This is a genomic window from Kitasatospora sp. NPDC001309 (assembly GCF_042896295.1).
Lineage (GTDB): Bacteria > Actinomycetota > Actinomycetes > Streptomycetales > Streptomycetaceae > Kitasatospora.
On record NZ_JBIAXC010000067.1, the window covers coordinates 1 to 42,821 of the forward strand.

Below are 42,821 nucleotides of genomic sequence, written 5' to 3' on the forward strand. Positions count from 1 at the left end.
CCCGACGGGGTGGGTGTCACCCGGGGCGGCGGCCCCCCCGGGGGGGCCGCCCCCCGACCGGGGAGTCGGCCCAGGGGTGCCGACAGAGAAGGAGAGCGCGCCAGCAACCGCTCGCGCCGCCTCGCGCCGCCGCCGTCCCCGCCACGCCACCCAGCGCCGCACCTGCGTGAGCCTGCGCTTCAGTGAACTGGAGTGGGCAGCAGTACAGCAGGCCGCCGACCACGCCGACCTCGCCCCAGGCGGCTTCTCCGCCGCTGCCACCCTCGCTGCCGCCACCAGCACCGACCCCAGCGCCGCCGTCGCCGACTACCGGCGCGGCATCCAGGAACTCATGGAGTCCAACCGCCAGCTCGGCGCGGTCGGAAACAACCTCAACCAGCTCGCCCACTACGTGAACGCCGGCGGCCAGCCGGGCACCGAGCTACGGCAGCTCCTGGCCCGCGTCGAAGCCTCCATCGACGCGGTCGACGACGCGGTCGCCTGGATGGTCCGCCGGTGATCCCCAAGATCCGCACCGGCACCGACCGCTCCTTCCCCCTCATCGACTACCTCTTCGGACCCGGCAAGCACGAGGAGCACACCAACCAGCACCTGGTCGCCTCCTGGAACAATTTCGCGCCCGACCCGGGCCCCAACCCGGAGCGGCACCTGGTCGCCAAGCTCGCCAACCAGCTCGACCAGCCGGTCAAGGCCCTCGGCAAGCGGGCACCGGACAACAAGATCTGGCACTGCTCACTGCGTACCGCCCCCGGTGACCGGCACCTCGACGACGCCGAGTGGGCCACCATCGCCCGGCGCATCGTCCACGCCACCGGCATCGCCCCCGAAGGCGACACCGCCGCCTGCCGCTGGGTCGCCGTCCGCCACGCCGACGACCACATCCACATTGCCGCCACGCTGGTCCGCCAGGACGGCCGCCTGGCCGCCCTGAGCTTCGACAAGCGCAAGGCCCAGGCCGAGGCCCGCCTCATAGAGAAGGAGTACGGCCTGCGACAGCTCAACCCGGGCGACGGCACCGCCGCGAAGAACCCGACCAGCCAGGAACAGTGGAAGGCCGAGCGCACCGGCCGTACCGAGACCCCGCGCGAGAGCCTGCGCGAAGCCGTCCGCCAGGCCGTCGCCGGAGCCGCCGGCGAGGAGGAGTTCTTCACCCGGCTGCGCGAGGCCGGCCTTCGCGTGAAGCTGCGCAACGCCCCTTCCGGCGACGTCCTCGGCTACAGCGTCGCCCTGCCCGGCGACCGCAACCGCGACGGCGAGCCGATCTGGTTCCCCGGCAGCACCCTGGCCCCCGACCTCTCCCTCCCGCGCATCCGCCGCCGCCTGGACACCGCGCCCGCAACCGCCACCCCGGAGCCGGACAACCGCCCGACCCGCTCCGGCCGTTCCGCTCCCGCGCGACGCCGCCGAGAAGCTGCCGGCACCGCCGAACGCGCCGCCGCAGTCCTCGACCAGGACGACGACGAAGCCGCCGCCCACCTCGTCGGCGCCGGTGAAATCCTCGACGCCCTCGCCCAGACCTCCCCAGCCGCCACCCGCACCGAACTGCGAGACGCCGCCCGCGCCTTCGAACGCGCCACCCGCAGCCACGTTCGCGCCGAGAACGCCGACATCCGCGCCCTGCGCTCGGCCGCCCGCGGAATCGTCCACGCCGGCAGTGCGCTCGGACGTGGAGAGGACGGCGGCACAACCGCTATGGTCTTGTCCACGCTCGTCCTGGTCGCTCTGGCCGCAGCCCGCTGGCACTCCGCGAGGGGCCACGCCCAGCAGGCCGCCGCCTCCCGCCAGGCCGCCGAACACCTGCGCACCGCCTACCAGCAGGCCGCAGCCACCCCCATGCGCACCATGCGCGAGATCGGCCGCGCCCTCCCGGAGGGCGAGCGCCGCCGCCACGGCACCACCATCCGCACCGTCCTCGGCGACACGGCCACCCAGCAGGGCCAGGCCCACGAGCACGACGCCCTGGCCGCCGTCCTCGCGGAAGCCGAAAAGGCCGGCCACGACCCCAAGGCCCTCCTGGAGAAGGCCGTCCATCGCCGGGAGCTGGAAACCGCCCGTAACACCACCGACGTCCTCGTCTGGCGCATCCGCCGCCTCGCTGACCTGCCCGCCAACCCTGAACGCCCCCGCACTCGTACGGCCGCTGGCACCCGGGCCCGGACCGCCTCGGCACAGGCGCGCACCAACCAGCCGGCACCGGCCCAGCCCGTGACCGACCCGCGCCGCCCGGCACCACGCCGCTGACCCGGGAAACGCTCCGGCCAGCCGTCCCGAAACCCCTCGACACCCGGTTCCACCAGGTGTTACGCAAGTACCCGAGCACCGCGAACGGAGAGCACGTGACCAGAACCGAGCACACCACCACCGCTCCGGCCCCGATCACCACCCCGGTCCCGGTCGGCTCCGACCCGCTCCGGCAGCTGGAGTACGAGACCCAGACTCCCAGTGGCCCGGAAGCTGTCCGGGGCATCCTGCACCCGGCCGAACTGGCGCTGCGCGGCATGCCGGTGACGTGCTCTGCCTGCCGGGCCCGCAGGGACTGGTTGCTGCTCAACCACCGCCGCGACGTGTGGGTGTGCTGCCGCTGCGGCAACGACTGGCTGGAGCCGGAGATCACGCGCAAGGACTTCGACGCCCTGATCGCCGAACCGACCTGGACCCGTCACCCCTCGACCGGTGCCGGGCGGGTGGCCCTCGGCTTCGACGGCACCTTCGCCGGCATCTACCTCGACTAACGAGCGGTGTTGCATCGAATGCAACACTCACCATGACCGGCACAGGCTACTGGCCTGCTGTTTTCCGAGGGGGTCGACTCCGAGACTCTGTTGGTTAAGGCTGGTCCCTCCGTGAGGCCCGTCGCCGTCAGGCGACGGGCCTCAGTGTCTCGAAGCGGGAGACGCGTGTGCCGATCCGGGGTGTGCCGCTGGTCCAGGCATCGAGCCGGACGAGGTTCATCGCCGCAGCGGTGAACAAGTGCTGGAAGTGGGTCTTGGGCTGGCTGCGGTAACGGGACCGGCGCATGCCAAAGGCACGGACTCCTTGGGAGACGGTGGCCTCGATGCCGTTGCGCTGCCGGTAGCGGTCGCGCCACTCGCGGGTTTCCTGCGCGGCGCGGTTCTGCCGGATCGCCTGGTGCTCGTCATGGTGTCGCAGCATGATCTCCCGGCGCTGGCCGGTGGCCGATCCGACGCATGAACGCAGGTCGGGGCAGGGGCGGCACTCGCTATGGCGGAACCGGACGCGGACGACCTCCGTGCCTTTGGAGTTGGTGCGGGGATACCACTGATCGGTGGTGATGCCGTTGGGACAGGTCACCTGCCGACGGTCCCAGTCGACGGCGAAGGCGTCGGTGGCGAACCGGCCTTTGGCCTGGACCGTGGTGTTTCCCTGGATCGGCCCCAGCAGTTCAACGCCCATACGCTCGGCGGCGAGGATGTTGTCGGCGTCGATGTAGTTCCCGTCGGCCAGGTGGACGGCGGGCAGCATGTCGCGGGCGGCCAGGTCCGCCTGGATGGCCTGGGTCATCTTGGAGTCGTTGACCGCCGCGTCCGTGGTGGCGACGTGTGTGATCAGATTCGGCGCGTCCGGCTCGCATGTCTCGGTCAGCTGGACCAGGTAGCCGGCCCATCCGGAACCGGCCTTGGCTCCCCGGCGGGCGTCCAGGTCATAGGGCGAACAGGGCTGCAGTCTCCCCGGCGGGAGGTCCTTCTCCTCCCGCCAGTGCACCTCGCCTTCGCTGACCTGGTAGTTCTTCACCCAGACCTGTCGCAGCACCTCGACCGGCCCAAGCGTTCTCACCTCGCGTGGCGTGTCGGGGGCGAAGACCGCGGTCATCAGCCGCACACCGTCCGCGCCGACCTGAGCCGTCCAGGCCCGCTGCTTGTCCTTGCTCCTGGGCCACCGGTTCTCCTCGACCCGGTGGCCGTAGCGGGCGAACCATTCCGGGTCCACCCGGTCAGCCAGCCAATCCGGCGCCACTGCCGCGATCGCGTTCAGGGCGGCCCGCAGGCTTTCCCCGACCAGTGCCAGCCGGTTCAGTCCCGTGATCGCCCCCAGGACCCTGGCGGAGTCGGTCCGCTGCCGTCCCGCGGTCTTCAGCAGCCCGCGTTCCCTGGCCAGCCTCAGGACGAGATCGAAGACCTCGCCGGCCTTCCCGCCTTCCAGCAGCCGCGACCGGAACTCGCTGAGCACCGAGTAGTCGAACCCGGTATCCGTCAGTTCCAGGCCGATCGCGTACTTCCAGTCGATCCTTGTGCGCACGGCGTCAGCCGCCTGCCGGTCAGACAGCCCCTCGGCGAACTGCAACACCGTGACCAGGGCCAACACGCCCGGCGCGACAGCGGGGCGTCCCCGCTCGGGATACAGATCGGCGAACGCCTCCCCCGAGAAGACCTCGGCGAACTCCTCCCGCAGCCGCATCGCGAAAGCACCACGAGGACACACCACCCGCGCGACCCGCGCGGTCTCCGCCGGAATCTCCCCCAGCCCCAACACACGCAACGACACCGACACCCTCCCCGAACACAACGCTGGCCTCCACCACCCACAACCGGGTGGTGAAGGCCAACGTCACGCAGAAGAGCCAGCCTTAACCAACAGAGTCTCCGAGTCGGCCCCCTCGTCCGGCACCAGGACCGAGGCGCGTAACCGATGCAACGATGTTGCATTGGAGACAACAGAACGGATATGCCGGACCAGTCCTGGGTGCCCGGGGCCCTGAAGTCCGGCGCTGGGTTGGTTCGTGATGGATTAGGCAGATGCGGCGTAGCGCGGGGTGCGGCGCACGAGCTTTGTGGTGCCGGTGGGGCTGGTGTAGGTGCTGACCCTGCCGCCGTACTCGCCCAGTCTGGTCGCTTCATCCGTCTTATAGGCGAGCGCGTCGTTGACGCCGAGGTCTCGCAGTGCGACCAGCACTCGACGGATGTCCTCTTCGTCGTTGCAGTCTTCGGTGAAGATGATCACCGGTCGGCGGGTGGGGTCTCCGTCGAAGGGGTTTCCGAGCGTGGCGACCTTGGCGCTTGGCCCCAGCTTGCCTTCATGTACAGCCTTTTCGACCAGTCGCCAGCCCGCATCGAGCGTGCGAACGGGCAGGAACCACTGCCACTTTCCGCGCGGTGTCGCGGGCGGCATGCTGCTCGGAAAAGCTCCACCGCCAACGGCGGCCCAGAGCCACGGGGCACTGGTGATCGCCGAAGGGCGGGCTTGGTGGCGCTGATGGGCTGTGCGAGTGGTATGTACGTGCACGAATGCAGCCTATGTCGCAGAGCTCCTTGTTTGTGCGCCATCTTGTGCGTGTGGCGCTAACGGAACGCAATGACGTGCGGATTCGTCGGGAGCAGGCATTGACTGCTTGCTGCCTGGCAGTAGCAGCTGAGACGGACGCCGGGCTGGAGGCCGTACGGCGGGCAGCAATGCTGATGGACTGTCTCGGCGCGCTGCGTGCAGCCCACCCGCCTGGTAGGGCCGTGCAGTTGGGGATGAGCGAGTTCCGCCAGGGCCTACGCGGCCCGCTTGGCCCGCTCCTGCCGCCGCCGGGTGACGTCGATGACCGGTTCGGTGAGTTGCGGCTGTTGGACGGTGCCGGGTTGGTCCGTGACGCGCTGGAGGACCTGTGTCGGGAGCATCTTGTTCCGCAGGCGGCGCTGGATCGTCACTGGCCCTGGGCGCGGGTGAGGGCGGAGCAGGAGGAGCGGCGTCTGTTCGAGGTGATGCGTCGGCTGGAGCCGGAGGAGTACCGGCAGGCGCGAGCCCTTTTGGCGGAGTGCCCGGCCGGGCCGCTGCGGGTGTTGCGCAAGCGGTGGGATCGGTTGTGGATGCGCTTCGACTTCTTCGAGGCGGTCAGCGACTGGCCGTGGTGTCAGCTGGGGGGCTGGTGGTACCCGTGCCCGAAGTGCCGTTGGCCGATGCGAGTGGTGGAGACCTGTCAGGAGGTCGAGGTGCGCTGTGAGGCGCACCGGGCTCGGGGGGTGCACTACCGCCTGTCCCTGGAACGGGGCGGGCGTGGGGTGGCGCCGGCCCTGGTGGGTACGGGCAGGGCGTCGGAGCCGGTAGTCGGTCTTCCCGCCAGTGTGGATCACCTGGCGCTCAGCCGTCCCGTGTGGCGGTACGGGGTACTGCCCACCCTGCTGGAGATCGAACTGCGTGACCGGCTGAAAGACCAGGCCCACGTATGGGTGGAGATGTGGCCGGGCGAACTGCGGCCCGACGAGTACGACTTGAGGATCACGGTCGCGCTGCCGGGACGGCCGGTCCGGACATGGCGGGTGGACGCCAAGGACTGGGCGTCGGCCGCCGCTCTCGCCCAGGCGTTGCTGGAACGCGAGCCGAAGCCCTACGCGCTCTTCATCGTCCTTCCGGACCACCAGGGCCACGAGGTGGCGTATCTCAAGACTCGGCTGACCGGGCGGAGGACGAAGGTGCTCACGCTCACCCGCCTCGTCGAGCAGGTCAAGCGCGCTGCCAGGGGTGTGCGGTGAGGGACCAGGCCGAGGACGAGTGGGCACTGCGGAAGCTCGCGCTGGCCATTCCGCTGGCGCTGGCGGACGAGTACTTCGGGTTCGTCGACCCCCAGGGGAGGCGGATTGTCCCGCTGGACCAAGCACACGTCTTCGCCGCCGCGCGCACCGATCTGTGGGATCGCTGGCCTCAACTTCCTCGCTGGGTACGGGAGATCGCCGGTGACTACTGGCACGTTCGGCCTCCAGAGCTGGCTGATCGGAAGGAATTCCATCAGCTTGCGTGCTGGTGGGCCTGCCAGCCGGACAGCCTGTACCGGATGCCGGAGGGCACTGAGCGGAGCAAGGCACAGTACCTGCTCGTCGCCCACGCGCAGCAACCGCTGACGCTCGCGCGGGGCCTGCTGCGCGAGGCGGAGGAGATCTACTACCGCAGCCGTGGCCCGCAGCCCGTTGCCACCGCCGGAAAGTGGGCGTTCGGCAAGGACTCCGTCGTCACGATCCCGGATGGGGAAGGCGAGGACGGAGTCACTCCACTGCGGGTACGCACCGCCCCGTACCGCGAGGAGGTCGTCCTGTCGCGCCGCCGGATGCTCCGGGCGGTGGGCCGGCACGTGGCCGCGAACGCGCGCAACAGCTGGAAGCCCGGTTTGATGGGCCGGTTCTTCGGACGGCTGCTGGACCTGGACGACCGCAAGGTCACCCGGCTGCGGATGCCCGCAGGCAAGGTCACGGTCGTCAACGCGCCGACCGGAGTGGGGAAGAGCGTCCTGCTCAGGGCTGCGGCGCCTCTGCTGGCCCAGAACCGGGCCGGGCCGGTCGCGGTCGTCGTCGGCCAGATCCACGAGAGCCTGAGCAACACCGAGCACATGCGTGAGACCGAGGGCGAACTCACTCGGCATGCCCTCGACGAACAGATCCGGCAAGACGACGACCACGTCCGGAAGACCGCCGCCGAGTTCGCTCTCGCTCATCCGACGCTGAAGGTCGTGCCGCTGGTCTCCGGCTACCGGCTGGCCGAGCAGGCCGGGCGGGCCCTGGTCCAGGGCCGCGAGCAGCGGTTCGAGGAACTGGCCTACGGCTGCGACCTGTCGACGTGGCTCACGGACGGGGAGCCGGTGCGGCGCGGCGCTGAACCGTGCCTGTCGCTGAGGCCGGCCGATGCCGCGGACGACCGCGAGGGACCCGGCCCTGCGCACGCCTGCCCGCGATTGGGCGTGTGCGGCAAGTACGCGTTGATCCGCGAGGCCGTGGACGCGGATGTGATCGTCACCAACCATCACAACCTGCTGGGCGGGTCGGTGCCAGTGCCTGTGGAGACGGACAAGGGCGTGCTGGACCGCATCAGCCTCCTGGAGTTTGTGATGCGCCGGTACCCGGTGCTTCTGGTCGACGAAGTCGACCGGATGCAACAGAGCTGGTGCGAGATGGGCACGGACGAGTTCACCCTGGCCAGTCGGGGAACCCACAGATCATCGCTGCTGGTGGAGGTTGACCGGCAACGCGAGGTCCTGGACGCGGCCAGCGACCGGCGCCTGGTCCCCGTCCTGTTCAAGGCCCGCAGCCTGGGCGAGCAGTTCCTCAACTACGTCCTGGAAGGCGACCTGTGGCTGGACCCCGCCGAGCACGATGACGACGACCGGCTGAACTCCGGCTGGCACGTGCCCGGAGCGTGGGACCGGTGGCTGCTCGACAAGCTGCTGCACGTGGACATCACCCAGCCGATCGACCCCGATGTCTACCGCGACTTCCGCAAGATCTTCCCCGACCGGAAGAAAAAGAAGAGGAACCCTCCTCCGCCCCGCTACGCCCACCTGGCCGCGCTGCTGGAGAAGGCCGTCAGCCGCGACGAAAGCCACGACGCCCTGCCCCCGGTGAAGACTCAAATCGACAGGGCGCTGGCCAAACTGGGCGTCCCCGGACACGAACGCCGCGAGATCACCAACGCCCTGCTGGTGCGTGCCTGGCTCGGCAGCCTTCGCCAATCCCTGCGGCACCTCAAGGCCGTCCTGGCCGGCATGGGACGCCGAGAGCAGATGACAGCCGGCCGGGACCTCGCCAAGGCCCTGGGGACCTTCAACCGCAATCCTGCACTGCCCTTCGGCCCGCTGGGCTACCAGCTGATCGGCTTCAAGGTCGAGAAAGACCAGCACGGCGGAGGCCGCCTGTCCGTGCAGGCCCTCAGCGGCGACCCCCACACGAGCACCGTCCAACTCGGCGGAACCATCGCCCTGGCCACCGCCGGCGTGGAGCGCAGCATCCTGGCCCTGTCCGCGACCGCGTACTTCCCAGGCGCCGCCAAGGAGCACCTCCACACGCTGCCCGCCTACGTGATGACCGACGCGACACCCGGGTCGGTCACCGCCAGGGCCGGCAACGTCTCCGAAACCCCCAACGGCTGGAACCCCATCGCCATCGGCGGCCAGGACCAGGCCAGCAAGCCCGCCCGGCTCCTCGACCTCGGTGCCCGCCTGTGGACGGACCGCCTCTCCGAACACCTGAGATACCTGGAGAACCACGAACGTGACCGGGCCCGCGCGATGGTCGTCTCCAACGCCTACAGCCAGGCCATGGTCCTCGCTGCCGGCATCGCCTCCGTGATCCCCGATCCCTCCTGGATCGCCGTGGTGGTCAAAAAGAAGAACACGCCGCCAGGCGGGGTCGCCCCACCCCAGGGAGTGGTCATGATCACCGTCGACCAGCTCGAAGACCTCCCCTTCACCCACCCCAACGTCAAGGTGATCTGCGCACCAATGCGCCTGGTCGCCCGCGCCCTGAACATCCTCGTCCCTGGCACCGACCGCTCCGCCCTCGCCTCGGTTTGGGTCGCCACCCGACCCCCCGCAGACCTCCACTCCCCGACATCCATGTACGCCAGCATCGGCGCCGCCGGAATCGCCGCCGGCCGAGCGGGCCCCGACCCCGCCCGCATGCTCGCGGACCAGAGCCGCGCCGCCCACAAACGCCTGTACCAACTCCTCAGCGCCAGCCCGATGCTGTCCCGCCTACCCAAGTTCCTGAAGATCGAAGTCCTCGCCGGGATCCTCGTCGACATGATCCAGCTCGCCGGACGCGCCCGCCGCGGAGGCACCCCCGTACAGCTCTACCTCGTCGACAACGCCTTCTTCGCCACCCACTTCGGCACCGACTACCCCTCCCTGCTGCGCGCCTACTACGACCAACTCACCGAGCACCAGCAGCACCACCTGCGCCGCACCTACGGCTCCACCCTCACCGCCTGGCTCGACCTCGCCCACTCCACCGACCAGCCCCACCTGGTCCACGTCCCCCTGCCTCGCGCCAGCGCGGCCGAGTACGAAAGACCCTGATGAGTACCCAGACCCGGCTGTCCCTGCTTGCCCCCCACACCGACGAGAACCTCCTCGGTACTACCTACCTCTACCCGCTGCCCGACAAGATCGACAAAGCATGGCCAGCCCTTCGACAGATGTACCGCGGAATCACCGGGTCCAAGGGAAACCTGCCCTACGCGGGACTGCTCACCGTCCTTCGTGCCACCGGCTACACCTGCGCGGCCCTGTACCCCGAGAGCAAGGAACACCCACCGAAATACCTTGCCACCAGCCGCCCCATCGACCGCGACGACCTCCACGACGCGATCGTCCTGTGGGAACAGGCGCTCCTGCAGACCGAACGCGACCGCTTCTCCTTTGCCTACCAGAGCGAGATCGCTGACCTGATCGCCGGCACCGCCCCCGAAGAGACCCTGCTATGGGGGCACTTCACCCCCACCGGCGGCTGCATCGACGCCCCCGGATGGGCCTGGAGGGCAGCCAGCTGGGCCGTCGCCAGCAAGCTTGCCGCCCAACCCTGGCAGATCGACGGCAAGACCGTCCGCTTCCGCCCCGACCTGGACCGCAACCTCCTGGTCTGGGACACCGACCTGTTGTGGACGAACACCTGGGGCGCCGCGTACGGCGACAAGGACACCGACAGCCCCGGCGAGGAAACCCCAGCGTGGAAGACCCGCAACCACTGCGCAGCCCTACGCCTGAAGGTGGCCGTAAAGTCCTACCCTGGGCTGAACGTTCCGGTCGCCGCCATCCAGCCGGTCGTCTCCCGTCTGAGCAACACCCTCCGCAGCGCCCGCACCGGCTGGTTCGCCCCCCGCGCCGCGGACGGCCCCCTCCTCAAGCTCGCCTTCGGAGGCCGCGGCGACCACACCCACGTCGATCACACCACACGCCTCGCCCTGGACGCCTGGACCCGCCTGCACGGCGAAGACGTCTTCCCACGCGCCGCCGACGAAACCGACTTCCTCGCCCCCAGCTCCTGCGACCTCACCGGACCACCCGGCGACCTGCGCGCCCTCATCCCCTTCTCCGGCACGTACTCCATCGGCAAGGGCGACGGCATGCACTCCAGACGCGAACTCGCCCGCTACGCCAGCACCGCCCTCGACCAACCGCTGCTGCAAGCCGAACAGGTCGCCGGACGCGCCTTCGGCAGCCGCCGCAGCACCGACCAAGGCCGCGACAGCGTCCTGCTCGACGACCCCCGCCTGGGCGAGATCCTCATCACCGCCGGCCGCGAACGCCTGCGGATCCTCGTCCTCTACCGCCACCAGGACGAGCGAACCCGCACGCAGCGCCTGCTCGCCTACCACTACAACCGCCCCGACCTCGCCGCCACCGGCATGCCCGAGGGAACGCCAGTACCGCTGAACGACCACGTCGAGGCGTTCCTGCAACCCGCAGACGACCTCCTCCGACACGGTGACCACCACAAGCAGCGCCCCACCCTGGCCCGGCAACTTGCTGGACTCGATGCCCCCGAAGGGACCCGACTGCTTGCCCTGTGCGAGACCGAGTACGACGCCAAGGTATGGGACCGCCAGCGCCGCGAATCCCGCAAGACCGACTCCACGGTCATCGACCCCTACGAGCTTGACGCCAAGCCGCATGCCGTCCGTGAACTCGCCCGCCTCGGAGTTCTCACCCAGTTCCTCACCCCTCACAAGCCCGGACGGCGCAACCCCCGGAAGAAGGAACGCGAGGTCACCACCGATCTCGACCTGCTCGGGCGCGAACTTGAAGGAGACCACCGCGGCCACATGGCCATCGCCGACCTCCACCGCTCAGCCGGCCTGATCCACCCCCGCCTGACCGACGCCCTGACCTTCGGTCCGAACGGGATCAAGGAACCGCTCGTCCACGTCGGCCTGCACCTGCGCCAACAGCTCGGTGATCGTCGCGGCCCTGCGACCGAGGAGCCGCGCCTCATCTGGACCCTGGTCGCACTCGTGCCCGGTCCTGACGGACTGTGGCAGTCCCTTGCCTACCTGCCCGACGCGGATTCTCCCGGAGGGCTCTGGCTCGACTACGCCACTGCCAACACCCTTCACCGTGCCCGCCGCCTTCCCGAAGGCCGACGCCGCGACGCACAGCTGCCCCGCTCCATCGACAAGGCCCTGTGGGAACTCGGCTCGTTCGCCAACGCCGCTGCTGGCTATAACTTCTATGTCTCCGGCGACGAAGCCCGCAGCATCTGGCCGCTGCTGGCGAACCGCCACCTTGGCCGGACACCCGAAGCAGACGGCACCCTCGACAAGCGCACCGCCCTGCCAGGTTTCAGTCTCCCTCCCGGCCATCGCCCCCGAGCCGTTCTCCGCGTCACTGCGGGCACCGAGCACGTCGCGACTCCCGCCCTCGTCGAGCGACTCGAGAAGACGGACGAAGGGGAGGCCGAATTCCAAGAGCGGAAGCTCTCCACGGGAATCTTCCGTATGAAGGGCACCAGTCGGAACTTCATCCTCTGCAACCTGCCTGAGCAGTACAAGGGAGGCTCGCGCCACGCCCGCGCCGGGGAGAAATACACCCGCTGGGCCAGTACCTCGGCAGAGGAACAGGCAGAAGTCTGGTACGGCCACACCGCCACGGAGATCAGCGTCCTCCACCTCCCCGACGGTCATGACCCTGTCGCCTACGCCGTGGCCGCCGCCCGCCTGTGCGATCACGCCCTTCACTGGAACTACCGCACCCGCTACCCGGCACCCATCCACCTCGGTATCCAGATGGACCAGGACCACTGGGAGTACAGACGGACCGTCGACGCAGACTCAGAGACCGAGGACTGAGATACCAGCCAGCGGGAGCGCGGAGGGAATACAACACGCCGGAATGAGTACTCTCCGCCGGTAGCTTTGAGCGGACAGCAGTAAGGACCGCCACCGGTATCGGTGGCGGTCCTCATCGTTGGTGGCCAGCACCCCTAGCCGGGAGGCGCTGCGGACGGGGGGAGCTGGTCGGAGACGGTCAGCCGGCGAAGACTGAGCCGGACGGCGGCCGGGCGCAGGCCGAGCTGGTCGGCGAGGGCTTCGGGGCCAAGAGCGGGGTCCTGCCGGAGCTGCTCGAGGACGGCGTGGTCGGTACGGTGCTCGGTGCCTCGGGCGGTGCGGTAGGCGGCCAGCGTTCCGCCGCCGATGGCGAACAGGCCACTGGCGCACACTGCGTAGGCGTCGGCCCGGGCGGCCGGGACAGCGGCGGCGGCGCCCAGAGCGGCGACGGTGCAGCAGACGATGAGCGCGCCGGGACGGTGGATCGGGCGATCGGTCACCGGTTGGTGGTCTCCTGTGGCTTGTCCGGTCACGAGCGCGGTTGGATCGGGCCCCGGAAGTCGCAGCCAGGGCAGGCGTCTTCGCCCTCGATGTGCCCCTCGTACCAGCCATGGACGACTGCGTGCAGGATCGCCTGCTCGATGCTGGCCTCGCCGGAGTGCACGGAGTTGACGGCGTTGGCGACGATCAGGGCGAGCACGGCGGAATCGGGCGCGGGGAACGGGGGCGAGGGCATCGCAGAGGTGGGCACGGCGGACTCCGTCAGCTGCTGGTGTTGGTAGCCGGGTTGTCGTGGAGGTCGCTTCGGTGGCCCTGGCCGATCGGCTTCCAGCTCTGGAACGTGGAGGGCTTCCAGCGGGGCCGGTCGGGGATGCTGGTGTCGTCGGGGGCGGGCAGGGTGCCGCGGTTTCGGCGGTTGCGGGCGGCGCCGACGCTGATGCCCAGGTGCGCGGCGACCTCGGCGTAGCCCCAGAGCTGCTGGTCGTCGGCCATGCGTGTGTCCTTCCTCGGTGCTTCGGGGACGAGCGTACGCGCCGCCGGTCGGGAGGGCGTACGGCGAGGCCGCCCCGGTCTGTTCGGCGCGGGGCGGCCTTGTGCGGTGGTGCTCAGGAGTCGGCGTGGTGGTTGGCGTGTTCGAGGGCGGCGGTGGCGAAGGCGAGGGCGGAGCACAGGCCGGTGACCTCGTACAGCGTGGGGCGCACCAGGCGGGGCCAGTCGTCGGGGGCGGCGGGCCAGGTGGCGAGGTGGACGTCGCCGGTGGCGAGCCCGAGGCGGGCGGTGACGTCCCAGCCGGCCTCGGGCGCCTTCTCCCACCGCAGCAGGATCCGGCCGAAGGGGAGCCTGGGCGCGGCGGCAGGGAGCCAGAGGACGTCTACCGGCTGGTCGGGGGCGGCGGGGACGCGGCGGACGAGTGCTCCGCTCGCCCACGACGGCATGGGGTGCAGCGCGAAGCGGTCGAGCGGCTGCGGGCGGGCGACGCGGCGGGTGGTGGGGATGCGGGTCTCCTTCGGGCGGGTGTGGTTCAGGGCCAGGCGAGTTCGTCGCGGACGGCGGGCGGGAGGTAGCCCTCCTGGCCGTCCTCTCCGATGTAGGCAGCGCCGTTGTGGACGACGACGTCCGCGCCGACGTAATGGGCGAAGGAAAAGTCGGGGTTGACAGCGAGGCGGACCTGCAGGGTCGGGTCGAGGTTCTGGAGCCGGGCGATCAGGTCGGCGACGGTGAAGTGCTGGGGCATGGCGGGTCTCCGAGCAGAGAAGGGGCGGTGGGCGCGGGCAGCGGTCACGGGAGGTCGAGGCGGAGCAGTTCGCGCAGGACGGCGGGGCCGTTCGAGGCGGGCTTGGGGTGGGTGGCGAGGTGCCGTCTGCGGGACTCGTTGACGTAGCCCTTGCCGGAGTCCTTGAACTCCCAGCCGCCGCAGGTGCAGACAGCCTGGGAGTAGGAGCGGCCGGGGCAGTCGGGGTGGAGCGGCTTGCCGGAGCTGGTGTGCTTGTGCTCGGGCGGGCAGAGACTGCGGTCGGCATGGTGGTTGGTCAGCGGGGCGCGGTGGGCGGGCATCAGGTCCTCGTGGTCGGTGGGGCGGTCAGCTCAGGAGAGGGGAGTGCCATGCCGTGCAGGTCGCGGCGGGGGCGGATCAGGACGAGGTCGTCGGCGGGCCATGGGTCGCAGGTGTCCCAGGGATGGCCGGTGGTGAGGACGACGGTGCCGTCAGGGCCATGGACTTCGGGGAGGCCGCAGACGCCGCAGCCGCAGGTGGGGTCGTAGGACTCCGGGCAAGCCCGGTACGGGCCGGCGGCGAAGTAGCCGGTCCGGTGGAGTCGTCCGGGTTGCGCGGCTTCGAAGGCGGAGACGATCAGGTCGCCGGGGCGGACTTGGTCGGCGCGGACGGTCCGCAGGTGAACGCTGGCGAGGATGCCGTGGCTCGCCTGGTGCTCGGTGGTCGCGGTGACGACCACCGGGTGGAAGTCGACGTGGTGGGTGCTCGCGGGGCTCTCCCTGCTGGTCGGCGGTTCATCCCGGGCAGTCCGGCCCGGGATCGCGGCTGGTTCAGTCGGCCAGCCGGTACGAGCGCATCGGCAGCGACTCGCCCTCGGCTTCGCGCACCACGAGGCCGTCAGCGGCCAGGCGGTCGAGCGATCTGGCGACCGTGCGGTCGGCCAAGTCGAGCGCGTTGCCGATCTGGCGCACGCGGGCGCAGTCCGGCACCTTGGCGAGGTGGGCGATGACCTTCCGGTCGCGGCGCAGGCCCAGCTCGTGGATGTCGTCGAAGGCGCTCAGCAGGCCGCTGACGGTCACGCAGAGGCTGAGGGCGAAGGCGGCGGAGCCTGGTTGGACGGAGAAGGCGTTGAGTGCTCCGAGCGCGGCGATGGCCGGGCCGGGGATGCGAGTGGGGTCGATGGTGAGCTTCACGTGCGGATTCCCTTCGTCGGAACGGGAGTTGCTGGAGAGGCGGGGGAAGGGCCCGCCGCTGCGGCGGGTGCCCGGAGGCGGGCGCGCGGCGGGGCCCGTGCCGTACTGAAGGCGAGGGGTCAGCTGGCCAGGGTGAGGGAGCCGCTGGCGGGGGCGGCAGCCTCGGTGTCGAGACTGACGATGCGCGGGCCGGTCGAGATGCTGGCCTGGCGGGTGGCGAGCCAGAGGGCGACCGAGTCGGCGCAGGCGGCGCAGTCGTCCGCGAGGGAGAGGCTTCCGTCGCCGACGTAGATGTCCACCACGTCCTCCTCGTCGGCATCGAAGGGCGAGGTCGGCTCGGGGTAGAAGCAGGCGAGCCAGGCGGAGTGGAACTCGGCGGGGCGCGCGATCTGTCCGTCGTCGTCGGTGACCAGGATTTCCCCACCGGGGACCAGCAGGGACAGGGCGAAGTAGCCGCCGCCGGTGTGGATGAGCTCGAAGGCGAGGCCGCGCTGCCGCAGGGTTTGGTAGACCGGACGTCCGGCGACGGGGCTCTCACCGTGGGGCAGTTCGTCGGTGAGGGCGGACTCGATGGTGCGGACGAAGGTCAACGCGTGCTCTCCTGTGGTGGGCTGGTCGGTCGGACAGTGCCCGCCGGGGATGGCCTGTTACGGACGCTGGCGGGGGATGCGGAGGGGGCTGGGAAGGATCTCGCCGCCGTGGGTCTCGATCAGCTCGCGCACCAGGGCGACCGGGACGTGCAGGTACACGGATTCGGTGGGGTCGCCCTCGTTCTCGGCGTGTTCGAGGTATTCGCGCCAGCGGTCCCACGGTTCGGGGCGCTGGGTCGGGAAGCCGACCTCCAGCGTCAGGGCGGGCAGCAGGAGCACGTCGGCGGGGTCGGGGGCGAGCACCGAGAGGCAGAAGCCGTCCGCGCAGGCGATGTGCGGGTCGGCCAGGGCGAAGCCGAGCGCGTTGCGCTCGGTGCCATTGGCGATGAGGTGATTCAGGCGGGGTGTGGGCAACACGTCCTCCGGGGGCAGGGGTTGGCCGAGGTCAGCGGGTGGGGTTGGCGATGAGCGCGGCGAGGAATCCGGCGACGGCCTCGGAGGGCGTGTGGATGCCGAACTCCTGGGTCCACGGCGTGGCGTCGGCGCCGGTGGGCTGGACCTGGATGCGCCAGACGATGCCGCGCTGCCAGGCGCCGGGGTCTTCCGGCAGCCAGCCGACGTACACCCGACCGTCCGGGCTGGTGCAGTGGACGTTCGCCTCCGGTGTGTCGACCATCGGCCAGCCGAGGCCACTGAGGAGGGCGAGCACGGGCTCCGCGCAGTGGTCGGAGGAGAGCCAGGGGCGGTCCTGGGCGGCGGTGCGGACGGGGGCGGGCAGGAGGCTGCTGGGGGTGTTCACGGAGGTACGGTCCCTTCGTTGACCTGCGGTTTCGGCGACGTGAGTACTTTGACATGCGACGTCCCGAAGTTCGTAGTCGTTATCCGCGATCGGGCTCTGCCGTGGGCGAACTGGAAGGGAATGGATCGGAGCCCCCGGGTGCTGAACCGGAGTTGCGGCGCGAGGCCGTACGGGGTGAAGGGGGACGACGGTGTTGGTGGCGAGCAGAGGCCGGGACATGGCGGCGCTGGAGCGCAAGATCCGCAGCGCGGGGCGGGCCTGGACGATGGGCGACGTCACGGTGATCGGTGAGGGCCAGTGGGCCGTGCGCACCGTGAGCCGGACCGAGCGGCAGCAGGGCGACGCGGTGGCGGCACGGCTGGCGGACGGGCGGCGGGTGGAGCTGACGGTGGAGGAGCTGGCCCGTGTGGTGGGCGCCGTGGATCCGGGAACCCGCCATGACAGGGAGGCGAACTGACCGGCGGCTAACGCCTGTTCGCAGCGGACCTGGCCGCAGTGGCGGCGGCCGGCGGGGCGGGCTGGTCCGCGGGCAGCCCCAGAGGACGGGGTGCCTGCGAGGTGCGGGCGGTGGCGGCCCGCACGCGCGCAGCGTCGGGGCCATCTTCGGCTTTGAGGGCGAGTTCGCGGGCGTCGATGACGTGGCTGATGGCCTGCAGGGCGGTGTTGCTCTCGGCGTAGGCCGTGCGCAGTGCGCTCGCGGACTGGGTGATCCGGTCGAGGTCGTAGAAGGCCGGGACGTGACCGGGCCGGGTGAGCGCGTGCAACCGTTCCTGGTGCACGGCAGCGGCGTTGGAGACCACGACGAGGTGGGAGCGCGTGTGCATCGCCGTTCGCAGCAGTGGGTCCTCGACGGGCACGCGGACCGAAGCCTTCTCCAGTTCGGCGATCGGCCGGCCCCAGGCTTTCTCGATCATCGAGTCGGCGTGGTCGAGAGCGGTCGGATCGGACACGATGTTCTCCAAGAGGGCTTGCTCAGCGGTGGCGGGCGGCGGTGGCCTGCTGCTCGGCGTAGAGCTGGACGGCGTGGTCGTTGCTGCCGGCGCCGAGCTTGCGGCGGGCTCGGGCGGCGCGGGAGCGGACGGTGGCGGCGCAGGCGCTCTGCCGGAGGGCGATCTCGGCGACGGTGTAGCCCTCGGTGAGGTAGCGCAGGGTGGTCGCCTCGGTGCGGGTGAGGGGCAGGCCGAGCAGGGACTTGCTCAACGGAATCTCCTTCGGGGAGCGGGGGCGGTACGTGATCCTGAATTCGATTAGCTTTCAGGGGACTTGGTGAGGGCCTGGTCCTCCTTGCGGATCAGCGGGCGCGGCCGGCGAGCACAGGCTTCGGGAGTGCGAGAGGACGGGTCGAGGTGGTGTGGGCGAGCACGGACGTGGCCGCCCGGGGCACCGAGAGCGAGCGGGAGGTGGCTGCCCTGACGCGTGCGACCTCCAGGGGGCTCGGCGCGGTTGGCGTTGCGATGGCGTTCACGGGCAGGCGTGCAACCTGGTCACGCCGCAGGTACCGGTGGACCGGGGACGGGTCGAAGGTGGCGGCGGTGAGCGTCTCCAGCAAGGGAGCAGGCAGGTGCGAGGAGGCGCTGGCGTACCAGCGGCGATCGGGCGGTCCGGCCTCGAAGAGCCAGCGTTCGGTGGTCTCGTCCATCTCCTCGGCGTGCCGCAGGAAGCCGGGGCGCGTCGAGCGGGTGACGAGCTGATCGGGGCTCTGGAGGACGACGGGGTCCACCCACTGTCCGGCCGCCCGGTGCGGCGCGGGTCGGCCGGCGCCGAGGTAGGCGTCGGGTCCGCGTGGGTAGGCGTCGGCCAGGGCGGTGGTGAAGTCCCGGACGATCTCGGTGGGCACCCGGTCGTCGAAGGTGACCAGCCACTGGGGGACGGTCGGCTCCGGACTGGCGCTGATCTTCCAGAGCGTGGAGTCCGGGCCCTCGGGAAGGAACGCCAGGCGGGCGGTCAGGTCCGGCGCGGTGACGTAGGCGTTGCCCAGGTCGTCGTTGGTGGCGGCCCACCCGGCCTTGATCAGTGGGGTGATGGCCTCGGTGACGTCGGCCTTGGTGTCCGCGAGGTAGCGCGGCCAGACGCGGTACTCGCGGGGCTTTTCGGGGGTGTGCGGCATGGACGTTCTCCGTGGGTCAGCGCCGACGTGCTCCGCCGGGGACCGGCAGCGCGGCGGGCGGGACGGCGGGGCCCTGCGGGGTGCGGGCGCGCGGCGGTCGGGCGGGGGCCGGGGTCGGGGCGCGGCGGGCGGTGACGTGGGGCAGGTGGCGGGCGGGGATCCCGCCGAGGGGCCGCTCGACGGGTTCGGAGGAGCTGAAGGCGAGGGCGGCGTGCACGAGCGGGTAGAACGGCACGCCGATGGTGAAGTCCGCACGCCAGGAGGGTCGTTGCGGGTCACCCGCGATCATGCTCCACGACGGCGGGACCAGGCCGGCGATCTCAGCGTCGTCGGGCTGGTGCCCGACGCGGTGCCGGTAGAGGGCGGTCCCGTCCGGCGCGACCTGGTCGTGGAAGCCCCTCGACCCTGGGTCGGGCTGCCAGCCGCGGTCGGCGAGAACGGACGCGGGCGTGCAGTCGAGGTGGTGTGGTCCGCCGAACAGGTAGTCGCGGTGCCCACTACGCAAGCCGTCGACGAGGACGGCGGTGAAGGCAGCGGTGATCTCGGCGGGCGTGCCGGGTCCGAACACCGCACGCCACAGCGGCTCCGAGCCGGAGGTGGTGTAGCCGTGGACGCTCCACGTGCCCGGGGTGTCGGGCGGGCCGGAGCTGGTGAAGACGGTGGTGCGGCAGGGGCTGGTGAAGAGGGCACCCCCGTCTGCTGTACGGGCGCGGCTCCAGCCGGGTGCCGAGGCCAGTTGGCCGGTGACAAGCCGCTGGTCGCCGGGACCGGCGAGACGAAGCGGCCGAACAAGGAAGGGGGCGGAGGACACGGGGAGGCTCCTGAACGTGGCGGGGAGCGGGCCCGCACACCGCCGTTGGCGGGGCGGCGTGCGGGCCCGGGGCGCTGGGGGCAGGGAGCCGTTCTGAGTCGGGAGTTCACGGCGTTCACCGGCCGCGCGAGGGGGAGGCGGCCTGCGTGAAGCCGGCGGGGACACGCGGCTGCGGCACCGGAGCGTGGCTGAACAGCGCGGAGGGGGCGGGGCTGCGTCGCAGTGCGGCAGCGGTCCGTACAGACTGCGCGGGGGAGCTCAGAGTGCGCTCGGCGGCCGGCACCGCGCGGGGAGTGGCGGCGGTTTGCCGGTGGTCCCACTGCTGGAGGGCGGTGTAGACGGGGCCGAGCGCCCGTCCGGCATCGGTGAGGATGTACGGGGCGCCGTGCCGGTTGTCGGTGCGGGCGACCAGGCCGTCCGCCTGCATGCGGTTCAGCCGGACCGTCGCGAACTGCGGTGGGGAGTCGAGCCGTTCGGCCAGGTGGGTCAGGCGCAGGCTCCCGTGCTCCGAGAGCAGGCGGATGGTCTCGGTGGTGTCCGCCAGCTGCAGGCGGTGCAGGGCGTCCTCGACCCGGTCGTACCGCCCTTGCGGGGTGCGGTCGATGTGGTCGGAGGACCACTGCGCGAGAGCGCGGTAGACGGGGCCGAGCGTGCGGGCCGCCGACGAGAGCCGATAGGGGGCTGTGCGGTCGAACTCACCGTCGCGGACCACCAGACCGGCGGCGGACATCGTGGCCAGCCGCTTGCTGACGTACGACTGCGACAGCTCCGGGAAGTGCCGAGTGACGTCGGAAACGCGCATCTCCGGGCCGTACTTGGCGATCGTATGCACGACGTGGGTGGTCCACCGTGGGGTGAGACGGCGAAGGGTGGCCTCGGTTCGCTGCGCGTCGGTGGTGCTCATCGGGGTGGTCGACTGGATGGACATGGCCGGGAGTTCCTTGTTCAACGGGTGTGGGAGGAGAGGGAGGGGTGGGCCGCTGCTGCCGGGGGCGCTGCGTGGGCGGGGCCGGCCGTGGTGAGGGCGAAGCCGCGGTAGAGGGCGGCGGCCTGGCGATCCCGCTCGCTGCGGGCGGCGGCGTGGGCCGCTATGCCCTTCGGGGTGAGGGAGAGCATGTGCCCCAACCACGGGTCGGGGGTGCTGGTGTCGGCGGCTACGAGACCGGCCTCGATCAGCCGCGCGACGGTCTCGGCCTCGACGGGAGCACCGAGCCCGGAACCCCAGACCACGTACTTTTCGCCGTGCACGCTCTCGCGCAGCCACAGGTCCCCGCGCTCCACATCCCGAAGCGCCTCGAGCGCGAAGCCCTGCTCGTCGTTCCAGGTGGCCGGGGCGGGCAGGGGGTGCTGGCTGCTGGGGCGGGGGTGCACGTCGGCCAGGTGGCGGTCCTGGGCGTGGCCTGGGACGTTCGGCTCGATGCCGCCGATGCGTTCGACGGCGTCAAGCACGCTGGTGAGGCGCTGATAGGCGACGTCCTTGCGGGCGCCGAGCTGGTCGAGCTGGCCGGCGGCGTACACCAGGTCGGTGCCGACCTCGGGGCGGGCTGGACGCTCACCTCGTGCGATCGGTTGCAGCCGGGCGATCAGGGCTTCTGCCTGGTCGGTGAGTTCGCGGTGGATGTCGTCGAGGTCGCAGGCGGCGTTGCCCGCGAGCTGGGCCAGTTGTGCGCGCGGGGCATCGTGCTGGTACCGAGCGCCGAGGAGGCTGAACGGGTCGTCGACGCCGAGCCGCTCGTGGACGAGGTAGGCCCCGGGGTGCACCAGCGGGTCGTGCGGGTTCACGAGGCCGCCTCCATCCGGGCGAGGAGGGAGCGGACCAGGGTGGGCAGGCTGTCGGGGCCCTCGCCGCCGAGGCGAACGAAGCTGACCTCCTCGTCCAGGAGGCGGAGAGCGTCCTCGGTCAGGCCGCTGATGATCTCCGTGCACGCGTCCGTGAACTCCGTGGAGGCGAGCAGAGCCTGGCCCAGGATCTGCAGGTAGAGGCCCGGCGGGAGGGCGGCCTCGGCAGCGAGCGCGGTGATGGCCTGCCGGTCCTGCGGGGCGTAGGCCGACAGGTCGAAGTCCGGGACCTCGCCGGGGGCGGCGGCCGTGGCGTCGGACGGCAGGCCGGCCTCGACGGTCAAGCAGTCGACGGCCTGGGTGAGGTCGGCGAGCGACTCGGTCAGCCAGCCCAGGGCGGAGGCGTACGAGGCGAGGGCGAACAGGGTCGCGGGGGTGGCCGGCAGCCTCGCGTCCAGAAGGTCCTCCATCCGGCCGGCGAGCGACGTGATCACCTTCGGACCAGTGGTGAGCGGCCCGAGGACGGGGTGGAGGTGTGAGCGCGAGCGCGGCGTGGCGTGCTCGGCGGTGACGACGCCGGAGACGGCCTCGGCGGCCTCGGCGAGCCACGCGGCGAGGTCGGTGTGCGTCGGGGTGGGGGTGGTCATTATCGGGCCTTTCGGGTGGTAGCACCGGTGGCGAAGCCGGGGGATGCGGTTGTGTAGGCGGGGGCGCCAGCAGTTCCCGGTGCAGGGCGTACGGATCGGGCGCGGGCGGCGCGGACGCGGGTTTCCTGCTGCTGCCGGATCTGGGCCTCCCGGGCCGGGTCCAGGCCGGGCGGCAGGTTGAGGCCGGTGCGGCCCAGGCGGTTCTGGGCGGAGCGGTAGACCGCGTAGTCGAGCCGAGGGCCTGCGGCGATGAGGTGGACCTCGCGCCGGTGCTGGGAGGCGGCGGGGGCGTCGCGGAACTGCACGACCAGGCGGTGTGAAGCCCATTCGCCGCCCGCGCCGAGGACGATCTTGTGGCAGCCCTCCAGCCGGCCTTCCAGGCGGGTGGCGACGCGTTCGCCGTGGACGAGGTCCTGCAGGTGGAGCAGGGCCTGGTCGCGGATGGGCTCGGGGAGCTGGCGCAGGTCGGCGATGGCGTCGGGGTGGGCGGAGAAGGCGAACTTGGCGCGGCTCACAGCGACCGCCCCCGATCGGGCTGGGTGACGGCGGCGGCTGCGGGCGCGGCGGCCAGGACGTCGGCGGCGGTGACGGCCGGGGCGGTGGTGCTGCGGGCGAGCGCGGCGCTGGTGCGCAGGGCCTCGGCGTCGCGGCGGTACTCGGGCGGCTCGGGCAGCGGGGTCGAGCGGTGCTCCAGCCAGTCATCAGCGGCGGCGTGGTCGGCGAAGGCCCCCTCGCGCACCGTGTAGGTGAACTGGTCGGGCTGAAGCGTCTCCAGGAACACGCGGACGGGCAGCTCCTCGGCCTGGCTGTCGACGGCGACGCTCCAGCCCTCGGTGTCGGAGTCATCGATCACCTGGTAGTCGGCGACCTTGAGGCTCTCGCCCGCGAGCCGGATGCGGTCCTCGACCCGGACGGACAGCGCGTCGGCGGGGCGGGGGACGTCGAAGATCGGCGCGAGCTTGTCCGGCGGGCAGCCGCGGTTGACCAGCCAGCTCTGCGCGAACGCGAAGGTGGCGTGCCCGTCCCGGTGCATGCTGAACATGCCTCGGCTGCTGTCGCGGTCGACGTCGAAGGAGACGATGTTGGCCTTGTTGGGGTAGTCCCAGGTCGCCGTCTTGTCGAAGGCGATGATGAAGCTGCGCTCGCCAACGTCGTGGTGGGAGATGAGCTGGAAGTCCTTCTCCCAGGGGTAGTTGTACGCATGGCCGGGGGACTCGTCGGCGGGCTTGAGGCCGTCTAGGCGGAAGTCGAGGGTGTTCATGCGGCGAGTCCCAGCTGGTCGGGGGTGGTTAGGACGCGGTGGGCCAGCCGGGAGGGGCTGGTGGTGCAGGCGGCGAACGGGCCGTCCGGAGCGCGGAGCTGGAGCAGGGCGTGGTCCAGGTGGTCGCGGTGCCAGGTCGAGGGCCCGCTCTGGCCGGCCTCGGCGGCGGTCAGCTGCTGCCACGCGAGCCAGAGCGCGTGGAGGCGGGCGACGGCCTCCGGGTGCTCGTGCCACTTCGCGCACCACGGTCGGGTGGAGCCGATCTCCCGGCCGTAGACGGGCAGCAGGATGTGGGTGACCCAGAAGGAGAGTTCGGCCAGCTCGGCGGCGTACTGGGCGCCGCCCATCGCGAGGATGAACAGCGAGGGGGCGCCGCCGGGTTCACCCTCGGATGCGGACTCCGGCCCGGCCGCTCCGGACCCGGTCTCGTCGTCGGCTTCGGAGCCGAGTCGGTCGAGGATCACGCCGTGCTGGCGGACCTCGGCCATGGTGCGGTTCAGCGCGCTGACGAGGTCGTCGAGGTCCTCGTCGGGGATACGGATCGGCTCGGGCTCGGGGGCGCCCGGCATCGGGTCGGACTCGGACATGGCACATCCAGGGGGTTCGGACGGACGGGGAGGGCGGGGCCGGAAGGTCTTCTTCGGGTCATGGCAGGGCTCCGGGGAAGCGGTCGTTGAGGGAGATGGTCCGCAGGATCGGCGGTTTGGTTCGGCCGCCGATCCGTGCTAGGCGCAGGCCAGTTGGGCGCCGTGGTTCTGGACGAGGCGCAGGCCGAGGGCGACGGCGTCGCTGAGGGTGTCGGTCAGCGGGTGGCCGGCGGCGGCGAGCTTGGCGGGGTGGTGCAGCCCGCCGGTGTGCAGCACCGCGTGCGCGCCGTTCGCGTGGGCCGCATCCGCGTCGTCGACGGCGTCGCCGACCAGCAGCACCCGGTGCGCCTGCTCGGTGAGGCCGAGGGCTTCGAGGTGGGCGGCGAGCGGGGCGGCCTTGGTGCCGCCGGAGGGCCCGGTGCGGCCCTCGATCCGGGTGAAGAAGTGGCCGATGCCGGCTTCCTCGACCTCGCGCACGAGGGTGTCGTGCGGGCACAGGGAGAGCAGCGACTGGGTGTGTCCGGCCTCGCGCAGCGCGGCCATCAGCTCGGCGGCGCCCTCGCGCACGCGCACCGGCTGGGCGCGCAGGTGGTCCAGGAAGGCGTTGTCGCTGGAGATCCACTCCTGCTCGGTGATCGTGCGGCCGAGCAGGCGGGCGTAGAAGTTCGGGATCGGCACGGTGTGCTTGGCTCGGTAGGTCTCCCGGCCGACCGCGTCGCCGCCGAGGGCGGGCAGGGTCGCGTTCAGGGCGGAGACGTGGTCGTCGAGGTCGTCCTTGATCGTTCCGTTCCAGTCCCACACAACGTGCATGCGGGTGGCGGGAGTTGCGGTGGCGAAGAGGGCGGTGTTCACGGCGGTTCCTTCGAGGTGGTCAGGCGGAGAGGCGGTCGTTGAAGCGGTGGAGCAGCCACAGCGCGAAGGCGGCCCCGGCGAGCGGGACGGCGGCGACGAGCAGCGGGACGGAGGCGAGGGAGGCAAGGGCGGTGCCGGCGGCTTGGCCGACGCCGATGCAGGCGATCAGCCAGGCGAACGCCTCGGTCGATTCGCCTTCGGGGGCGAGGCGGTCGACGGTGAGGAACGCGGCGGTCAGCAGCGGTGCGAGGAAGGTGCCGGGCAGCACGGCGCCCAGGACCGCGACGGCCGGGGCGGGGTCGGGCAGCAGCGGCAGCCAACCGGCCGCGAAGCCGACCGAGGCGGCGACCAGGTGCCGGGCGGGGGAGCCGGGCCAGGCGTGTCGGCCGTAGGCGAGGCCGCCGAGCATGCTGCCGATGGACAGCGCGGCCGGCATCACTCCGGCCAGCCACCCGGCGTGGTGGCGCTCGGTGGCGGACAGTGCCAGGACGTTGACGGCGCCGAGCGCGACACCGGTGCCGATCAGCGCGGCGAACAGCACCCGAAGCCCCGGCACGCGCAGCGGGCCCGTCCAGTGCACCGCTTCGGTGAACTCGGACGGAGTCCAGGCGCGGGAGGGGTGGGAGGTGACGACCAGGCCGGTGCCGAGCAGGCCGAGCGCCGCGGTCGCCACCAGCGCGGTGGTCGCTCCGGCACCGGCCGCGAAGCCGGTGGCCAGCAGGGGCCCTGCGACGAACACCAGGCCCTGGGTACTGCTGTCCAGCGAGAGCGCGGTGTGCTGGCGTCCGGCGTCGGGCAGCAGCACCGGCCACAGGGAGCGAAGGCCGGCCTCCAGCGGCGGCGTCGACAGCCCCGCCACCAGCACGGTGAGCGCGGCGAGCACCGGGTGGCGCACCGGGCCGGTGCACGGCAGCAGCAGGAACGCCGTGCTGGCGGCGATCGTGGCGGGGACGAGGATCCGGGCCTGGCCGTGGCGGTCGACCAGGCGCCCGAGCAGCGGCTGCCCGAGCGCGCAGGCGAGTCCGTACAGGGCGCCGAGCAGCCCGGCCAGGGCGAGCGGGCCGTGCTCGGCGCGCACCAGCAGCAGGATCGCGATCGGCGCCATGCCGGTGGGCAGGCGTCCGATCAGGGTGCCGCCGAGCAGGCGGGCGACGTACGGCGTACCCAGGACAGCGCGGTATCCGCTGTCCTGGGTGGGGCCGCAGGCGGTGGTGGTGCTCAAGGAGGAGGTCCTTCGGTCGTACGGCCGGTGGCGCGCGGGCGCGCCGGGCCGGGGCATGCGCAGGCATGACAGCCCCCTCGGGTCGGTGCGGCTGCGGGGAGAAGAGTCCGCGGATTCCGGGATTTGGTACGGCCGGGAAAAAGAGGTAGAAGCCCCTCACTCGGCACGGCAGCGGGCACAGCGCCGGAAAGGAGGAGCCAGCAACTCCAATGCCCGCTTAGCCTGTTGGGGAACGACGCCGTTGCCGAGCGCGGTGAGCTGGGCCGGGCGGCCGAGCCCGGGGGTGGCTGTCACCCAGCCCGCCTCAAGCCCTTGCATCCACTCGACGAACTCCGCCCGGAGCTTGCCGCCCTCGTCGGTGGCCGCCGGCGCCGGGCGGGTGAGCGTCTCCCATCGGGCGACGGCTCCGGCGTACGGTCCCCACCGTCCGGGGTCGAGCCGTCCTGCGGCCACAGCGGCAGCGCCACCGCCATCGAGGCCCGGCGCCGGGAGGAGCGTGAGGCCGGGTTCCGGGGCGAGGAGGGACGGAGCGAGGCTGCTGCCGAGGGCAGGGTCAGGTCCCCGCCACCGTGCCGCTGATTCGGCGAGCCCTTGATCCCGTCCGACGCCTTCGGAGTGGGCAGCAGCCACTCCACCTCGTCCGCCAGGTTCGGGCCGTGGCCGCCGCGCTTCCTCTTCTCCGGGTGCTGGCTCCCGCCGTTGGAGCCGATGTTGCTCGTGGGGGTCTTGAGCAACGCTGTGGTCGGTGGGCCAGGCGGTGAGGAAGACCCTGGCTCGGTGGTGGGGTGCACCGACGTCGGAGGCGCGAAGAACGAGCCACTTCGCGTCGTACCGAAGCTCGGCCAGGCTGCCCAGTACGGCGCCAAGTGCCCGCAGATCAGGCTGGGTTGGGTCGTCTCCCAGACACCACGGGCAGCGTTCCACGTCGCCAGCGGAGCTGGCGACAGCGGGGGAGGTGAGCAGTCCTCGTACATTCTCGACCACCAGGAGGTGCGGGCGCATGGCCTCGACCGCGCGAGCCACGTGCAGCCAAAGACCGGATCGGGTTTCGGAGTTGAGTCCGGCGCGGCGGCCGGCGACCGAGACGTCTTTGACAGGGGAACCCCGCCGTGAGGACGCACACCCTCGGGACGGTGGACCAGTCGATGGTGGTGATGTCGCCCAGGTTCGGCACGCCGGGCCAGTGACGGGCGAGGATCGCGGCCGGGCCGGGCTCGGTCTCGGCGTGCCAGGCCAGACGGCCGCCGAGCGCGGCCCGGACGCCGAGGTCGAGGCCGCCGTACCCGCTGCACAAGCTCCCGATCAGCGGGCCGGGGTCAGCGCGCAGGGCGAGCGACTCGTCGAGGGGTGCGTTCATGGCTGGTTCCTGAAGCAGAGGACGGGGGTGGTGAGGGCAGGCGGGGCCTGCCCGACCGGTGGCAGGACGGGGAGCGGGTGCATGTCAGCGGCCCCGGACGCGCAGGGTTTCCGGCTTGGTGGTGCCGGGGGCGAGTGCGGCCTGGTGGCGCAGGCGCGGTGGCGAGGCGAGGAGGGCAGCGAGTTCGTCCAGGGCGGCGGGCTGGTCGTGGGTGAGCTGATCGGCGAGCTGGCGCAACGCACCTGCGGCGGAGACCAGGGTGGTCTGGGCGTCGAGGAGGTCGAGGTAGACGCTCATGCCATCGGTGGGCAGATGGACCGGGCGGGTCCGGGCGATCTTGTGGCCGGTGGTGATGAGCGCGGACGAGGCCACGGTGATCGCGTGTGCGATCACGGGTGCGACCAAGGCGTCGCCGAGTACGGCGCGATGGTGGGCTCGTGCCTGATCGGGCTCCAGAGCGCCGGTCTCGTTGACGTCGCCGGCGCAGGAGAGGACGTACTGCTGCAGGCCCGCGAGAGCGGCCAGGACGTCGGAGGTTGCTTCGGGGGCGGGTAGGCGGCTGGTCGGGTTCAGCCGGGCCAGGTGCCGGGCGGCGTCGGCGAGTTGGTCGGCGAGCGCGTGGAGCTGCTCACGCTCGAGGCGGTAGGGGATGAAGTCCATGGTGGCGGGTTCCGGTGGTGGAGGGGACGGGGATTGGTTCAGCGCGAGCGGGCAGGGACGCGCTGGACCGCTGCGCTGGCAGGCGCGGCGGATGCTGTCAGAGCCGGGGCTGTTGTCGCAGCGCCGGGGGAGCGGGCGAGGGCGGCCCGCTGGAGCTTCACGGCCGGTGGGGAGACGGCCGAGGCGGCGGTCCGGAGGGTCTGGGCAGCCTCGGCGAGGTCGTCGCGTGCTGTCTCAACGGCGAACTCGATCATCTGCCCGGCGACGGTGTGGGCATCCTCGTAGCCGGCATCACCGCGCTTGCCAGCCGTTCGGGCGACGAAGGCGATCTGCTGGGCGACCGTGCCGAGGGCGGACGCGGCCTGGGCGACGCCGCCGATGGCGCTGGCGAGCGCCTCGGCCGTGTGCGCCGTGTGCTCCTGCGGTGCGGCTGCGCCCGCACGGAACAGGTACTCGTCGCCCATCTCGGTGATGGATCGGCCGAGTTCGGTGATTTGGCCGGCCACGCCGATGGGATCGGGAAGACGGAAGGGGGCACTGACCTGGGGCAGTTTGGCGCGCTGGGCGTCGAGCCCGGACGCCGTGGCGTGCAGCAGCAATGCTTCCGATATCGGGCTGTTCACGGGGTACTCCGGAGGTGGCGGGAGGACGAGGCGTGGGCGGGCGCCGTGGCCGTGACGCCCGACCTGGACAGGGCGGGAACGGGAGGTGCGTCCCGCGGAACGGACTGCTGCTGAGGGCTTCGGGCCAGCGCTGCGCGGACCCGAGCCGCAGGATTGGAGCGTGCCTCGGTGGCGGCCTTCTCGGCAGCCGGGGAGGGGAGTTGGTTCGCCGTGCGCCAGCGGGCGCGCACCTCGTCGAGCGGGCCGAGGGCGTGCAGGGCCTGCCCGATGAGTCGGCCGGGCGCCATGGAGCTGCCCTCGGCCAGCGCTTTGATCGTGGTGGCGGCTCCGGCGGCGGTGCGCACGAGGGAGGAGCGGATGACCTGGTCACCCAGCCACTCGGCCGAACCCGCCCCCGGTCCGCCCAAGAGAGTGTCGATCTGTTCGCGCGAGAGGGTGCCATCGGCCAGCAGACCGCGCCGCTGGACCTCCCACAGGGCGGTCACCTCGTCGATCGGCTCGCCCCGGTGGTGGAGGGAGCCGAGGCAGCGGTAGACCTGGCCGTGGCCGGCATCGACGAAGTCGCCGGGCCGCAGCCAGTCGTATACCTCGGCCATCGCTTCGGGCTGGTTGACGAGGACGGCCAGGAGGAACCGCTCGTCCTCGGTCTCCTCTAGCCTGACCGGTGAGGGCACCGCGCTCGCGCCCGGTCCGGGCGGCGGGATGGGACGGGGCTCGGTGCCCCAGCGGCGGGCGAGGTCGCCGAGCACGCCGGTGAAGGCATCGGCGTGATGCAGGACGCCCTCGACCTGGTGCTGCTCGGCATCGATGCGGGCGACGTGTTCCAGGCGGACGGCGTGCTCAAGCACCGTGCGGTGGATGGACCCTTCGAGCACCATGCGGCCGTACACCGGGGCGTTCTGCGGGCGCGGGCACGCGGCGATCAGGGTGAACGGGTACGAGGCGTTCAACCCGCGCACCTGGCGGCTCGCCTCGGCGACCGTGTCGGTCACCCACGAGAGCGGTACTGTCCCGTCAGCCTCCCGCACCGGACGCTGATCGTTGCTCAGGGTCCGCATCGCGGCGAACAGGGCTCGGTGAGCCGGACGGTAAAAGTCGGCGGGTGTCAGCCAGGCCAGCGTGTCGAGCTGGGCCGGGTCGAGGAGGACCGCGCCGAGAAGGGCTTGCTCGCCCTTGAGCAGTGCGTCCATCACCGCCGCTTCCCCTTCCGCTTCTTCCGGGTGCCGGCCTGCTTGTCCCGCAGCAGGGCGACCTCGCGGTCGGCGGCGGCCATCGCGGCGGCGAAGCGGTCCAGCTCACCGGTGAAGACGGGGTCGGTGGCCAGAATCGAGCCGGTGCCGGTGATCAGCCACCACTGGCCGCCCCGGCGGACGACCGGCGCACCGGCCAGCGGAGCCGAACGGTGCTGGGCAGCAGGCGAGTTGGCGTCGGACATGGAGAGACCTTCCGAAGTCGAGGCGGAGGAGTGGAAGAGCTGGGGCGGCACCGGCCGGAGAAGCGGCGGGTTCCCGGTCGGCGCCGCCGGGGGGGGGTACGTCAGGCCGAGAGGGTGAAGTCGTCGCGGTCGGTGGTGGCCTTGGCGATGGCGCGTTCGGTGATGGCCTTGGTGGCGCGGGCGGAGGCCGGGCCGATCTCCTTTGCGGAGCGCTCCTTGTACCAAGGCTTGAGGTCGAGCATCGCCACTCGCATGCCGGTCGCGAAGAGCAGGATCTTGCCCTTGGGGAGGGCGCGGATCTCGTCGGGTGGCAGGATGCGCTCGGTGCGCATCGACACCGACGTCGACTTGCCGCTGCCGGAATCGGACACAGAGACGGTCTGCACCTCGTGTTCGCCGATCTGCCGGGAGAGCCGGTCCGCGAAGTCGGCGTCGTCGATACCGCTGCCGATGATCTTGGTGGTGGCTGCCGACCAGAGAGCGTCCATGCCGGCCTCGCCCCAGCAGCGCTGACCCTGGCGGTAGGACTGAAGGATGGTGATCGGGATGACTCCCCGGCTGCCCAGGTGGGAGTAGAGGTCCGGCAAGTCCGAGATGCGGCACACGTTCGCGGCCTCGTCGAGGACGCACAGCGCGGGCGGGTCGAGGCGTCCGCCGGATCGTTCGGCGACGATGACGGCCGCGCGCATCACCGCGTCGGCCGCAGCCGCGATGATCGCGCTGGCGGAGCCGCCGCCGTCCTTGGACAGCAGGAACAGCGTGTCGCGGGAGGAGGCGAAGTCGAAGGGCTTGAACTCCGCCAGGCCGGGCGTGGGGGTGACCCAGGCGGCGATCTCCGGGTCCAGCAGGCAGCTGGCGTACTGCCTCGCCGTTTCGTAGATGCCGTCCCTGGTCTCGGTGGCGCCGGTGACGGTGCCCTGGAGCTGGGCGGCGACCGCGTGGTGGCCGGCGTCGGTGAGCAGGTCGACGGGGGTGCGGTCGGAGGGGGAGGCGAGCCAGGCCAGCACGTCGGTGATCGGGCGGCGGTGGCTTGCAGCGGCGAGGAAGAGCGACCCGAGGGTGTTGCTCGCCGCGGTCGACCAGAAGTCGGAGCCGCTGGACTCGTCCACGCTCGCGGTGACGAAGTGCCCGGCCAGGCGCTTGGCGCCGGCGAGGTCGCGGGCGTCGGCGAGGATGTCCCACCACATCTCGCGCGGGTGGTGCGCGATCTGCTGCGGGTCCATGGTCCAGACCGTGCCGACCTTCGCGCGGGCGTCGGCGCAGGCGGTGAAGGCGTCGTTCGCCGCTTTGTTCGAGGTGAGCAGGACGGGCCCTGGGGCGGCGAGGATCGCGGGGATCGCGATGCCGCTCGTCTTGCCGGAGCGGGGCGCCATGATGGCGACCATCACGTCCTCCCACGAGGCGCGGACCTCGGCCCGGCCGGGGGAGAGCGTGCCGATCAGGATGCCCCGGTCGTTCGGCGCGACCTCCTTACGCTCCCGGTCGTTCAGGCTCGGGCGCAGGCTGCGGGCCTTGGCGGTGATCTCCTTGTTCAGGAGCGGCGCTATGTCCGCCTTGCGGGCCATGCCACTCTTCGCGCCAGCGCGGTGACGCAGCCACAGCACCAGGACGGTGACGGTGGCGGCGACGGTGAGGGCGCCGGGGACGATGCGGGCGCCGACCAGGACGGAGGTCTGGTCGAGGTGGGGCCACAGCCGGTCGGGGTGAAGGAGGGCGTCGGCGACGTGGAACGGCGCCCACGGGCCGGACCCGACGAAGTAGTTGGTGAGGTTGCCGGTCAGCCAGGCGAGGGAGCCGAAGGCGATGGCAGCGCCGACGACGGCGAACAGGAGATAGAGGAGCGCGTCCGTGCCGGTGGAGGTCGACGGCGCGCCGGTGCGCGGGGCAGGCAAGGGAGAGTCCAGGTGGGTGCGAGCGGGCGGGGGGCGGGGCGCGCTCGGCTCTCGAACGGATCGTCACGGGGCTGCTCTCTATCGGGGCGAGGGTGAAGGAACGCTTCAGCGGGTGCGGCTGCTCGGTCGCTCCGCCGCCGCCTTCGGCGGGGCTGGCGGCTGCTGCACGGTGGCATTCACGCGCGTCGCGGCGGAGGTGGCGAGGGCCGCCGCACGCCGCAGCTCGGCGGGGTCGTCCCTGCCGTGGAGGGAGACGACCAACTGCGGCTCGATGGCGACTCGGTGCTGCTGGACGCTCAGCAGGTAGGCCGCGCCGGACGCGGCGGTCAGCTGGTCCGCGCTTGGCCGCTCCGGCGGGAGGCTGTAGGAGGCGGGGTTGCCCGGCTCGGTCGGTGCGGTGAAGCCGAACTGGCGCAGGGTGCGGTTGATGAGACCGGGGGCGTCGGTGCGGCAGTCGGCCCAGATCCGGCCGTCGCCGCCGCGGTAGATCTCGACGTCGGTCCCGTAGGTGTCGGCGAGGTTTCCCATGGTGGTTGGTCCTCTCGGTGCTGCTGTCAGCGGGTACGGCGCGGTTGCGCGACCGGGGTCGTGATTGGCGTGGCGGTGGGTTCGGGGGTGGTGGACGGCTGAGGCACGCGCCGCGGAGGGCCGGCGACGGCTGCCTGACGGCGTTGGGCTTCCGACGTTGGCGGCGGCACGCTGCCCATGACGTCGTGCAGCAGTTCGCGGGTCCGCAGCACCGGGATGCTCTCCGAGTGGCCTGAGCGGCTCGGCTCGGCGGGGCAGTCGGGGATCCTCGCGGTGGCGGTCTCAAGGTCCTCCCGGACGGTGAGGAGTGCCTGGTGCGCGGTGGCCAGCCGTGCCCACGTGTCGTAGGCCAGGTTGTAGCCGGGGGAGGCGAAGTCCACCCTGGCGCGGGCCCAGTCGGCCCCGGCCGCGACCAGCTCGGTCAGCTGCGTCAGCGGGCCGACCAGGGCGCTGGTCGTCTCCTCGAAGATCGCCGCCACGTCACCGGGGCTCGCGTCCTCTTCGAGCCGGACGACCATGCCCGGCAGGGAGCGGGGGTCGGCGGCAGGCGGCGGGATGTAGCGGACCTGAAGCGGCTGGTCGGCTGCGGGCGGCCGACCGCTGTGGGCCAGGCGGATGTTGTGCTGCATGGCGGCGCCGACCGCTTCTCCGATCGACGAGTAGTGCTCGGGCACCAGGGCTCCCAGGAAGTAGTGACGTGCAGGAACGTTTCAGCGGGTGCGGCCGGCGGGAACTGCCGCTACGGCCGGTACGGGCGTCCGCCAGCCGGCGGGCAGGTCCGGGGCGTTGGCGGCGGCCGAGGCGGTGGTGCTGCGGGCAAGAGCGGCGCGGGTGCGCAGGTCGTCGGCACGGTTTGCCGTGTCGGACATGGCGCGCTGCACCTCGTCGACGGCCCCGGCCAGTTCGGCCTGGGCGGTGACCAACTGGTCGGACGCGAAGCCGAACCGGTCGGAGAGGGCGAACTGGTCGGGGTCGAGTTCGGTGATCTGCTCGGAGGCGATCTCGAGAGCCTCCTGGAGGCGCACCAGCATCCCGTCGTCCGGGTCGAGCAGCTCGTCGAGCACCCCCGCGAGTTCTGCGAAGTCCGTGGCGCCGCGCAGCTCGTCGGTGAGATTCAGGATCTGCTGACCAGCGGTGCTGAGCGGCTCGGCGTCGAGCTTGGGGTCGAGGTCGACGGTGTATCGGGCTGCGCGCAGCATCTCGGTGGCGTGGGTGGCGACGGCGGCCCGGTCGGCGGGGGCGGTGGTGGTGGGCAGCCGGTGGCGGCGGCCGTGCCAGTCGTCGATCTGCTTGAAGCCTGCGTGACGGAGCAGGGTGGCCGACAGGTCGTCGCTGGCGCCGGCGGCGACGACGCTGCCGCTGGGCTCGGCGCTGATGGTGATGACGGGCATCCGGTGGTCCTTGGCGGTGGTGACGGTACGGGTGAGGTGACCGAGTTCCGCAGCGATGCGGGTGCACTCGGCCTGCACGTGGAAGGGGTCGCGGTAGGTGTTGTGGATGTATCCGTCCTCGCGCACGACGGTGGCGACGACGTGCACCGACCGGTCGCCGTTGCGGATCGCCGCCCACCGGCAGCCGTCCGGGTCGCCGGCGGGCGCGAGCCCGGTCGCGGAGACCAGACGCCGGGCGACATCGGCCCACTGGGCGTCGCTCAGGTCCGGGTGGCGCGGGTCGGAGCGCACCGAGCACATCCACACGGGGCGCGCAGGCGCCCGGGAGCCGATCCGCAGAGCGGGGGCGTCCAGCACGCCGCCGCCGAGGACCTCCTGCGGGTCACCGAACAGCGGCAGTTGCTTGTCCGCGCCTCGGTAGTCGGCGCCGATCAGCCGGGGACGCAGCCGGTCGCCAGGCTCGTCCAGGCCGTACAGGGCGGGAATCAGCGCGGCCGTGGTGGTGGCGCGCTGCAGGTGGGCGATCACGGTGTCCCCTTCTCGGACGGGCGGCGGGGCCCGGCGAGCGGGCTGACGAGGACAGAATCCGCAGGATCGGAGGTTTGGCCCGGCCGGAGATCGGTGGTAGAAGCCGCGCTCCGGCCGGGCCGTCCAGCACTCCTAGCCGAGCCGCTTCGGCGAGTTGAGCTTGTGCTCCGCAGCGAAGCGCTCGCAGGCGTACTGGGCGAAGCGCTCGTCGTTGTGCAGCCTGGCCCAGCTGCCGTCCTGGCGGATGACGGTGGCGACGATGTCGAGCCTGTCGGCGGCGGAGCGCACAGCCAGCCAGCGGCAGGAGTTGGGATCGTTCTGCGGCTGGATGCCGGTGGCATTGAGCACCTGCAGCAGCAGGTCCCACCAGTGATCGTCGCTGAGGCCGGACTGGGTGGTGCTGCGTATCGAGCAGTGCCAGGTCAGGCGCTGGGAGGGGGTGTGGCCGGTGCGGGGCTTGCGAAGCGCCCGAGGTTCGTCCAGCAGGGCCGCCAGGTCCCGCAGGTCGTAGACCTCCTGATCGGGCGGACCGGGCGACCACGTAGCGAACAGGCTCGGCTCGAAGTCGGGGTCGTCGTTGAGCGTGTCCAACGCGTTCAGCAGGTCGAGGGTGCTCTCGGTGCGCCGGACGGTGCACTGCAGCGGGTAGGTAGCCATGGAGGTGTGTTCCGAATCGTGGTGCGGTGGCGGGAGTTGGGGCCGGTGTCCTGCGCCGGGCAGCGCGCCGACATGTCACATGAAGGGGTTCTCGGTCGGCCGGTCGGTGTCCACGGCGGCCTCCAGCAGCTCCTCCAGGTCGCCCGGTTCGGAGGTGCGCTGGTCGATCCACCAGCCGGCGCGGGTGATCCTGCGGGCCCGGTCCTCGATCCGCTCCCACTCGGGCTCCGGCATGCCGGAGTCGAGGACGAGCGCGGCGTACGCGGCGGCGAGGACCTGGTGGCGGCAGCGCACGCCCCAGGCGATCCCCTTCTCGGTGCCCTCCAGCGGCGGCATCCGGAACTGCTCGGACCAGGCGTCGGACTCGGCCTGCTCGGCGGCCCGCTTGGCCTGAAGCCACGCCGCCTTCTCGGCCTCGTCGCCGTCCTTCGCGGCGCGCCAGCAGTCGGTGCACTCCTGCTTGGCGAGCCAGTCGGCGAAGCCGGCCCGGCGGTCAGCCGGGCGGTCGCCGAGGTCCCTCTCGCTTTCGTGCCCGCACGAGTGGGTGATCTGCCAGACCTTCTTCACAGCCATGTGCTCTGCTCCTTGGGTGGGTTGGGGTGGTCAGCGGGCTCGGGCGACGGCGATGCGCGGGTCGGCCGCCGCCGGCGGCGGGATCACGGCGACAGCGGTCGACACGGCGGTGGTTGCCTTGAGCGAAGCCTCGTTGGCGCGGAACTTGTGCGTGGTGAACGCCTGCTGGGCCGGTGCGCGGCGGGCGGCGAGGTCCTCGGCCAGACGCGGCTGGACCGCGACTTGCAGGTCGCCTGCGCGGTGCATGGCGGTGGTGGCGGAGGCCATGCGCTCCAGTGCCTCGCCTCGCTCGACGGTGACCGGCAGTGTGTAGACGTCGAGCACGTGGTTGAACCGCCAGCCGTGGGCCTCGAGGATCTGACCACCGCGCTCGACCGCGTTGACTGTGTCGTCAGTGGCAGCGACGACACCGAGCTGCGGATGCTCGGCGAAGGCGACGTCCGGACCGCTGTCCGGCGCCGGTTCGGTCGCGGGCAGCCGGGAGCGGGCCTGCTCCTGCGCTTCGGTGTTCTCACTGGGGGCGAGTGCCATGTCGGTGTCGACGCGGTAGCCGGCGCCGGTGAGGAGCTTGGCGGCCCAGGCGGCGCGCTCGCGGGGTTCGCGGTGCTGGTTGGTGAGCGTGAAGAGCTTCGGGTTGCCGGGTAGTTGCTGGAAGTCGAGGCGCTCCAGGAACCAGTGGGCGGCGGCGTTCTGGGTGGGCAGGGAGGCGACGATGCCGTGGGTCGGGTGGTGCCCGATGGCGACGTCGGGAAGCTGGGTGGGTACGACGGTAGGCACGATGGGGCTCCGCGTTGCTGGTTCGGACGGTGGACCGGTGGTCGGGGCGCGGTCTGCAGCGGCGGGGCACAGCGGTCTTCCTTCCGGGACGGGGGTTCAGCGGCGCGGCCCGGCGGCGCGGACGGCGGCGACCGGGGCGGCGAGGACGGCTTCGGCCGGGTGGCCGGTGAGGGTGCGCGTGGAGGCGGGGGAGGTGGCGAGCGCGGCGAGCACCCGGGCGTCGGGGCCACCGGCCGTGACCCGGGCTGTGGGTTGGGGGCGGCCGGGGTGGGCGGTGTGCCGGTCGGCGAGGTCGCCGCGCATCGCCCGGATCTCCCGCACGTAGCCGTCCGCCTTGTCCGCGATGTAGCGCAGGCGCGCCGCGTAGTGCGGATCGGAGGCACCGCCCAGCCCCTCCCACCAGGAGGCGGTCTGGTGGAGTGCACCGACGACCTGGTCGAGGACGCCGTCACCGGGTGCGGTCAGCTCGCTCAGCGCGTCGACCGCATCCCGGGTGTGGCCGGCCTCTGCGATGGTCTTGCTGACCTGAGCCAGCGACCGGGCCGGGGGCAGCGCCGGCGGAAGGCTGTGGTCGATCAGGTCCGCCGGGCAGGTGAAGCGGTAGCCCCCGGCGCGCAGGTAGTCGACGGCCCGTGTGACGGCGACCCGGCGCTCGCCGGGGTCGACCATGGCGGGGGGAAGCCGGTGGTGGGTCTCGTGTACCCGGACGACGGGGATGAACCCGGCGCGGTGGAGGGCGGACTCGGCGCCTTCGCGTACGGCCTGGACCTGCTGACGGGACGGTACGCCGAGGCCGTCGAGGTGCTCGTCGACGGCGGCGAGCAGCTTGGGCACGCTCCCCCCGTTGCGGGAGTCGGGCCCGTCCAGCCTGCTGTCGTAGACGACTTCGAACAGCTCAGGGTCGTCGGGGCTGGAGTGATGAGTCGCCAGCCAGTCCGGCGGGGCGTCGTCCGCATGGCCGGACTGCTCCGGCGAGATCACTAGGCGGCTGCCGTCAGGCAGGCCCGCGTCGACGATGTAGTCGTCCGCCCCGAAGTCGACTCCGGTCTCAAGGCCCCGCTGCGCGAGAGGACGGGTGACAGGGAGATAGCGTCGGGCCGGACCGGTGGCGTTACGGTCGGTCAGGGTGTCCGGACCGTAGACGTGGGCGCTGACACCGAAGGCGTTCTCCATGAACAGGACGGTCAGATCAGCGGGTTGCATGGCGTGCTCCTGGGGGTGCGCGCCCCGAGGCGTTGGGGGCGGGGCGCTGATGATGCCGGGGACCCGGGACTTGGTCCGGCTGCGAAGCGGTGGTAGGCGGTCACCGCGTGCGGCGGGGTGTGCCGAGAACCGGCGGGAGGGGCGGAGCAGGCGCCACCGCGAAGTCGCCTCGAGGATGGCCGGTGCGGGCGAGCGCGGCCTTGACCTGCTGCCCGCGGTCCGGCACGGGCAGGGCGACCCTGGGTGCGACGTGCGCGGCGAGCGCGGGAAACGGGCCGTCCCTGAGAGGTGCGGCGGCCTCCCACGCCTCCTGGTTGCGCAGGTCCACGGCGCGGTCCCGGACCTGCTGGGCCTTGGGGTGCCCGGGGAGGATGCAGTCCATGGCGTCCTGCCAGCCCTCACGGATCTCCCGGAGCCGCCCGAGCGCCCTCTCGGATTCGCCGAGCCGTCGCAGGGCGGGCCCGGTGACGGGGTCGAGGTGGTCCTCGACGCTGGCAAATGCCCGGATTCCGGTTGCGAGGTGCGGGCCCTGGTCGGTGAGCGTGGTGATGTAGTGCCAGGCGGCCCGGTTGCGGCCAGCCTCGGACTCGAAGGAGCCGGCCTCCCCACGGCGACTCCAAGGCAAGCCGGTTCCGGGGATGTAGGCGGTGCTCAGTTGCTGCAGGCCCTCGGCGGCGAAGGCGAAGGAGTTCGTCCGCGCCTGCCAGGCGGCCTGTCGGTAGCCGGGCGCGAGGCGGTCCCGGACATCGGCCGCCACCGTGGCCGGCGTCGCGTCGGCGGAGAACACGATGCGGGCCGGGGGCTTCACGCCGCCGAGAAGGCTGTCGGGATCGTCATCGGGCAGGGCCGAGCGGACCACCAGCTCGTGGCCGGGACGTGGCCTCACGGCGAGGAACCGCTCACCGCCGGGGCCCGCGAGGAGCAGGGCGGTGTGCGGAGCCGAGACGCTGTCCCAGGGCGCTGGACCTCCACCCCAGAGACGCTCGCGCAGTTCGACGAGGTCCCGGCCGGGGTTGAGGGGACAGGGCTGGACGGACCATCCGGGCAGGTGCTCGGCCAGCTCGGCAGCGAGCGCAGGCACGGGCACGGGGCGGTGGGGCCGGTCGGGCAGTGCCCGGCTGTCCTCGTCGAAGTACACCCGCACGTACGTCTCCTCGCCGGGCTCGGCGCGGGTGTCGCAGGGCTTGAACACGGCGGAGGAGGACACCCACTGTGCGCCGTCGCGGTGGGTGGAGGTCAGGACGGGGTGCCAGTTGGTGTGAAGGGCGGGGCGCTGGTCGGGGCGGGCGGCGACCAGCTGCTCGAACTCCGTGAAGTCGGCCGCCGTGAGGTGGGAGTGGTCGAGGTAGGACTCAACGTCGTTGGTAGACACTCTGGTTCGGGAATCCTGAAGTCGGGCCGGTCAGGCGGCCATGCGGAAGTCGGTGTCGTACAGCTGCTTCTCCCGGCTGTGGAGGAGGTGCTGCACGATGAAGCTCAGGCTGGCGACCTTCCACAGGCCCCGGCCGCGAGTGAGGGCGGCGATGGCCTGGGCTTCGACGCCGGTGAGACCGAGCAGGGCCATGGCGGCGGGGATCTGGTCTGGCTCCTGGCGGTAGATGATCCGGGTGCTGCAGTCGGCGAGCAGGCCCTCGGCGAGCACGCGACCACGTGATCCGGCGTCGCCCGCGCTCAGCAGGTCGGAAAGCCGGTGCAGGATCAGCAGGTTGGCGATTCCCAAGCCTCGGCTGAGCTTCCACTGCTGCTGCATCCGCTCCAGCAGGCCGACGTGCCGCATGATCCGCCACGCCTCGTCGTAGATCACCCATCGGCGACCGCCGGCGGGGTCCGCGAGGGCGGACTCCATCCACGCGCTCGCGCACGTCATGGCCAGCACCAGGGCCGTGTCGTCGCCGCTGCTGCCGAGCCGGGAGAGGTCGATCGAGAGCATCGGTGCGTCCGGGTCGAACGTCACGGTGGACGGCGCGTCGAACATGCCGCTGAGGTCGCCGTGGACCAGGCGGCGCAGGGCATGCGCGAGGTCATCGGTGGCGTGGCCGAGGCTGCCAGCCTGGTCGCCGAGGGCAGCGTCGAGGCGCTCGGGTCGGCCGAGAGCCTGGGCGATATCGCCGAGGAGAGGCACCGTGCCGTCCGCCACGGCATCGGCGACGGCCAGGTCGAGCGCGACATCCAGGCCGGTGTGCTCCATCGGCAGCAGATCGCGCTTGAGCACGGTCGCCGCCAGGCTCGCCAGCAGCAGGAGCCTGCGCTTGCGGACCTCGCTGGTCCAGTCCTCCTCGCTCACCCCAGCCGGACGCTGCGGCGCGTCCAACGGGTTCAGCTTCCCCGGCAGGCCGGGCCCCAGGGCGATGGTCTGCCCGCCGAGGGCCTCGGCCAGACCCGACCACTCGCCCTTCGGATCGGACGGGATGTAGATCTTGTATCCGTGGGCGATGGCGCGGGTCGCGATGGACTTGGCGAGCGCGCTCTTGCCCATGCCGATGATGCCGCACAAGATCCCGTTCGGGTTCGTGAACCCCTCTATTCGGCCGGAGTTGTACAGGGCGAAGGGGTCGTAGCAGAACGAGCCCTCGGCGTGCAGGTCTCGGCCGATGAAGATCCCCTCGGCGCCGAGGCCGGCCTCCGCGAGGAAGGGGTAGGCCCCGCCTGCGACGGCGGTGGTCATGCGGTGCTGCGGAAGGCGGAGCTTTCCGCCACGTGCGGAAGCGGGCCCGGGGCGGCCGGAGGCCGGGTAGACGGGCCGGAGTTCGGGGTCGGTGCCCTCGCGCTCGCGTCGCACGGTGGGCAGGGTGGCGAGGCGGGCCTTGGTACGGGCTTCGGCGAACCCTGCACGGGCGGAGCGCCGGTCGGCTCGGCTGGTCTTGCGCGGGACGAACAGGTGGGAGGCGGTGGCGCGGTTCCTGGGCATGATCACGGATTCCGGGGTGCAGGGTCAGCGGCGGACGAGGCCGGTGAACGGGGCGTGCAGGTCGGCGGGGGTGGTGCGGCGGCGCACCAGCTGCGCGGTTTCCTGGTGGCGGCGGCAGATGCTCAGCTCCGGCGCGCCCTCGGGAAGACGGGCGCGGCACGCTTCGGGGCCGGGAACCTCACCACTGCCGGGCCGGGGTGAGGCGTGGTAGGCGGCGTGGAGGTGGTCGGCGGCCTGCCACAGGCGGGTTCGGGCGGCCCTGAGATGGTCGCCCTCGGCGGGCAGCAGCGGGGAGGTGCGCTGGGCGTGGGCGTCGAGAAGGCCGTGCAGCGATACCAAGTGCTCGTGCAGGCAGTCGAGTTCGGCGCGGGAGGCGACCAGCGGGCCGGTCGGGACGTTGAGCGCGCGGTGGAAGTCGATCGCGGCGGTCGCGTACGGGACGAAGTCCTGCGCGGTTGCGGTGGTGGCCGGCATCTGGGGTGCTCTTTCAGAAGGAGGGCGGGCCGGCATCAGGCGGCGAGGGCGAACGGCAGCGCGGAAGCGGTGAACGCCTCGGCCTGCTGCCAGGTGAGCGGGCGAAGGTCGAGCTGGGCGCCAACGGCAGCGGTCTCCACCACGGCGCAGGCGGACCGCAGCTCGTCCTCGGTGTCGGCGGAGACGGTCAGCAGCCCGGTGAGGGCGACGTCGGCATGGCCGGCGATCAGCTGCCGCTCACGGTCCTGGATGTCCTGGTACTCCACCGAGTCGGCCTCGCTGGCCACCTGGCCCTTGCGGGCGCGCTCGGCCGAGTCGGCGATGACACTGGCCTTCTTGCGGCGGACATCGCGCATCGCCGAGTCCAGGTCCTTCGGCTCGTAGGCCAGGGAGACGGTGCGGCGTACACCCGAGGCGAACATGAGCTGGTGCAGGAAACCGGGGTTGACCTGTGTCCTCGGCCAGTTCTCCACCCAGTAGGTGGTGTGATGGGCGGAGTCGGTCGAGATGTGGTCGGCCTTCTCCACCACGACCACCGGACCGGCGGCGGCGAGGTCGGCGGCCGGGCGCCCGTCCTCGGACCAGCGGTCCAGCGCCGCACGGGACTTCGGGTCGTAGGCGGTGCGGGCGACGGCGGCGATCTCGTTGGCGTTGAGCCAGCCGGTCGGGTTGAGGCCGGCGGTGCGAGCGGACTGCTCGAAGGAGCTGGTCAGCTGGGCGAGGACCGCGAAGGCGCCGGTCAGGCCGCCTCCGGCCTGGTTGATCAGCCGCCGTGCAGCCTTGAAGTCCAGGGCGATGGCGACGTACGCCTCGTGCGGGGCGGCGGCCGGTCCCGCGCCGCGGATCAGCTCGCCGTAGAGGGCTCCGGCGAGCGGCGCGTCGGGGTGGCCGTGCTCCTCCCAGTAGCGGCGAAGCGCGTCGCCGGTGTCGGGAACGGTCCGCTCCACCACCTGGATGCGGGCGACCTGGCCGGTGCGGGCGAGCGCCGCGAGCGCACGCCCCCAGCCGTTGACGTTGGCGCTCTGGGTACCGGGGTCCAGGAGGGCATAGGCGCGGCTGCTGACCTTGACGATCGCGGTGAGAGTGCCGGCGTGCGGGTCGTGGACGGCGCCGTAGCGACGGTCTGGGGCGGTGACCACGCGCAGGCTGGCCGCGCTGCCGGGCAGGTGGAGCAGACCCTCGCGCACCGGGCGGGAGGAGGGGCGCACGAGCCAGACCAGCTGTCCGCGCAGGCGCCGCAGGCCGTAGCGGGCGGCGATTGGTGCCCAGTCGGCGAGGGTGCGGCCCCGGTAGCGGATGAACACCAGGGCGGCGACCGCAGCCCACAGAGGTATGAGCTGCAGGGCGCCGATGACGCCCCGGGCGGTGAGGACGGCGAGCAGCAGCAGGCCGGTGGTGGCGCAGGTGATCAGCTGAGGCGCGCTCAGGCCAAGCAGGATGCCGCGTCGGCTGCGGTGGGGGAACTTGACGGACGCGGGGGCGTCGGGCGTCGAGGAGGGCATCGGGGTTCCAGAGGGGTGAGCATGCGGGTGGCGGTCGGGGGCGCGGCGCTCTTCTGGACGTCATCGCGGGGCTCCTTCGAGAGTTCGGGTCGGGGGCCGGGGGGGGGGGGGGGCGGGCGCCCCCCCCCCCCCCAACCCCCCCGGCCGCCCCCCCCCCCCGGGGGGCGGGGGGGGGGGCCGCCCCGCCCCCGCCCCCCCCCCGGGGGGGGGGCCCCGGGGGCGC

At 72.0% G+C, this 42,821-nt stretch carries 49 protein-coding genes and 1 pseudogene; 7 read left to right on the forward strand and 43 right to left on the reverse strand.

The features are described 5' to 3' along the window. The first annotated feature begins 76 nt into the window (after positions 1–76). The 3 genes from ACFY2K_RS39900 to ACFY2K_RS39910 all read left to right on the forward strand — a co-directional run bounded on the left by ACFY2K_RS39900 (position 77) and on the right by ACFY2K_RS39910 (position 2,732). Positions 77–499 (forward strand): MobC family plasmid mobilization relaxosome protein, encoded by a 423-nt coding sequence (locus ACFY2K_RS39900; RefSeq protein ID WP_387717549.1) that lies wholly within the window; start codon positions 77–79, stop codon positions 497–499. Continuing rightward, positions 496–2,241: a relaxase/mobilization nuclease domain-containing protein gene (locus ACFY2K_RS39905; protein WP_387717551.1), complete on the forward strand. Its 1,746-nt coding sequence runs from the start codon at positions 496–498 to the stop codon at positions 2,239–2,241. The genes ACFY2K_RS39900 and ACFY2K_RS39905 overlap by 4 nt, the downstream gene beginning before the upstream one ends. Before the next feature lie 95 nt (positions 2,242–2,336). Continuing rightward, the gene (locus ACFY2K_RS39910; protein WP_387717553.1) at positions 2,337–2,732 is read left to right on the forward strand and encodes a hypothetical protein; all 396 of its coding nucleotides are present in this window, start codon (positions 2,337–2,339) and stop codon (positions 2,730–2,732) included. 127 nt (positions 2,733–2,859) lie between these two features. On the opposite strand, the gene ACFY2K_RS39915 is transcribed toward ACFY2K_RS39910, so the two are convergent. Continuing rightward, the gene (locus tag ACFY2K_RS39915) at positions 2,860–4,503 is read right to left on the reverse strand and encodes an IS1182 family transposase (RefSeq protein WP_387717555.1); all 1,644 of its coding nucleotides are present in this window, start codon (positions 4,501–4,503) and stop codon (positions 2,860–2,862) included. A gap of 243 nt (positions 4,504–4,746) precedes the next feature. Next, on the reverse strand, positions 4,747–5,127 hold the full coding sequence (locus ACFY2K_RS39920; RefSeq protein ID WP_387717557.1) for a putative phosphothreonine lyase domain-containg protein: 381 nt from the start codon (positions 5,125–5,127) through the stop codon (positions 4,747–4,749). 347 nt (positions 5,128–5,474) lie between these two features. Between ACFY2K_RS39920 and ACFY2K_RS39925 the strand changes: the two genes are divergently transcribed. From ACFY2K_RS39925 to ACFY2K_RS39935, 3 genes are all read left to right on the forward strand, one after another. After that, positions 5,475–6,473 carry a hypothetical protein gene (locus tag ACFY2K_RS39925; RefSeq protein ID WP_387717559.1) on the forward strand — a complete coding sequence of 333 codons (999 nt, stop codon included), beginning with the start codon at positions 5,475–5,477 and terminating at the stop codon, positions 6,471–6,473. A 299-nt stretch (positions 6,474–6,772) separates the two neighbouring features. Next, the gene (locus ACFY2K_RS39930) at positions 6,773–9,781 is read left to right on the forward strand and encodes a hypothetical protein (protein ID WP_387717561.1); all 3,009 of its coding nucleotides are present in this window, start codon (positions 6,773–6,775) and stop codon (positions 9,779–9,781) included. Further along, positions 9,781–12,549: an RNaseH domain-containing protein gene (locus ACFY2K_RS39935; RefSeq protein ID WP_387717563.1), complete on the forward strand. Its 2,769-nt coding sequence runs from the start codon at positions 9,781–9,783 to the stop codon at positions 12,547–12,549. Before ACFY2K_RS39930 ends, ACFY2K_RS39935 begins: the two co-directional genes overlap by 1 nt. A gap of 134 nt (positions 12,550–12,683) precedes the next feature. Here ACFY2K_RS39935 and ACFY2K_RS39940 read toward each other — a convergent pair whose 3' ends face one another. The 11 genes from ACFY2K_RS39940 to ACFY2K_RS39990 form a co-directional block, all read right to left on the reverse strand. Beyond that, complete coding sequence (locus ACFY2K_RS39940; protein ID WP_387717565.1) at positions 12,684–13,028, reverse strand: AsnC family protein; 345 nt, start codon at positions 13,026–13,028, stop codon at positions 12,684–12,686. 29 nt (positions 13,029–13,057) lie between these two features. Continuing rightward, positions 13,058–13,279, reverse strand: coding sequence for a hypothetical protein (locus ACFY2K_RS39945; protein WP_387717566.1), 222 nt, complete (start codon positions 13,277–13,279; stop codon positions 13,058–13,060). 11 nt (positions 13,280–13,290) lie between these two features. Further along, positions 13,291–13,521, reverse strand: coding sequence for a MarR family transcriptional regulator (locus ACFY2K_RS39950; protein ID WP_387717567.1), 231 nt, complete (start codon positions 13,519–13,521; stop codon positions 13,291–13,293). A gap of 113 nt (positions 13,522–13,634) precedes the next feature. Beyond that, on the reverse strand, positions 13,635–13,964 hold the full coding sequence (locus ACFY2K_RS39955; RefSeq protein ID WP_387717568.1) for an esterase: 330 nt from the start codon (positions 13,962–13,964) through the stop codon (positions 13,635–13,637). A gap of 86 nt (positions 13,965–14,050) precedes the next feature. Beyond that, positions 14,051–14,263: a hypothetical protein gene (locus ACFY2K_RS39960; protein ID WP_387717569.1), complete on the reverse strand. Its 213-nt coding sequence runs from the start codon at positions 14,261–14,263 to the stop codon at positions 14,051–14,053. A gap of 44 nt (positions 14,264–14,307) precedes the next feature. Continuing rightward, a complete protein-coding gene (locus ACFY2K_RS39965; RefSeq protein ID WP_387717570.1) occupies positions 14,308–14,583 on the reverse strand; it encodes a hypothetical protein in 276 nt (91 codons plus the stop codon). Then, complete coding sequence (locus tag ACFY2K_RS39970; RefSeq protein ID WP_387717571.1) at positions 14,583–14,981, reverse strand: hypothetical protein; 399 nt, start codon at positions 14,979–14,981, stop codon at positions 14,583–14,585. Before ACFY2K_RS39970 ends, ACFY2K_RS39965 begins: the two co-directional genes overlap by 1 nt. Positions 14,982–15,072: 91 nt before the next feature. After that, on the reverse strand, positions 15,073–15,435 hold the full coding sequence (locus ACFY2K_RS39975; protein ID WP_387717572.1) for a helix-turn-helix transcriptional regulator: 363 nt from the start codon (positions 15,433–15,435) through the stop codon (positions 15,073–15,075). A 119-nt stretch (positions 15,436–15,554) separates the two neighbouring features. Then, the gene (locus ACFY2K_RS39980) at positions 15,555–16,025 is read right to left on the reverse strand and encodes a hypothetical protein (protein WP_387717573.1); all 471 of its coding nucleotides are present in this window, start codon (positions 16,023–16,025) and stop codon (positions 15,555–15,557) included. 57 nt (positions 16,026–16,082) lie between these two features. Beyond that, a complete protein-coding gene (locus tag ACFY2K_RS39985; RefSeq protein WP_387717574.1) occupies positions 16,083–16,439 on the reverse strand; it encodes a hypothetical protein in 357 nt (118 codons plus the stop codon). A gap of 31 nt (positions 16,440–16,470) precedes the next feature. Next, positions 16,471–16,824: a DUF317 domain-containing protein gene (locus ACFY2K_RS39990; protein ID WP_387717576.1), complete on the reverse strand. Its 354-nt coding sequence runs from the start codon at positions 16,822–16,824 to the stop codon at positions 16,471–16,473. A gap of 196 nt (positions 16,825–17,020) precedes the next feature. On the opposite strand from ACFY2K_RS39990, the gene ACFY2K_RS39995 reads away from it, so the two are divergent. Beyond that, positions 17,021–17,281, forward strand: coding sequence for a hypothetical protein (locus tag ACFY2K_RS39995; RefSeq protein WP_387717578.1), 261 nt, complete (start codon positions 17,021–17,023; stop codon positions 17,279–17,281). 7 nt (positions 17,282–17,288) lie between these two features. Here the strand turns inward: ACFY2K_RS39995 and ACFY2K_RS40000 are convergent, their stop codons facing one another. The 30 genes and pseudogenes from ACFY2K_RS40000 to ACFY2K_RS40145 all read right to left on the reverse strand — a co-directional run bounded on the left by ACFY2K_RS40000 (position 17,289) and on the right by ACFY2K_RS40145 (position 42,598). Then, a complete protein-coding gene (locus ACFY2K_RS40000) occupies positions 17,289–17,774 on the reverse strand; it encodes a hypothetical protein (protein WP_387717580.1) in 486 nt (161 codons plus the stop codon). 22 nt (positions 17,775–17,796) lie between these two features. After that, positions 17,797–18,024, reverse strand: a complete 228-nt coding sequence (locus ACFY2K_RS40005; RefSeq protein ID WP_387717582.1) for a LuxR C-terminal-related transcriptional regulator — start codon at positions 18,022–18,024, stop codon at positions 17,797–17,799. A 91-nt stretch (positions 18,025–18,115) separates the two neighbouring features. Beyond that, positions 18,116–18,931, reverse strand: coding sequence for a DUF317 domain-containing protein (locus ACFY2K_RS40010; RefSeq protein WP_387717584.1), 816 nt, complete (start codon positions 18,929–18,931; stop codon positions 18,116–18,118). Between the two features lie 16 nt (positions 18,932–18,947). Next, entirely contained in the window at positions 18,948–19,742 is a 795-nt protein-coding gene (locus tag ACFY2K_RS40015) for a DUF317 domain-containing protein (RefSeq protein ID WP_387717586.1), read from the reverse strand. A gap of 115 nt (positions 19,743–19,857) precedes the next feature. Further along, positions 19,858–20,670, reverse strand: a complete 813-nt coding sequence (locus ACFY2K_RS40020; RefSeq protein WP_387717588.1) for a winged helix-turn-helix transcriptional regulator — start codon at positions 20,668–20,670, stop codon at positions 19,858–19,860. 17 nt (positions 20,671–20,687) lie between these two features. Further along, entirely contained in the window at positions 20,688–21,524 is an 837-nt protein-coding gene (locus tag ACFY2K_RS40025; protein ID WP_387717590.1) for a hypothetical protein, read from the reverse strand. Next, the gene (locus ACFY2K_RS40030) at positions 21,521–22,168 is read right to left on the reverse strand and encodes a hypothetical protein (protein WP_387717591.1); all 648 of its coding nucleotides are present in this window, start codon (positions 22,166–22,168) and stop codon (positions 21,521–21,523) included. Before ACFY2K_RS40030 ends, ACFY2K_RS40025 begins: the two co-directional genes overlap by 4 nt. Then, the gene (locus ACFY2K_RS40035; RefSeq protein ID WP_387717593.1) at positions 22,168–22,683 is read right to left on the reverse strand and encodes a hypothetical protein; all 516 of its coding nucleotides are present in this window, start codon (positions 22,681–22,683) and stop codon (positions 22,168–22,170) included. Before ACFY2K_RS40035 ends, ACFY2K_RS40030 begins: the two co-directional genes overlap by 1 nt. Beyond that, complete coding sequence (locus ACFY2K_RS40040) at positions 22,680–23,429, reverse strand: glycosyl hydrolase (protein WP_387717595.1); 750 nt, start codon at positions 23,427–23,429, stop codon at positions 22,680–22,682. The genes ACFY2K_RS40035 and ACFY2K_RS40040 overlap by 4 nt, the downstream gene beginning before the upstream one ends. Further along, positions 23,426–24,016: a DUF4913 domain-containing protein gene (locus ACFY2K_RS40045; protein ID WP_387717597.1), complete on the reverse strand. Its 591-nt coding sequence runs from the start codon at positions 24,014–24,016 to the stop codon at positions 23,426–23,428. Before ACFY2K_RS40045 ends, ACFY2K_RS40040 begins: the two co-directional genes overlap by 4 nt. A 138-nt stretch (positions 24,017–24,154) precedes the next feature. Continuing rightward, the gene (locus ACFY2K_RS40050) at positions 24,155–24,868 is read right to left on the reverse strand and encodes an HAD family hydrolase (protein WP_387717599.1); all 714 of its coding nucleotides are present in this window, start codon (positions 24,866–24,868) and stop codon (positions 24,155–24,157) included. 19 nt (positions 24,869–24,887) lie between these two features. Continuing rightward, positions 24,888–26,090 carry an MFS transporter gene (locus ACFY2K_RS40055; RefSeq protein WP_387717601.1) on the reverse strand — a complete coding sequence of 401 codons (1,203 nt, stop codon included), beginning with the start codon at positions 26,088–26,090 and terminating at the stop codon, positions 24,888–24,890. A gap of 156 nt (positions 26,091–26,246) precedes the next feature. Further along, positions 26,247–27,119: a DNA cytosine methyltransferase gene (locus ACFY2K_RS40060; protein WP_387717635.1), complete on the reverse strand. Its 873-nt coding sequence runs from the start codon at positions 27,117–27,119 to the stop codon at positions 26,247–26,249. A 121-nt stretch (positions 27,120–27,240) separates the two neighbouring features. Then, positions 27,241–27,447 (reverse strand): annotated as a pseudogene (locus tag ACFY2K_RS40065) (DNA cytosine methyltransferase); the annotation flags it as partial. An 84-nt stretch (positions 27,448–27,531) separates the two neighbouring features. After that, the gene (locus ACFY2K_RS40070) at positions 27,532–28,107 is read right to left on the reverse strand and encodes a hypothetical protein (protein WP_387717603.1); all 576 of its coding nucleotides are present in this window, start codon (positions 28,105–28,107) and stop codon (positions 27,532–27,534) included. Between the two features lie 38 nt (positions 28,108–28,145). After that, positions 28,146–28,730, reverse strand: coding sequence for a hypothetical protein (locus ACFY2K_RS40075; RefSeq protein WP_387717605.1), 585 nt, complete (start codon positions 28,728–28,730; stop codon positions 28,146–28,148). Beyond that, complete coding sequence (locus tag ACFY2K_RS40080; RefSeq protein ID WP_387717607.1) at positions 28,727–29,920, reverse strand: DnaB-like helicase N-terminal domain-containing protein; 1,194 nt, start codon at positions 29,918–29,920, stop codon at positions 28,727–28,729. Before ACFY2K_RS40080 ends, ACFY2K_RS40075 begins: the two co-directional genes overlap by 4 nt. Continuing rightward, positions 29,920–30,165, reverse strand: a complete 246-nt coding sequence (locus tag ACFY2K_RS40085) for a hypothetical protein (RefSeq protein ID WP_387717609.1) — start codon at positions 30,163–30,165, stop codon at positions 29,920–29,922. Before ACFY2K_RS40085 ends, ACFY2K_RS40080 begins: the two co-directional genes overlap by 1 nt. A gap of 101 nt (positions 30,166–30,266) precedes the next feature. Next, on the reverse strand, positions 30,267–32,057 hold the full coding sequence (locus ACFY2K_RS40090) for a type IV secretory system conjugative DNA transfer family protein (protein ID WP_387717611.1): 1,791 nt from the start codon (positions 32,055–32,057) through the stop codon (positions 30,267–30,269). Positions 32,058–32,162: 105 nt separating this feature from the next. Next, on the reverse strand, positions 32,163–32,585 hold the full coding sequence (locus tag ACFY2K_RS40095; RefSeq protein ID WP_387717613.1) for a hypothetical protein: 423 nt from the start codon (positions 32,583–32,585) through the stop codon (positions 32,163–32,165). A 26-nt stretch (positions 32,586–32,611) separates the two neighbouring features. Then, a complete protein-coding gene (locus ACFY2K_RS40100; RefSeq protein WP_387717615.1) occupies positions 32,612–33,259 on the reverse strand; it encodes a hypothetical protein in 648 nt (215 codons plus the stop codon). 36 nt (positions 33,260–33,295) lie between these two features. Further along, on the reverse strand, positions 33,296–34,504 hold the full coding sequence (locus tag ACFY2K_RS40105; RefSeq protein ID WP_387717617.1) for a hypothetical protein: 1,209 nt from the start codon (positions 34,502–34,504) through the stop codon (positions 33,296–33,298). Between the two features lie 132 nt (positions 34,505–34,636). Continuing rightward, positions 34,637–35,161, reverse strand: a complete 525-nt coding sequence (locus ACFY2K_RS40110) for a hypothetical protein (protein ID WP_387717619.1) — start codon at positions 35,159–35,161, stop codon at positions 34,637–34,639. A 75-nt stretch (positions 35,162–35,236) separates the two neighbouring features. Then, complete coding sequence (locus tag ACFY2K_RS40115; protein WP_387717621.1) at positions 35,237–35,734, reverse strand: hypothetical protein; 498 nt, start codon at positions 35,732–35,734, stop codon at positions 35,237–35,239. A 30-nt stretch (positions 35,735–35,764) separates the two neighbouring features. Beyond that, positions 35,765–36,511: a hypothetical protein gene (locus ACFY2K_RS40120; RefSeq protein ID WP_387717623.1), complete on the reverse strand. Its 747-nt coding sequence runs from the start codon at positions 36,509–36,511 to the stop codon at positions 35,765–35,767. A 96-nt stretch (positions 36,512–36,607) separates the two neighbouring features. Beyond that, on the reverse strand, positions 36,608–37,714 hold the full coding sequence (locus ACFY2K_RS40125; RefSeq protein WP_387717625.1) for a hypothetical protein: 1,107 nt from the start codon (positions 37,712–37,714) through the stop codon (positions 36,608–36,610). Between the two features lie 100 nt (positions 37,715–37,814). Beyond that, on the reverse strand, positions 37,815–39,086 hold the full coding sequence (locus ACFY2K_RS40130; RefSeq protein WP_387717627.1) for a hypothetical protein: 1,272 nt from the start codon (positions 39,084–39,086) through the stop codon (positions 37,815–37,817). Between the two features lie 30 nt (positions 39,087–39,116). Next, positions 39,117–40,622, reverse strand: coding sequence for an ATP-binding protein (locus tag ACFY2K_RS40135; protein WP_387717629.1), 1,506 nt, complete (start codon positions 40,620–40,622; stop codon positions 39,117–39,119). 24 nt (positions 40,623–40,646) lie between these two features. Continuing rightward, positions 40,647–41,096, reverse strand: a complete 450-nt coding sequence (locus tag ACFY2K_RS40140; protein ID WP_387717631.1) for a DUF6238 family protein — start codon at positions 41,094–41,096, stop codon at positions 40,647–40,649. 35 nt (positions 41,097–41,131) lie between these two features. Beyond that, entirely contained in the window at positions 41,132–42,598 is a 1,467-nt protein-coding gene (locus ACFY2K_RS40145) for an SCO6880 family protein (protein WP_387717633.1), read from the reverse strand. Positions 42,599–42,821 lie beyond the last annotated feature (223 nt).

What these genes read in the sequence shown, in the direction of transcription:
- ACFY2K_RS39920 (WP_387717557.1), bottom strand. Translation starts at nt 5,127, where the DNA reads ATGCCGCCCGCGACACCGCGCGGAAAGTGGCAGTGGTTCCTGCCCGTT.
- ACFY2K_RS39925 (WP_387717559.1), top strand. Translation starts at nt 5,475, where the DNA reads ATGAGCGAGTTCCGCCAGGGCCTACGCGGCCCGCTTGGCCCGCTCCTG.
- ACFY2K_RS39930 (WP_387717561.1), top strand. Translation starts at nt 6,773, where the DNA reads ATGCCGGAGGGCACTGAGCGGAGCAAGGCACAGTACCTGCTCGTCGCC.
- ACFY2K_RS39935 (WP_387717563.1), top strand. Translation starts at nt 9,781, where the DNA reads ATGAGTACCCAGACCCGGCTGTCCCTGCTTGCCCCCCACACCGACGAG.
- ACFY2K_RS39950 (WP_387717567.1), bottom strand. Translation starts at nt 13,521, where the DNA reads ATGGCCGACGACCAGCAGCTCTGGGGCTACGCCGAGGTCGCCGCGCAC.
- ACFY2K_RS39955 (WP_387717568.1), bottom strand. Translation starts at nt 13,964, where the DNA reads ATGCCGTCGTGGGCGAGCGGAGCACTCGTCCGCCGCGTCCCCGCCGCC.
- ACFY2K_RS39960 (WP_387717569.1), bottom strand. Translation starts at nt 14,263, where the DNA reads ATGCCCCAGCACTTCACCGTCGCCGACCTGATCGCCCGGCTCCAGAAC.
- ACFY2K_RS39965 (WP_387717570.1), bottom strand. Translation starts at nt 14,583, where the DNA reads ATGCCCGCCCACCGCGCCCCGCTGACCAACCACCATGCCGACCGCAGT.
- ACFY2K_RS40010 (WP_387717584.1), bottom strand. Translation starts at nt 18,931, where the DNA reads ATGCCGCACACCCCCGAAAAGCCCCGCGAGTACCGCGTCTGGCCGCGC.
- ACFY2K_RS40020 (WP_387717588.1), bottom strand. Translation starts at nt 20,670, where the DNA reads ATGTCCATCCAGTCGACCACCCCGATGAGCACCACCGACGCGCAGCGA.
- ACFY2K_RS40030 (WP_387717591.1), bottom strand. Translation starts at nt 22,168, where the DNA reads ATGACCACCCCCACCCCGACGCACACCGACCTCGCCGCGTGGCTCGCC.
- ACFY2K_RS40040 (WP_387717595.1), bottom strand. Translation starts at nt 23,429, where the DNA reads ATGAACACCCTCGACTTCCGCCTAGACGGCCTCAAGCCCGCCGACGAG.
- ACFY2K_RS40045 (WP_387717597.1), bottom strand. Translation starts at nt 24,016, where the DNA reads ATGTCCGAGTCCGACCCGATGCCGGGCGCCCCCGAGCCCGAGCCGATC.
- ACFY2K_RS40070 (WP_387717603.1), bottom strand. Translation starts at nt 28,107, where the DNA reads ATGGACTTCATCCCCTACCGCCTCGAGCGTGAGCAGCTCCACGCGCTC.
- ACFY2K_RS40080 (WP_387717607.1), bottom strand. Translation starts at nt 29,920, where the DNA reads ATGGACGCACTGCTCAAGGGCGAGCAAGCCCTTCTCGGCGCGGTCCTC.
- ACFY2K_RS40085 (WP_387717609.1), bottom strand. Translation starts at nt 30,165, where the DNA reads ATGTCCGACGCCAACTCGCCTGCTGCCCAGCACCGTTCGGCTCCGCTG.
- ACFY2K_RS40095 (WP_387717613.1), bottom strand. Translation starts at nt 32,585, where the DNA reads ATGGGAAACCTCGCCGACACCTACGGGACCGACGTCGAGATCTACCGC.
- ACFY2K_RS40110 (WP_387717619.1), bottom strand. Translation starts at nt 35,161, where the DNA reads ATGGCTACCTACCCGCTGCAGTGCACCGTCCGGCGCACCGAGAGCACC.
- ACFY2K_RS40115 (WP_387717621.1), bottom strand. Translation starts at nt 35,734, where the DNA reads ATGGCTGTGAAGAAGGTCTGGCAGATCACCCACTCGTGCGGGCACGAA.
- ACFY2K_RS40125 (WP_387717625.1), bottom strand. Translation starts at nt 37,714, where the DNA reads ATGCAACCCGCTGATCTGACCGTCCTGTTCATGGAGAACGCCTTCGGT.
- ACFY2K_RS40135 (WP_387717629.1), bottom strand. Translation starts at nt 40,622, where the DNA reads ATGCCCAGGAACCGCGCCACCGCCTCCCACCTGTTCGTCCCGCGCAAG.
- ACFY2K_RS40140 (WP_387717631.1), bottom strand. Translation starts at nt 41,096, where the DNA reads ATGCCGGCCACCACCGCAACCGCGCAGGACTTCGTCCCGTACGCGACC.
- ACFY2K_RS40145 (WP_387717633.1), bottom strand. Translation starts at nt 42,598, where the DNA reads ATGCCCTCCTCGACGCCCGACGCCCCCGCGTCCGTCAAGTTCCCCCAC.